55 protein-coding genes (1 of these 55 only partly in view) are annotated in these 57,671 nt (G+C 37.4%); 47 read left to right on the forward strand and 8 right to left on the reverse strand.

Annotated features, from left to right (window positions below; all coding sequences use genetic code 11):
* The first annotated feature begins 222 nt into the window (after positions 1-222).
* From MKX67_RS04515 to paaX, 13 genes are all read left to right on the forward strand, one after another.
* Entirely contained in the window at positions 223-1,548 is a 1,326-nt protein-coding gene (locus MKX67_RS04515) for a phenylacetate--CoA ligase (protein ID WP_095370462.1), read from the forward strand.
* 120 nt (positions 1,549-1,668) lie between these two features.
* Positions 1,669-2,619, forward strand: a complete 951-nt coding sequence (paaA, locus tag MKX67_RS04520) for a 1,2-phenylacetyl-CoA epoxidase subunit PaaA (protein ID WP_342488927.1) — start codon at positions 1,669-1,671, stop codon at positions 2,617-2,619.
* A gap of 13 nt (positions 2,620-2,632) precedes the next feature.
* Positions 2,633-2,971 carry a 1,2-phenylacetyl-CoA epoxidase subunit PaaB gene (gene paaB, locus MKX67_RS04525; protein ID WP_095370460.1) on the forward strand — a complete coding sequence of 113 codons (339 nt, stop codon included), beginning with the start codon at positions 2,633-2,635 and terminating at the stop codon, positions 2,969-2,971.
* A 1-nt stretch (position 2,972) separates the two neighbouring features.
* Entirely contained in the window at positions 2,973-3,782 is an 810-nt protein-coding gene (gene paaC / locus MKX67_RS04530) for a 1,2-phenylacetyl-CoA epoxidase subunit PaaC (protein ID WP_322910081.1), read from the forward strand.
* 31 nt (positions 3,783-3,813) lie between these two features.
* A complete protein-coding gene (gene paaD / locus MKX67_RS04535; protein ID WP_224934585.1) occupies positions 3,814-4,314 on the forward strand; it encodes a 1,2-phenylacetyl-CoA epoxidase subunit PaaD in 501 nt (166 codons plus the stop codon).
* A 15-nt stretch (positions 4,315-4,329) separates the two neighbouring features.
* Entirely contained in the window at positions 4,330-4,635 is a 306-nt protein-coding gene (locus MKX67_RS04540; protein WP_095370457.1) for an EthD family reductase, read from the forward strand.
* Positions 4,632-5,408 carry an enoyl-CoA hydratase-related protein gene (locus MKX67_RS04545; protein ID WP_095370456.1) on the forward strand — a complete coding sequence of 259 codons (777 nt, stop codon included), beginning with the start codon at positions 4,632-4,634 and terminating at the stop codon, positions 5,406-5,408. Before MKX67_RS04540 ends, MKX67_RS04545 begins: the two co-directional genes overlap by 4 nt.
* 14 nt (positions 5,409-5,422) lie before the next feature.
* Positions 5,423-6,196 carry an enoyl-CoA hydratase-related protein gene (locus tag MKX67_RS04550; protein WP_095370455.1) on the forward strand — a complete coding sequence of 258 codons (774 nt, stop codon included), beginning with the start codon at positions 5,423-5,425 and terminating at the stop codon, positions 6,194-6,196.
* A 17-nt stretch (positions 6,197-6,213) separates the two neighbouring features.
* Positions 6,214-7,731, forward strand: coding sequence for an aldehyde dehydrogenase family protein (locus MKX67_RS04555; protein ID WP_322910080.1), 1,518 nt, complete (start codon positions 6,214-6,216; stop codon positions 7,729-7,731).
* 81 nt (positions 7,732-7,812) lie between these two features.
* Complete coding sequence (locus tag MKX67_RS04560; RefSeq protein ID WP_095370453.1) at positions 7,813-8,682, forward strand: 3-hydroxyacyl-CoA dehydrogenase; 870 nt, start codon at positions 7,813-7,815, stop codon at positions 8,680-8,682.
* A gap of 1 nt (position 8,683) precedes the next feature.
* The gene (locus MKX67_RS04565; RefSeq protein ID WP_307314830.1) at positions 8,684-9,889 is read left to right on the forward strand and encodes an acetyl-CoA C-acyltransferase; all 1,206 of its coding nucleotides are present in this window, start codon (positions 8,684-8,686) and stop codon (positions 9,887-9,889) included.
* Between the two features lie 295 nt (positions 9,890-10,184).
* Positions 10,185-10,961, forward strand: coding sequence for an enoyl-CoA hydratase-related protein (locus MKX67_RS04570; RefSeq protein ID WP_095370451.1), 777 nt, complete (start codon positions 10,185-10,187; stop codon positions 10,959-10,961).
* A 71-nt stretch (positions 10,962-11,032) separates the two neighbouring features.
* Positions 11,033-11,917 carry a phenylacetic acid degradation operon negative regulatory protein PaaX gene (paaX, locus tag MKX67_RS04575; protein WP_095370450.1) on the forward strand — a complete coding sequence of 295 codons (885 nt, stop codon included), beginning with the start codon at positions 11,033-11,035 and terminating at the stop codon, positions 11,915-11,917.
* A gap of 8 nt (positions 11,918-11,925) precedes the next feature.
* On the opposite strand, the gene MKX67_RS04580 is transcribed toward paaX, so the two are convergent.
* On the reverse strand, positions 11,926-12,456 hold the full coding sequence (locus MKX67_RS04580) for a gamma carbonic anhydrase family protein (RefSeq protein ID WP_307314825.1): 531 nt from the start codon (positions 12,454-12,456) through the stop codon (positions 11,926-11,928).
* Between the two features lie 82 nt (positions 12,457-12,538).
* Here MKX67_RS04580 and MKX67_RS04585 point away from each other — a divergent pair, with 82 nt between their 5' ends.
* On the forward strand, positions 12,539-13,489 hold the full coding sequence (locus MKX67_RS04585) for a nitronate monooxygenase (RefSeq protein ID WP_095370448.1): 951 nt from the start codon (positions 12,539-12,541) through the stop codon (positions 13,487-13,489).
* A gap of 182 nt (positions 13,490-13,671) precedes the next feature.
* Here MKX67_RS04585 and MKX67_RS04590 read toward each other — a convergent pair.
* Both MKX67_RS04590 and sstT read right to left on the reverse strand, forming a co-directional pair.
* Positions 13,672-15,020 (reverse strand): IS3 family transposase gene (locus MKX67_RS04590; RefSeq protein WP_224935613.1). Its coding sequence is split into 2 segments (ribosomal slippage): positions 13,672-14,576 and positions 14,576-15,020, totalling 1,350 coding nucleotides; the frame shifts between segments, so codons are not numbered across the junction.
* A gap of 230 nt (positions 15,021-15,250) precedes the next feature.
* The gene (gene sstT / locus MKX67_RS04595; RefSeq protein ID WP_095370447.1) at positions 15,251-16,471 is read right to left on the reverse strand and encodes a serine/threonine transporter SstT; all 1,221 of its coding nucleotides are present in this window, start codon (positions 16,469-16,471) and stop codon (positions 15,251-15,253) included.
* A 722-nt stretch (positions 16,472-17,193) separates the two neighbouring features.
* Between sstT and codB the strand changes: the two genes are divergently transcribed.
* Positions 17,194-18,471 (forward strand): cytosine permease, encoded by a 1,278-nt coding sequence (gene codB / locus MKX67_RS04600; RefSeq protein ID WP_307319080.1) that lies wholly within the window; start codon positions 17,194-17,196, stop codon positions 18,469-18,471.
* Positions 18,440-19,711 (forward strand): cytosine deaminase, encoded by a 1,272-nt coding sequence (locus tag MKX67_RS04605; protein WP_322909918.1) that lies wholly within the window; start codon positions 18,440-18,442, stop codon positions 19,709-19,711. Before codB ends, MKX67_RS04605 begins: the two co-directional genes overlap by 32 nt.
* A 232-nt stretch (positions 19,712-19,943) precedes the next feature.
* Here the strand turns inward: MKX67_RS04605 and MKX67_RS04610 are convergent, their stop codons facing one another.
* Entirely contained in the window at positions 19,944-20,828 is an 885-nt protein-coding gene (locus MKX67_RS04610) for a LysR family transcriptional regulator (protein ID WP_095370444.1), read from the reverse strand.
* A 131-nt stretch (positions 20,829-20,959) separates the two neighbouring features.
* Here MKX67_RS04610 and MKX67_RS04615 point away from each other — a divergent pair, with 131 nt between their 5' ends.
* A complete protein-coding gene (locus MKX67_RS04615; RefSeq protein WP_322909919.1) occupies positions 20,960-21,625 on the forward strand; it encodes a DUF6198 family protein in 666 nt (221 codons plus the stop codon).
* Between the two features lie 142 nt (positions 21,626-21,767).
* Here MKX67_RS04615 and MKX67_RS04620 read toward each other — a convergent pair whose 3' ends face one another.
* Positions 21,768-22,115, reverse strand: coding sequence for a DUF3870 domain-containing protein (locus tag MKX67_RS04620; protein ID WP_095370442.1), 348 nt, complete (start codon positions 22,113-22,115; stop codon positions 21,768-21,770).
* A 326-nt stretch (positions 22,116-22,441) separates the two neighbouring features.
* Between MKX67_RS04620 and MKX67_RS04625 the strand changes: the two genes are divergently transcribed.
* The 10 genes from MKX67_RS04625 (at position 22,442) to MKX67_RS04670 (ending at position 32,769) form a co-directional block, all read left to right on the forward strand.
* Positions 22,442-23,380 (forward strand): 3-hydroxyacyl-CoA dehydrogenase NAD-binding domain-containing protein, encoded by a 939-nt coding sequence (locus tag MKX67_RS04625; RefSeq protein ID WP_322909920.1) that lies wholly within the window; start codon positions 22,442-22,444, stop codon positions 23,378-23,380.
* A complete protein-coding gene (locus tag MKX67_RS04630; protein WP_307319066.1) occupies positions 23,381-24,712 on the forward strand; it encodes a TIGR00366 family protein in 1,332 nt (443 codons plus the stop codon). It abuts the gene before it with no gap.
* A gap of 15 nt (positions 24,713-24,727) precedes the next feature.
* Positions 24,728-25,405 (forward strand): cyclase family protein, encoded by a 678-nt coding sequence (locus MKX67_RS04635; protein ID WP_322909921.1) that lies wholly within the window; start codon positions 24,728-24,730, stop codon positions 25,403-25,405.
* A gap of 21 nt (positions 25,406-25,426) precedes the next feature.
* Complete coding sequence (locus tag MKX67_RS04640) at positions 25,427-26,497, forward strand: alcohol dehydrogenase catalytic domain-containing protein (RefSeq protein WP_322909922.1); 1,071 nt, start codon at positions 25,427-25,429, stop codon at positions 26,495-26,497.
* Between the two features lie 254 nt (positions 26,498-26,751).
* On the forward strand, positions 26,752-28,362 hold the full coding sequence (locus MKX67_RS04645; protein ID WP_095370439.1) for a sensor histidine kinase: 1,611 nt from the start codon (positions 26,752-26,754) through the stop codon (positions 28,360-28,362).
* Entirely contained in the window at positions 28,355-29,032 is a 678-nt protein-coding gene (locus tag MKX67_RS04650; protein WP_095373527.1) for a response regulator, read from the forward strand. The genes MKX67_RS04645 and MKX67_RS04650 overlap by 8 nt, the downstream gene beginning before the upstream one ends.
* Before the next feature lie 230 nt (positions 29,033-29,262).
* Positions 29,263-30,240 carry a tripartite tricarboxylate transporter substrate binding protein gene (locus tag MKX67_RS04655; RefSeq protein ID WP_322909923.1) on the forward strand — a complete coding sequence of 326 codons (978 nt, stop codon included), beginning with the start codon at positions 29,263-29,265 and terminating at the stop codon, positions 30,238-30,240.
* A gap of 15 nt (positions 30,241-30,255) precedes the next feature.
* Positions 30,256-30,705 carry a tripartite tricarboxylate transporter TctB family protein gene (locus MKX67_RS04660; protein ID WP_095370437.1) on the forward strand — a complete coding sequence of 150 codons (450 nt, stop codon included), beginning with the start codon at positions 30,256-30,258 and terminating at the stop codon, positions 30,703-30,705.
* A 16-nt stretch (positions 30,706-30,721) separates the two neighbouring features.
* Positions 30,722-32,233, forward strand: a complete 1,512-nt coding sequence (locus MKX67_RS04665; protein ID WP_095370436.1) for a tripartite tricarboxylate transporter permease — start codon at positions 30,722-30,724, stop codon at positions 32,231-32,233.
* Positions 32,234-32,349: 116 nt separating this feature from the next.
* Complete coding sequence (locus tag MKX67_RS04670; RefSeq protein ID WP_322909924.1) at positions 32,350-32,769, forward strand: DUF1801 domain-containing protein; 420 nt, start codon at positions 32,350-32,352, stop codon at positions 32,767-32,769.
* Positions 32,770-32,888: 119 nt separating this feature from the next.
* On the opposite strand, the gene MKX67_RS04675 is transcribed toward MKX67_RS04670, so the two are convergent.
* Positions 32,889-33,809, reverse strand: coding sequence for an MBL fold metallo-hydrolase (locus MKX67_RS04675; protein ID WP_322909925.1), 921 nt, complete (start codon positions 33,807-33,809; stop codon positions 32,889-32,891).
* Positions 33,810-34,518: 709 nt separating this feature from the next.
* Between MKX67_RS04675 and MKX67_RS04680 the strand changes: the two genes are divergently transcribed.
* The 12 genes from MKX67_RS04680 to MKX67_RS04735 all read left to right on the forward strand — a co-directional run bounded on the left by MKX67_RS04680 (position 34,519) and on the right by MKX67_RS04735 (position 45,351).
* On the forward strand, positions 34,519-35,949 hold the full coding sequence (locus MKX67_RS04680) for a PLP-dependent aminotransferase family protein (RefSeq protein ID WP_095370432.1): 1,431 nt from the start codon (positions 34,519-34,521) through the stop codon (positions 35,947-35,949).
* A 104-nt stretch (positions 35,950-36,053) separates the two neighbouring features.
* Positions 36,054-36,245, forward strand: coding sequence for a hypothetical protein (locus MKX67_RS04685; RefSeq protein WP_095370431.1), 192 nt, complete (start codon positions 36,054-36,056; stop codon positions 36,243-36,245).
* Between the two features lie 21 nt (positions 36,246-36,266).
* Positions 36,267-36,731 (forward strand): YfmQ family protein, encoded by a 465-nt coding sequence (locus tag MKX67_RS04690; protein ID WP_322909926.1) that lies wholly within the window; start codon positions 36,267-36,269, stop codon positions 36,729-36,731.
* A gap of 113 nt (positions 36,732-36,844) precedes the next feature.
* A complete protein-coding gene (locus MKX67_RS04695) occupies positions 36,845-37,021 on the forward strand; it encodes a hypothetical protein (protein WP_157733782.1) in 177 nt (58 codons plus the stop codon).
* Between the two features lie 153 nt (positions 37,022-37,174).
* Entirely contained in the window at positions 37,175-37,531 is a 357-nt protein-coding gene (locus tag MKX67_RS04700) for a carboxymuconolactone decarboxylase family protein (protein WP_095370429.1), read from the forward strand.
* A gap of 12 nt (positions 37,532-37,543) precedes the next feature.
* Complete coding sequence (locus MKX67_RS04705) at positions 37,544-37,975, forward strand: pyridoxamine 5'-phosphate oxidase family protein (RefSeq protein ID WP_095370428.1); 432 nt, start codon at positions 37,544-37,546, stop codon at positions 37,973-37,975.
* An 89-nt stretch (positions 37,976-38,064) separates the two neighbouring features.
* Positions 38,065-39,081 carry a serine hydrolase domain-containing protein gene (locus MKX67_RS04710; protein WP_307319039.1) on the forward strand — a complete coding sequence of 339 codons (1,017 nt, stop codon included), beginning with the start codon at positions 38,065-38,067 and terminating at the stop codon, positions 39,079-39,081.
* Between the two features lie 404 nt (positions 39,082-39,485).
* Positions 39,486-40,145, forward strand: a complete 660-nt coding sequence (locus MKX67_RS04715) for a DUF975 family protein (protein WP_095370425.1) — start codon at positions 39,486-39,488, stop codon at positions 40,143-40,145.
* 276 nt (positions 40,146-40,421) lie between these two features.
* Positions 40,422-40,964: a glycerol-3-phosphate responsive antiterminator gene (locus tag MKX67_RS04720; RefSeq protein ID WP_307319033.1), complete on the forward strand. Its 543-nt coding sequence runs from the start codon at positions 40,422-40,424 to the stop codon at positions 40,962-40,964.
* Between the two features lie 452 nt (positions 40,965-41,416).
* Positions 41,417-42,127: an MIP/aquaporin family protein gene (locus tag MKX67_RS04725; protein WP_095370423.1), complete on the forward strand. Its 711-nt coding sequence runs from the start codon at positions 41,417-41,419 to the stop codon at positions 42,125-42,127.
* Positions 42,128-42,146: 19 nt separating this feature from the next.
* Positions 42,147-43,637, forward strand: coding sequence for a glycerol kinase GlpK (gene glpK / locus MKX67_RS04730; RefSeq protein WP_307319031.1), 1,491 nt, complete (start codon positions 42,147-42,149; stop codon positions 43,635-43,637).
* Between the two features lie 100 nt (positions 43,638-43,737).
* Positions 43,738-45,351: a glycerol-3-phosphate dehydrogenase/oxidase gene (locus tag MKX67_RS04735; protein WP_342488940.1), complete on the forward strand. Its 1,614-nt coding sequence runs from the start codon at positions 43,738-43,740 to the stop codon at positions 45,349-45,351.
* A gap of 298 nt (positions 45,352-45,649) precedes the next feature.
* On the opposite strand, the gene MKX67_RS04740 is transcribed toward MKX67_RS04735, so the two are convergent.
* Positions 45,650-46,600, reverse strand: coding sequence for a zinc-binding dehydrogenase (locus MKX67_RS04740; RefSeq protein WP_095370421.1), 951 nt, complete (start codon positions 46,598-46,600; stop codon positions 45,650-45,652).
* Between the two features lie 290 nt (positions 46,601-46,890).
* On the opposite strand from MKX67_RS04740, the gene garD reads away from it, so the two are divergent.
* Positions 46,891-48,426 (forward strand): galactarate dehydratase, encoded by a 1,536-nt coding sequence (gene garD / locus MKX67_RS04745; protein WP_307319024.1) that lies wholly within the window; start codon positions 46,891-46,893, stop codon positions 48,424-48,426.
* Between the two features lie 56 nt (positions 48,427-48,482).
* Here garD and MKX67_RS04750 read toward each other — a convergent pair whose 3' ends face one another.
* Complete coding sequence (locus MKX67_RS04750; RefSeq protein WP_095370419.1) at positions 48,483-49,169, reverse strand: FadR/GntR family transcriptional regulator; 687 nt, start codon at positions 49,167-49,169, stop codon at positions 48,483-48,485.
* Positions 49,170-49,344: 175 nt separating this feature from the next.
* On the opposite strand from MKX67_RS04750, the gene kdgD reads away from it, so the two are divergent.
* The 7 genes from kdgD to MKX67_RS04785 form a co-directional block, all read left to right on the forward strand.
* Positions 49,345-50,277, forward strand: a complete 933-nt coding sequence (gene kdgD, locus MKX67_RS04755) for a 5-dehydro-4-deoxyglucarate dehydratase (RefSeq protein ID WP_095370418.1) — start codon at positions 49,345-49,347, stop codon at positions 50,275-50,277.
* A gap of 4 nt (positions 50,278-50,281) precedes the next feature.
* Entirely contained in the window at positions 50,282-51,742 is a 1,461-nt protein-coding gene (gene gucD, locus MKX67_RS04760) for an alpha-ketoglutaric semialdehyde dehydrogenase GucD (RefSeq protein WP_095370417.1), read from the forward strand.
* Between the two features lie 95 nt (positions 51,743-51,837).
* A complete protein-coding gene (locus MKX67_RS04765) occupies positions 51,838-53,193 on the forward strand; it encodes an MFS transporter (RefSeq protein ID WP_095370416.1) in 1,356 nt (451 codons plus the stop codon).
* 18 nt (positions 53,194-53,211) lie between these two features.
* Positions 53,212-54,570, forward strand: a complete 1,359-nt coding sequence (gene gudD / locus MKX67_RS04770) for a glucarate dehydratase (protein WP_233435307.1) — start codon at positions 53,212-53,214, stop codon at positions 54,568-54,570.
* A 1,101-nt stretch (positions 54,571-55,671) separates the two neighbouring features.
* Complete coding sequence (locus tag MKX67_RS04775; RefSeq protein ID WP_322909928.1) at positions 55,672-56,214, forward strand: competence protein ComK; 543 nt, start codon at positions 55,672-55,674, stop codon at positions 56,212-56,214.
* 556 nt (positions 56,215-56,770) lie between these two features.
* Positions 56,771-57,094 (forward strand): nucleoside triphosphate pyrophosphohydrolase, encoded by a 324-nt coding sequence (locus MKX67_RS04780; RefSeq protein WP_095370414.1) that lies wholly within the window; start codon positions 56,771-56,773, stop codon positions 57,092-57,094.
* Between the two features lie 329 nt (positions 57,095-57,423).
* Positions 57,424-57,671, forward strand: the 5' end (the start) of a protein-coding gene (locus tag MKX67_RS04785; protein WP_307317299.1) for a hypothetical protein. 1,021 nt of this gene lie beyond the right edge of the window; 248 of the gene's 1,269 nt are visible here — the first part of the coding sequence; it begins with the start codon at positions 57,424-57,426; its stop codon lies beyond the right edge, outside the window.

Below are 57,671 nucleotides of genomic sequence, written 5' to 3' on the forward strand. Positions count from 1 at the left end.
CTTGTAAAAGGTTATATTTATATATGTTTTTTAAATGAAAGCGTTTTAAAAACGGGCTTTTTCTATAGAAGGCTGGTGCTCAAAAGCTTTTTTACAAAAATACTTACACAATCTCCACATAACAACACTGTTCATTGGGGTGTTTCAACGATTAAAATAATTTACTTATATGAGTAGCTATCAAAAAGAAAAAGCCACAATAACCAATAAGGAGATAAAAAGATGATTCTACACAAAGCTGAAACCTTTAGTAAGTCTGAAATGGAAGCGCTACAGTTAGAAGGATTAAAGAAAACTGTGAATCGAGTATTTGAACATGTCCCTTTCTATCAAAATAAGTTTCAAGAATTAAATATTACTCCGAATGATATCCAAACGCTTGATGATTTAAGTAAACTTCCTTTCACAAAAAAATCCGATTTAAGAGATAACTACCCTTATGGCTTGTTTGCGGTAGAGATGAAGGATGTCCTTCGCGTACATGCTTCATCTGGTACAAGTGGGAAACCAACGGTAGTTGGTTATACTCAAAATGACGTTGATAACTGGGCTGATTTAGCTGCTCGTGCGATTGCCTTAGCTGGTGGTGAACCGGATGGCATTTTCCAAAATGCCTATGGCTATGGGCTATTTACTGGGGGATTAGGGATTCATTTTGGTGCAGAAAGGTTAGGAATGGCGACAGTTCCGGTATCTGGTGGCAATACCGATCGCCAAATAATGATTATTGAGGATTTCAAACCGACAGTGATTGCAGGTACCCCTTCTTATATTTTGAAAATTGCAGAAGAAATGAAAGCGCAAGGCAAAGATCCAGCTAAGAGTTCCTTAAAATATGGCATTTTTGGTGCAGAACCTTGGACAGAAGGTATGCGTAAAAAACTTCAAGAGTTGTTCGGTATAAAGGCAAGTGATATTTACGGATTAAGTGAAGTGATGGGACCAGGTGTAGCGATGGAATGTCATGAAGAACAACAAGGTCTGCATATTGCTGACGATCATTTCTTGGTAGAAGTAATCGATCCTGATACGTTAGAACCAGTAGCTGAAGGAGAAATCGGCGAACTTGTTTTTACTAGTTTAACGAAGGAAGCGTTTCCAATTATTCGTTATCGTACAGGAGACTTAGCTTCAGTAAAATCTGGTACTTGTTCTTGTGGTAGAACAACGAAAAAAATGTCCCGAATTAAAGGGCGAATCGATGACATGATGATTATTCGCGGTGTAAATGTATTTCCTTCTGAAATCGAGCATTATTTATTACAAATAGAAGAATTGGCACCTATCTATCAAGTACATTTACTCAATGATGGTGTACTGGATAGTGTAGAACTTCATGTAGAAATGGATGAAGTTATGTATCAAAAATCGAACGGTGTCGATTTAGAGGGATATACTTTAGGTTTAATGAAAAAAGTACAGCATTCCATGAAAAATAACTGTCTAGTTTCGATGAAAGTTAAAGTACATCCACCAAGGAGTATCCCGAGATCAGAAGGGAAAGCTGTTAGAATCGTTGATAAGCGACAAGTCGAAGTCATCTTGTGAAAAGATTAAAATGAATAATCAGAAAAATAAATTTGCTTTATAACATAACTATAATATATAATATCGTTATATAAACGTTATATAAAATAAAAAATAACTCAAAGAAGAGAGGGAAGGTAGATGAGTAGTTCAGTTGTAGCGGAAACAAAAGAACAAAAGTATGAACAGTTTATGGAACGGATTAATCGCGGTGAACAAATCGAAGCTGATGATTGGATGCCTGAAGATTATCGCAATGCATTAATTAAATTGATTTCTATGCATGGAATCAGTGAGATTATGGGAGCGCTTCCAGAGAAAGAATGGGTACCTAAAGCCCCGTCTATACAAAGAAAACTCGGCATCATGGCAAAGGTACAAGATGAAATGGGGCATGGCCAATTACTATTGCGTGTCGCTGAAGACTTACTTAAGCCTACTGGCAAAACACGAGATGACATTATGCAGGATCTTTTTACAGGAAAATTGAAATTTCACAATGTATTTCATATGCCGGCACCGAGTTGGGGAGATGCAGGTTTAATTGGTTGGTTAGTAGATGGTGCGGCTATCATCACACAGACCAATATGCTTAACAGTTCGTATGCACCCTATTCGAGAGCATTGCATCGTATTTGTGCGGAAGAAGTCTTCCACGCTCAACACGGTGAATCGATTATCATGGCATTAGCAGAGGGAACAGAGGAACAAAGAGAAATGGTGCAAGATGCTGTGACAAGATGGTGGGAGTCACTTCTGTTATTCTTCGGACCCCCAAGTTCCCAAGTAGGCAAGTCAAAACAAGATATTACCATCAAATACAAAATCAGACCAAAAACAAATGAAGAATTGCGTCAAGCGTTCCTCACAAAATATGTACCTAGAATTCTATCTCTTGGCTTAGAGATTCCTGATCCAACCATCCGTTTTGATGAAGAGAAGCAAGAATGGACCTATCAACAACCTGATTGGTCGAAATTAAAAGAAATCATGAGAAATAATGGTCCTAAATCTCAGGAACGCTTAAATCTTCGCCGCGTATCTTACGAAAATAATGCTTGGGTGCGAGAAGCATTAGGTCAGATTAGCTAAAGGAGGAAGTCAGATGGGTAGTAATGAATTTTTTCAAGAATTCGAAGTATTTAGTAAAAAGACATCAAAAGCAGCCTTTCAACATCAATTTAGCTTGCTTGCCCCTAATGCTGAAATGGCTATGGTTATGGCACAGGAGAACTTTTTGCGCCGTGAACCTGTAGCAGATATTTGGGTGGTTAATCGTAAAGAAATTCGTGGTTTAAATTATGAAGAAAAGCAGATGTTGAACCGGTTAGATAATAAGGAATACAGAACAACAAAAGGGTATGGCTACTTAAAGAAAAAATGGCGCCATTACGAGCAACAAATGTTAGATGAAAAAGAGATTCTATCATGGGGGGAGAAGTAAGATGAGCACAAATGCAGTGGAAATGACACCAGCGCATAAAGAAGCACTTGCTGAGCTTTTATTTCAGCTTGCTGATGATGACTTTCTCCTATCTTACCGCGGTTCAGAATGGCTAGGGCTGGCGCCTCATATTGAAGAAGATGTTGCTTCATCTTCCATCAGTCAAGATACGATGGGTCATGCGAAAATGTATTTCGGTTTACTAGAAGAGCTGGGGTATGGAAAGATAGATGATCTAGCACATGGACGATCGGCGAAGGAAAGAAAGAATAGTATATTAGTAGAACGCGAAAATGGTGCAGGCTACTATATGGAAACACCAAGATATGATTGGGCATATGCAGTTGTTCGCAATTATTTCTATACGCTAGCAAAAAAAGTGAAAGTAGATTCATTGAAAAAAACCACCTATCAGCCACTAGCTGAAGTAGCCACAAAAGTTAGCATGGAATTGTTTTATCATCATATACACTGGAGGACATGGTTTACGCAATTATTGTCTTCATCTGACGAGGCTAAAGAGCGTATGAACAAAGCAATTGAAGGAGTAATGGCTGACTTTGGTGATGTTTTCTCTTATGGTAATGCATCTCAAAGCTTTAAAGAATTTGCTCTAATTGAAGATGCAACGGTATTAAAACAAAGATGGGAAGCAGCACTTGAAGAAGTAGTGAAAGCGCTTCATATCGAATCGCCTATCATACAGCAACCAGATCGAAATGGACGTTTAGGAGAACACACTGAGGAACTTGACCGTGCGTTAAGTACGTTATCAGAGGTTTATCGCCTCAATCCTGCTGTTCCTTGGTAAGACTTTTTAGAACATGTGAGGAGGAATAGAGATGTATCAACCGACTTTAGTAGCTGAAAAGGACATTATGGAAGCGCTTGAATTAGTTCAGGACCCTGAAATTAGCACAGTGAGTGTGGTAGACCTAGGGATGATCGAGGGTGTAGAAATACATGATTCGCATGTATCGATTACGATGCTTCCAACCTTTTTAGGGTGTCCAGCACTTGAAATCATCAAGAAGAATGTGGTCGAACAAATCCAAAGTGTAGCGGGGGTAGAAGCAGTAGAAGTATTATTTAAAACTGCACCTCCATGGACTTCAGATCGCATTACAGAAAAAGGACAAAAAGGACTAAAGGCGTTTGGTATTGCTCCACCTCCAAAGCATTTTACAGAAGACGGTTCTTGGCATGTGGATTGCCCCTATTGCGGATCAACCTATGTCACGCTTGATAATATATTTGGACCGACAGCTTGCAGAAGTATTTTATATTGTAAATCATGTAAAAATCCATTTGAAGCAATGAAACCAATATCAAACTTAATGTAAAGGGGAATATAAACAATGGTCAAATTAATCGCATTTTACAAGCAACCTGAAGATAAGGCAGCATTCGATGAGCATTATTACAATGTACACGTGCCAATTACTGAAAAAATTCCTGGATTACAAAAAATGAAAGTAACAAAAATGGTCGGTACACCAACCGGTGATGAGCCCAAATTTTATTTAATGTGTGAAATGTACTATGAAAATCATGAAGCATTGAAAAATGGTATGAAGTCACCTGAAGGTAAAGCATCAGCGAAAGATGTAATGGGGTTTGCAGGTAAACTGGTTAGCTTTGCTATCGGTGAAGAAGACGAATGAGTGAATACGCGTTTATAGAAACAAAAGTGGAGGATTATATTGGCATCATTGAGCTAAACCGTCCGAAGCAATTGAATGCTCTTAATCGTCAAATGATGAAAGAAATTGTTCAGGTAATGGAGCGTTATGATCAGGACGATACCGTGAGAGTCATCTTACTCAAAGGCAAAGGAAGAGCTTTTTCAGCAGGCGCAGATATTGACGAAATGTCGAATGATGATCCCATTCATCTAGAGCTGCTAAACCAATTTCAAGATTGGGATCGTCTTTCAGTGATAAAAAAACCGATTATCGGCGCTGTACAAGGCTTTGTTTTCGGAGGGGGATTTGAACTGGCCTTAAGTTGTGATGTATTGATTGCAGCTGAAGGTACGGAATTCTCCTTTCCTGAAGTTAATCTAGGTGTGATGCCAGGTGCTGGAGGTACACAGCGTTTAACCAAACTTGTAGGTCGCACGCTCGCATTAGAGTGGATATGGAGTGCGAAACGTATTCAAGTAGAAGAGGCGCAATCTCATGGCTTTGTAAATAGAATTGTATCTGGCGAACTATTAGAAGAAGAAACATTAAAGTTTGCGAAAATGATTGCAGAAAAGCCGCCACTAGCCATCCGCCTCATTAAAGATTCCGTTAATAAAGCGGTTGATTATTCTTTATATGAAGGCATGCAATATGAGCGAAAAAACTTCTATCTACTCTTCTCTTCAGAAGATCAAAAAGAAGGAATGAATGCTTTTATTGAGAAAAGAAAGCCCAAATTCCACGGAAAATAGAAAGAAGGTTGGCAATGTTCAATACAATTAATTATGAATGTCATGAAGGAATCAGTTGGATCAAGCTGAATCGTCCCGATAAATTGAACGCTTTTATTGCAGAAATGAATCGCGAAATTACACAAGCAGTAAAGCTAGCGGGTAAAGATGAAAAAGTACGCTGCATCGTTATTACTGGTGAAGGTAGAGCGTTTTGTTCCGGGCAAGATTTAGCTGAGGTAAATGATGATACGAATCACGGTGATTTACTAAGAAATCATTACACACCGATGGTAAAAGCAATAATGGCTTGCGAAAAACCTATTATTGCGGCGGTGAATGGCGTAGCTGCAGGAGCTGGATTTAGTTTAGCTTTAGCGTGTGATTTCCGTCTTGCTTCAGAAAAAGCTAGTTTTATCAATGCTTTTGTTAATATTGGTCTAATTCCGGACTCTGGTAATTTACATTTTCTTAGCCATTTAGTTGGCCGAGCAAAAGCGCTAGAGATTTCTGTTCTAGGGGAAAAAATCCCTGCACAGAAAGCCTTGGAGCTGGGTGTGATTAATCGCGTCATTCCACAAGATACTTGGCAAAAAGAAGTAGAGGAATTTGCAATTAAATTAGCGAAAATGCCTACAAAAGCCATTGGCTTAATTAAAAGATACTTAACACTGGCAGAGAATCTCCCGCTAGATGCTTATTTAGAAAAAGAAGCAGAAGGGCAACGAATTGCTGGTTTAACAAAGGATGCAAAAGAAGGCGTTCAAGCATTTATAGAGAAAAGACAACCTGAATATATCGGACAATAAAATTAGGAGTGGTAGACATGGCAACAGTTCAAGAAACAGCTAAAGAAGCAGTATCAATGAAGAGAGATTACTATCACCTGATAATTAATGGCGAAAAAGTAGAAAGCACAGGCGGAGCAACAATCAAAACTTATAACCCTGCTACTGGTGAATTATTGGCAGAGGTGGCAAAAGCGTCAAAAGAAGATGCAGAAAAAGCAGTTTTAGCAGCAAGAGAAGCATTTGACAACGGAAAGTGGAAGAAGTTTCCCGTTAATAAAAGATCGCGTATTATGAATAAAATCGCTGCTATTATGCGTAGTCGATTTAATGAACTTGTTGAATTAGAGATGCTTGATACGGGTAAAACATTAAGCACAGCACAAGGACAAGTGATGCAAGCGATTGAGGATTTTGAATTTTATGCAGGCGCGATTGTTGGCCACCGCGGAACAGTCAATCCAATGGCAGGACAATTTCACAACTATACTGAAAAGGAACCTGTAGGGGTTTGTGCACAAATCATCCCCTGGAACTATCCTCTAATGATGGCTGCTTGGAAGGTTGCTCCTGCGATTGCAGTTGGATGTTCAATCGTTGTGAAACCAGCTAGCTTAACACCACTTACAGCGATTATTTTAGGAGAAATCTGCATCGAAGCAGGTGTCCCAGCAGGAGTAGTAAATATCGTTCCTGGATCAGGTAAAGATGTAGGGAATTACTTAGTAGAGCACGATAAAGTGGATAAAGTGGCTTTCACAGGATCAACACCAATTGGTAAAGATATTATGGCGAAAGCTTCAGATACATTAAAACGTGTGACATTAGAGCTAGGTGGAAAATCACCAAATATCGTTTTCGATGATGCGGATATTGATGCAGCAGTTGTAGGATCGATCTACGGAATTTACTATAACACAGGTCAATCTTGTGAAGCTCGTTCTCGTCTCTATGTACATGAGGATATTTACGATGAATTTGTAGAGAAATTTGTTGAAAAAACAAAGTCATTAACATTAGGTAATCCATTTGATAAAGGGACACATGTTGGTGCCATTATTGATCAGAACCAATGGGATGTCATTGATGGTTATGTGCAATCTGCCAAAGAAGAAGGCGCTGAAATTCTTGCGGGTGGGAAAGGTGCGCAAGTAGAAGGATTTGAAAATGGCTTTTGGTATGAGCCTACAGTGATTGCTAATGTGAATCATGAGATGAAAGTGGTTAAAGAAGAAATCTTTGGGCCAGTTGTTGTCATCATGAAATTCAAAGATGAAAAAGAAGCAGTTAAACTGGCGAATGATACTGTGTATGGTTTAGGCTCAGCTGTTTGGACAAAAGACGGAGCAAAAGCAACTAGAGTAGCAAACAAAATTGAAGCAGGAATTGTTATGGTGAACTGCCCATTCTCTGCTTTCCCTGGTACACCTTTTGGTGGTTACAAACAGTCAGGTTTCGGTCGTGAACTATGTATTGAAACATTAGATCTTTATACAGAAACAAAAAGTATTATTTCTTATTTTGGGAACAAACCGCTGAACCCATTCGGCATTTAAGGAATACACATATGCGGATGCCAAGACTATTGACGCTTGGCATCCGCCTTCATTTATTAATGGGAAATAGAGGAGGAGAGCATGATGAGTAAAATTGTTGTTGTCGGATCAGGTGTGATGGGCAGAGGGATTGCTTATGTGAGTGCAGTCGGTGGATACGAAGTTGTCTTGAATGATATAAAGGAAGAAGCGTTGAACAGTGCAAAAAAAGAGATTGAAAGTATTTTTGCAAAAGGTGTTTCTCGTGGGAAAATTACGGGTGAACAATCGGCCGCGGCTCAAGCGAATCTAAGCTATGCAACAGACTTGAAACAAGTAGTGGCTGATGCGGATCTTGTTATTGAGGCTGTTCCAGAAATTGCGAGCATTAAAAGGGACATTTTTGAAACGATTGATCAATTTGCACCTGGACATTGTCGTTTTGCCTCCAATACATCAACAATGAGCCCGACGGAAATTGGCTCCTATACGAACCGTCCAGAAAAAACAATCGCCATGCACTTCTTCAACCCGGTACATAAAATGCCGCTAATTGAAATCATTCGCGGATTAGAAACGAATGATGACACAGTTGCTTTTATTGAAGGTGTTGCTGGCAAAATGGGTAAGGAAACAGTTGTTGTAAATGAGTTTCCAGGGTTTGTAACGAGTCGAATGAGTGCGCTCGTCGGAAATGAAGCATTTTACATGCTTCAAGAAGGATTAGGGACGCCAGAAGATATTGATAAAGCGATTAAGTTAGGTCTGAATTATCCGATGGGGCCATTCGAATTAGTCGATTTGGTAGGTTTGGATGCAAGATTAAACAACTTAAGGTATTTACATGAAAAATTAGGTGAAAAATACCGTCCTGCTCCATTACTAGAACAATACGTCAAAGCTGGCAGATTGGGAAGAAAATCTGGCAAAGGCGTCTATGATTACACGAAAAAACCCGAGGAGGCCCTGTAAAATGAGAGAAGTTGTTATCGTTGATGCAGTAAGAACACCAATTGGTCGCTATAAAGGCGCATTAAAGGATGTCCGTCCCGATGATTTAGGTGCAACAGTCATTAAAGCATTGGTCGATCGGAACCCTGGGTTACCTGCTGAGCAAATAGAAGAGGTTGTCCTAGGCAATGCCAATCAAGCGGGAGAAGACAATCGGAACGTTGGGCGTATGTCAGCCCTTTTAGCAGGTTTACCTATTGATGTTGCAGGTACAACATTGAACCGCCTCTGTGGGTCCGGATTAGATGCTGTTTTATATGCAGCACGTGCGATTGCCATTGGTGAAGGTGACGTTTATATTGCTGGTGGTACAGAGAGTATGACGCGTGCACCATTTGTGATGGCTAAACCGAGTAAAGACTACCCAAGAGGTAATATGGAAATGTTCGATACAACGATTGGTTGGCGTTTTACGAATAAAAAGCTTCATGAAATGTATGGTACAGACTCGATGCCACAAACAGCTGAAAATGTAGCCAAACGTTACAATATTTCTCGTGAAGATCAAGATAGATTTGCTTACGAAAGCCAACAACGTGCAAAAACCGCTATGGACGCTAATATTTTTAAAGAGGAAATGGTCCCTGTTGTCTATCACGATCGTAAAGGAAATGAAGTAGTAGTGGATACGGACGAGCACCCACGTCCCGATACCTCATTAGAAAAGTTAGCTAAACTACGTCCCATTTTTGAAGGCGGAACAATTACTGCAGGCAATGCTTCTGGTGTCAATGATGGTGCAAGTGCATTGTTAATTATGAGTGCGGATAAAGCAAAAGAGTTAGGACTAAAACCATTAGTATCCTATGTTGCTGGTGCAACAGCCGGACTAGAACCAGCAGTCATGGGACTCGGCCCAATCTATGCATCAAGAAAGGCGCTAGACCGTGCCAATTTATCTACAGCTGATATTGGCTTGGTTGAACTAAACGAAGCTTTTGCATCACAATCAATAGAATGCGTGAAACAACTTGAATTAGATACAGACAAAGTCAACGTCAACGGAGGGGCGATTGCCTTCGGTCACCCATTAGGGGCAAGTGGTGCGAGAATTCTTACGACATTGATATATGAAATGAAACGTAGAAAAGAAACATATGGACTAGCAACGATGTGTATTGGAGTGGGACAAGGAATTGCTGCTATTGTGAAAAATGTAGAGGAATAAAGAATGATATTGTTTGGCAATGTCCCCTTCATGTATAAGGGGACATTGCAGCATTTAATAGGGAGTAAATCTTGTGTTAATAAGTGAAAAGGCAAGAACCATTATCAGAGGAAAGTGATCCACGCTACGTCGAAAGTGTAAAATTTTCGTTCTTGGTAAATGAGAGCCTCACAAAAGAGGGCATTATAGCAATGGCAAAATCCTGATATTAACAATCCATAAATTATGGTATCACTAGGCTAAACATCCAGCGGTTAAATCTATCAAATAGTATCCTTTAAAGGAGGAAAACTCAATGACAAACGTATTATTCAAGCTAGAGAATCATATTGCAACGGTTACGATTAATCGTCCAGACGTCCTTAATTGTTTTGATTATGCTACACTGAAACAGCTTCAAGAAACGGTAGCGGATATGCAAATAAATCCAGATGTACGTGTGGTTATTTTCACAGGGGCAGGAGATAAAGCCTTTAGTGCTGGAGCAGATTTAAAAGAAAGAAAAACATTGAATGAACAACAAACAAGAAGAAATGTCCGCTTAATTCGTGATGTGTTCAATGATATTGCAAATCTACCGATGCCAACGATTGCTGCAATAAACGGATATGCCTTTGGTGGAGGGTTCGAACTGATTCTTGCTTGTGATTTTGCTCTCGCAGTAGAAGATGCTAAATTAGGTTTAACTGAAACGAGCTGGGCAATCATTCCAGGTGCTGGTGGTACACAGCGCTTACCGAGAGTGGTTGGAGAAATGAAAGCGAAGGAGTTAATCTTCACAGCCGCGAAAATATCTGCCAATGAAGCATATGGATTAGGAATTTTGACAAGAGTAGTAGAGAAAGAGGCTTTACAATCGACTTGCATCAACTTCGCACAACAAATGTTGAAAAGCGGGCCTGTTGCGCTCATCCAGGCAAAATATGCAATCTCACAAGGGATGAACACGGATATTCAAACTGGGATGGCGATTGAATCGAAGGCATATGAACTAACGTTACCGACAAATGATCGTGTCGAGGCACTGCAAGCATTTAGTGAAAAAAGACAACCGGTGTTTCAAGGGAAATAACTATTGCGTTTCTTTGTCTTTTTTAGATAAGATAAAAGATAAAGTACGAATGGAAAAAGAGTGTGATAGAAATGGGCAATAATACGCAATCTTTAATCTTTACGATATATGGAGATTACTTGCGTCATTATGGCAATAAGATTTGGATAGGTACGCTCATTCACCTACTGAAAGAATTTGGCCATAATGAGCAGTCAACAAGAGTAGCCATGTCCCGAATGTACAAGCAAGGCTGGGTTCAGTCTGAGAAGAAAGGGAATAAAAGCTATTACTATTTGACCCCGCGTGGAGAAGATCGGATGGAGGAAGCTGCGGGTAGGATATTTAAACTGAACCCGCATAGTTGGAAAGGTAAATGGTGTTTTCTTATGTATTCGATTCCAGAGGAAAAACGCCAGGTTCGTGATGAGTTCAGAAAAGAGCTTGTTTGGAGTGGATTCGGTAGTTTTCAAAATGGTTTTTGGATCTCACCAAATAACCTAGAAAAAGAAGTCAAGCAACTTGTTAAGAAGTATGAGATAGAGTCTTATGTTGACTTCTTTGTTTCGGAATATAAGGGGCCTCAAGATAGCCTGTCATTAGTGGAGAGAAGTTGGCCTGTAGATGAAATTCAAGCAAAGTATGAAGAGTTTATTTCTACATATAGTAAGCAATATATTATTCATCAAAGTATGATTCAAGATGGGAAAATGACGAAAGCAGAGTGTTTTGTCGAAAGGACATTACTTGTTCATGAATACCGTAAATTTCTGTTTATCGATCCAGGTCTACCGAAGGAGCTCCTTCCTGTAGAGTGGAATGGGAACCATGCAGCACTTTTATTTACGCAATATTATAAATTACTTGCAGAACCTGCAAATGAATTCTTCGAAGAGATTTTTCGGAAGGATAATGATATCAAACGAAAAGATGCCGATTATGATGTGTCGAAGCATCCTTTAATGAGTGAAGAATAAAACGATGGCTATTTCTGGCCATCGTTTTTTACTTGTTGCCCTTGAAATTCTGCGCCTTTTTGCACATAACTATCAATAGAAAGTTGTATTAACGCCAGATCCTTATCATCGATTGCACGTACAACTTTTCCGGGTGAGCCGATCACAAGGGAGCGTGGTGGAATTTTTTTATTGGCTGGTATAAGCGTATTGGCACCAATAATACATTCTTCTCCAATGTGTGCCCCATCTAAAATGGTTGATCCCATACCTACAATTGAGCGCTTACCAATATGGCAACCATGAAGAATAGCATTATGGCCTACTGTTACTTCATCTTCAATAATTGTTGGTGAACCTTCATATAGATGAATGGTTGCATTATCTTGAATACTACACCGTTCTCCAATGATTATTCTATCTTCATCTCCTCTAATGACAGCATTAAACCAAACAGAGGATTGTTTCCCAATGATTACATCGCCAATAATATAAGATCCTGGTGCTTGAAATACGGTTTGATCTACAGAAGGTTTCTTGTCTCGGTAAGGTATGATCATTATTTTTTCCTCACTTTTATATTTTTTAGAATTGTCATACATTAAAATTTATTATAACATAATTATTACAGGTGGTGAAAAAATGAAATACTTAACAACTCTTTTAAATATTCAATATCCCATTATTCAAGGAGGGATGGGCAATATCAGCTCTGCACAATTAACAGCGGCTATATCTGAAGCAGGGGGCTTAGGGACGATCGGTTGTGGGACATCATCCGTTGAAGAAGTAGCCGAAAAGATTAAAGCAGTGAAAGAAATGACAACAAAACCGTTTGCCGTCAATATTCCCCTGACTGTTACAGAAGACGTAATAGGGATGATGAAATTGGTTATAAAAGAGCAAGTGCCGATTGTTTCTCTTTCAGCAGGGAATCCAGCACCATACATAGCTAAGCTACATGAGGTGGGGATAAAAGTCATTGTCGTTGTCGCTTCAGTGAAGCATGCTATGAAGGCGGAACGAGCAGGAGCGGATATATTAGTAGCGGAAGGTTTTGAGGCAGCGGGAATTAACTCAAGCTTAGAACTTACGACTTTTACGTTAATTCCACAAATCGTCAAGGCTGTAAATGTTCCGGTTGTTGCAGCTGGTGGTATTGGTGATGGGAGTGGATTAGCAGCAGCTATGATGTTAGGAGCAAGTGGTTGCCAAATGGGAACGAGGTTTATTGCCACAGAAGAAGCACCTTTTCATGAAAACTATAAGAAAAAAATCATTCAGGGTGATGACCTTTCAACAATGATATTAGGCAGACCACATGGGAAAGTAAGAAGAGTCATCACTGTGCCGTACACTCAAACAGTACTAGCAGAACAGGAAAATGATTCAGTTGAACAATATTTAGCAAAAACATCGGAAACACAGCATGTATTAGGCGCTATTGAGGGTGATTTTGAAAACGGCTTCATAAATGGTGGGCAGGTTGTTGGGCTTATTGACAGAATCCCGACTGTGAAAGCCTTAATTGAACAAATGATGAAGGATTTAGAAGCGCAGGTAAGTAAAATTCATCAGCAGTTATTTAAATAAGTAAAAGAGTCACGACATTACTAGATGAACTAATTTCAAAAACGAACAATAACAAAATATAGTTTATAAAAAATCATTTGCAAAAAAGTCCGTTCCATTGCACTACAGACACTCGCTTTCCGCGGGGAGGGGCTGAGCCTCCTCGGCATTGTAGTGACCCCTAAAAGTTAGACACAGTTATTTCATGAGGCAACTTGTTCAAAATGAGTTCGGTATTGTACCGGACTCATTTTCAATTTTCCCTTTAACCGTTTCCTATTATAGTATTCTATATATTTTTCTAATTCTAGTTTAAAGTGGTTCACACTTTCAAATTCCTTAAAATAAAGCAATTCTGACTTCAGTATCCCAAAGAAGTTTTCCATTACAGAGTTATCGTAACAGTTACCTTTACGTGACATACTCTGTTTAACCCCTTTTGCTTGAAGCAAGTTGCGATATTGGTTCATTTGATAATGCCATCCTTGGTCGGAATGCATGAGTAATTGATGCCTTTCTGGTAAGGATTCTAATGCTTTTTCTAACATGTCCGAAACTAATGAATACGTTGGTCGAGAACCGATGGTATACGTAATAATTTCACCATTAAATAAATCTAATACAGGCGATAGATACAGCTTTTCACCAAATAGCTTGAATTCTGTAATATCTGTTACCCATTTTTCATTCGGTGCGTCCGCACTAAATTGACGGTCTAAATGATTTGGCGCTATTTTACCGACTGTGCCTTTATAAGATTTATACCTTTTCATCCGCACTAGGCATCTTAAACCCAGCTCTTTCATGATTCGTTGAACCTTCTTATGATTTACTTTTTTCCCACGATTCACTAGCTCATCCCGAATACGACGGTAACCGTAACGACCTTCATGTTCTTCATAAATGGCTTGGATTTCTCCTTTTATATCGGTGTCTGGATCAAGTCGATTCATTCGTTTTACTAAATTATAATAGGTGCTGCGTGGAATGCCAGCGAGTTTTACGAGTGACTTCACCGAATACTTATGCCTTAACTCATAGACTACTTGTGCTTTGTCTTGTTTGGTGATTTTTCCTTGTTTTGAACTAAGGCATTCAACTTTTTTAAATACTCATTTTCCATTTCCAGTTGTTTTATTCGATTTTCTAGTGCTTCAAAAGAACGGTCAGTAGAACTTTGTTTATTTGAATCTTTTTTCATGGATAGACGCCCCTGTTCCTGTGACTGAAGGGCATCTATCCCTTGTGTTTCAAACTTTCTTTTCCATACAGCTAGAGTGGAATGCGCTGGGATATTAAAAATAGCTGCCGTTTCACATAGAGAAGTACCATTTTCAGTCATATATTGTAGTACTTCTAGTTTAAACATTTGTGTATAACTTGTACAACGTTTCACCAATGCCTCTGCACCATTGTAGTTGTATTGTCTTACCCATTTAACAATCGATTTGTGATCTATTCCAATAGATTCTCCAATTTCTCTGTAACTTTCTTTTCCGCTTAAATAGCGAGTCACGGCTTGTAGCTTCATTTCCGCAGTAAATTTGGACAAAAAAACTGCACCTCCAATAGTTGTAGATAGTGTCTAACAATTGGGGTGCAGTTCACATTGCCTGCGGGGTCTCAGCTTTCCCTCTATTTCCTGCAGGAGTCGAGTGTCTTCCGCTTCTTTCACTATTCTTATTCATATAAGGGTTCAAATCACAGAAAAAAACCGAATGATTAGATGTTAATCATTCGGATAAATCATTAGCTATATACTTATGTCCCAACCTCTATGCTTTATGCCACGTGATTTTGTTTGCGTTTTTTTGCCTTTTCTGCAGTCGCAGTAAACAATACATCAGAAGATGAGTTCAATGCGGTTTCACAAGAGTCTTGTAGAACTCCAATAATGAATCCAACTGCAACGACCTGCATGGCTACATCATTAGAAATCCCGAACAAGCTAGCTGCTAGAGGAATTAATAATAGAGAGCCCCCAGCGACACCTGATGCACCGGCAGCAGATACAGCAGATAGGACACTTAAAATAATGGCTGTCCAAAGATCTACTTCAATACCTAGAGTATGGGCAGCGGCTAGTGTTAATACGGAGATAGTCACAGCAGCTCCTGCCATATTAATTGTAGCACCTAGTGGGATAGAGATAGAATAAGTATCTTCATCTAAATCCATCTTTTTACAAAGATTTAAGTTTACAGGGATATTAGCAGCAGAGCTTCTAGTGAAGAATGCAGTAATCGCACTTTCTCTTAATGTTTGTAAAACCATTGGATAAGGGTTTTCTCTTGTGAAAATGAAAACGATCAATGGGTTAACTACAAGTGCAATAAAGAACATACAGCCAAGCAACAAGATTAAAAGCTGTCCATATTCTGTTAATGCGGAAAGGCCATTAGAAGCAATCGCATCAAAAACAAGACCTAAAATACCGATTGGTGCTAACTCAATTACCCATTTAACAATAGTAGTAATCGCGTCTGAGATGTTTGCTAATGCCGTTTTGGTTGTATCTGCAGCAATTGATTTTAAAACAATACCTAATACAATTGCCCAAGCTAAAATACCAATATAATTCGCATTCATCAATGCGTTAACTGGATTATCTACTATATTAAATAATAATGTTTGTAATACTTCTACAATCCCGCCAGGTGGTGTTACATCATCTGCTCCCGTTTGGAGTGTAAGGCTTACAGGGAAAATGAAGCTAGCAATTACGGCGATGACACCAGCTGAAAATGTTCCTATTGCATATAGAAAGATAATCATTTTCATATTCGTTTGTTGGCCTGTTTTATGACTAGCAATGGCGTTTATAACTAGAAATAAGACTAAAATTGGTGCAACAGCTTTTAAAGCACCGACAAATAGAGAACCAAATATAGAAATCCAACTAGCTTGTGGAACAACTAAAGCTAATATAATACCAATAATCAGACCAGCTAGAATACGCTTTACTAAACTAATTTCGCTCCATTTACGTATGAAGTTTTTCATGATGCTCCTCCAAATTCAAATTTAATATATTAATATAATGTACAGTTGTCGCGTCCACGTGGACAATATCTTTCAATAAGTGTATCACGAATTGTTCATTAACGGAATAAGAAATTATTTCGAAATATTCATTTTTGATAGATGATTTTCCTTCAAAGAGTCTATGTGCTGCTCTTTCTTTAATAGATATAAAATAAAAATAGTAAATGATGGCATTCGCAAGATATGTTACTTCCCGTTCGCTAGTTTGAGATTTTTTGTGATCGTTTTACATAATGATTAATTGTCTTCCTTCCTTTTTATTACATATTTAATATATTTATAAAGCAGCGACGAAGGTATTTGAATTTACCTAGGTTTATAAAAACGTAAGTTCCTGCTTTATTATTTTTCATTTTGATTATATAGATATTTCACAGGTAAATACCATTGAATGGAATGTTATTGTAAAATATTTCATATATTAAATACTATTGACTGCAGCTTGATTATCTGCAATAATAAACTCAATTAAATACTGGTACCTTTAATTCAGTCCAGAGAGGCTGGCAAGGGCAGCGGATATCATTATTTCTGTAGTGATATAGTATTTTCTAGAGAGAAATACTATATATAATCATATACAGATAATGAAATTAGGGGCTAATTGTCAGATCTAACTGATGATTAGTCTCTTTTTTTTCTGCTTTTTGGTATCAGAAAACTGATGGAGGGATTTACAAATGAGTAAAATCGATCAAGAGTTTTCGTGGCAAGCGGTGCCAAAATCGCAGAGAAATAATTTCTGGAAGACATTATTTGTTATGTTAGGGTTCACGTTTTTCTCAGCAAGCATGTTAGCAGGAGGCGAGCTTGGTATAGGACTCAGCTTTAGTGAGTTTATTATCATCGTCCTCTTAGGGAATTTACTATTAGGCATATATACAGGTGCTCTTGCACATATTGCTGCCAAGACAGGATTGTCCACACATCTTTTAGCTAAATATGCTTTTGGAGAGAAAGGGTCGTATTTACCTTCCTTTTTACTAGGATTTACGCAAGTCGGTTGGTTTGGTGTTGGTGTGGCTATGTTTGCTGTTCCTGTAGCAACAGCGCTAGATTGGAATGTGTATGCACTTATCTTTGGTTTCGGTATTGCGATGACAATCACTTCTCTCTACGGGATGAAGTCATTGGTTATTTTAGGGTTTATTGCAGTACCAGCAATCACACTCTTGGGTGGTTATTCAGTTATAGAAGGAATTTCAGCTTTTGGTGGCTTAGAAGGCTTAATGGATTATACACCTGCGCAAACGATGACAGTTGCTGCAGCATTGTCCATCTGCATAGGGTCATTTATAAGCGGCGGAACATTGACACCTGACTTTGCAAGGTTTGCTAGGACTTCTAAGCAAGCCGTAACAGCGACGGTCATCGCCTTTTTCTTAGGAAATTCACTTATGTTTTTATTTGGTGCAGTCGGTGCGATGGCATATGGTTTAGCTGATATATCTGAAGTCATGTTTTTACAGGGATTGATGATTCCAGCTGTACTTGTATTAGGACTTAACATCTGGACAACGAATGATAACGCCTTATATGCATCGGGGCTTGGTTTTGCCAATATTACGAAGATTTCCAAGAAAGTATTTGTTGTCGTAAATGGTTTGGTTGGTACCATCTTTGCTATGTGGATGTACAATAACTTCGTTGGTTTCTTAAATATCCTAAGTGCTGCCGTACCATCTATCGGTGCGATTATCATAGCCGATTACTTCTTCATTAAACGTAGAAACTATGAAGGATTTGAGCAAGCGAAATTTAAAGTCATTAATTGGGTGGCCATGGGAGCATGGGCACTAGGGGTTACTTTTGCTCAAATTATGCCGGGCATCACACCTCTTAATGCATTGTTTGGCACAGCAATCATTTATATCGTTTTAACCTTCATTGTAGCAAAAATATCAAAATCTAAGGAGATGACAACTAATGATCATACAGAACGCGAAATTACGGGGTAAAGAAGGGCTATGGCAATTAATTATTAAAGATGGTGTTTTTCACGAGATTACACAAAAAACAATTGAAGTTCCAGATGGTGAACAAGTAATTGATGTTGATGGGGCGCTCACTTTACCTCCATTTATTGAACCTCATATTCATCTGGATACAACTTTAACAGCAGGTGAGCCAGAATGGAATAGAAGTGGTACTTTATTTGAGGGAATCCAAAGATGGTCAGAGCGGAAAGCATTTTTAACTCCAGAAGATGTTAAAACAAGGGCGAAGCAAGCGCTAAAATGGCAAATTGCCCAAGGGATTCAGCATGTTCGCACACATGTCGATACCACAGATACAACCTTAACAGCTGTTAAAGCTTTATTGGAAGTAAAGGAAGAAATGAAAGACTATGTTAATATCCAGCTTGTTGCTTTCCCGCAAGAAGGGATTTTATCGTATCCAAGTGGGGCAGAGCTGATGGAAGAAGCGTTGAAAATGGGTGTCGATGTCGTTGGTGGTATTCCACACTTTGAATTTACAAGAGAATATGGCGTAGAGTCGATGAAGATTGCTTTTGACCTTGCCGAAAAATACAATCGTTTAATTGATATTCATTGTGATGAAATAGATGATGAACAGTCACGTTTTGTTGAGGTTGTTGCTAAAGAGGCGTATGAGCGGGGTTTAGGAACACGAACAACAGCAAGTCATACGACAGCGATGGGTTCTTATAATGATGCTTACACATATAAGCTATTCCGCTTACTGAAGATGTCTAACATTAATTTTGTTTCAAACCCATTAGTCAACATTCATTTGCAAGGAAGATTTGATACGTATCCAAAAAGAAGGGGATTGACTAGGGTAAAAGAAATCCAAGAAGCTGGACTTAATATTTGCTTTGGTCATGATGATATTTTTGACCCTTGGTATCCTCTAGGAACAGGAAATATGTTACAAGTACTTCATATGGGTATTCACGCTTCACAGTTGCTAGGTTATGAACAAATTGTCAATTCAATCGATTTGATTACGAAAAATAGTGCAAAGACATTACAAATCGAGGATGAATATGGTATTGAGAAAGGTAAACCGGCGAATTTTATTATCCTTGAAGCAGAAAATGAATATGAGGCCGTTAGGAAACAAGCGACAATCCTTTATTCTATTCGCGGAGGTAAAGTGATAGCTGAAACGAAGCCACAAGTAACCAATATTACATTTGGAGATCATGTTGAGCAAGTTAATTTTAAAAAATGAATTTCAAGATAATGACCACAGAGAAAATCTGTGGTTTTTTCTATAAGAATTTTTGAATGAAGCACACAAAATTATTTATCGGCAAAAGGAAGAGGAGTGGTTTTAGTAAAAGGGTATGAATAATATCTAGTTTTTAGATGTTTAACCCTTCTATTATTAACTACTAAGACCATTCCACAACCTCAGCCAGTATTCTGTTGGATCCACCGCAGGTAGAGCGGCTGATAGTGCTTTAACTTTCCCCGTCAATCATTTCCCAAAAGTGCCAAGAGGCTTTGGACATTTGTTTCTCTTTGAGGCGCAAAATAACAGGTTCCATTTGATATTCATAAGATTGTATTGCTCGAACTTCAATATTTTCAAATAGTTGAGGAGAATTGTCCATTTGCGGAATCATTGATATCCCAAGACCTTTACTGACAAGTTGGATGGCCATCATCACATCTTTACATTCAATAATGATATTTGGAGTTATATTTCTTTCTTCAAAGGACTTAAGAATATTTTCAGTGAAAGTCAAACCCTCTAGTGCTCCTAACAAGATGAAAGGAAAGGAAACCATTTCTTCAAAAGTTGTTCTTTCAGGAGACAGTTGATCTGCCCATTCACTTGGAATAATTGCTACACAAGATCGTTTGTTCAAACTTTTTATTTTGTATTGCTCATTATTCATTGGTCTTAATAGAAAAGCCATATCGATTTCTCTTTGGTCGAGTCTTTTCAATAATTCCTCGGTATTACCGTTTAAAATACTGACCTTGACATTAGGAAATTCCTTCCGATACAAGCTGATATAATCAAGCAGCAGATTTGAGCAAGAAGAAGATACCCCGATTCGGACAGTTCCAGCATCTCCTCGTTCGATTTCTTGTATTTGTTCTTCTACAACTTGCATTTCCATTAACATTTGTGTTGCATATTTGTACAAAATGATTCCTGTCTCTGTTAACTCCCATTTTTCCCGGTAACGATGAATTAAGGTAGAACCTAAGTCGGTTTCTAGCTTCTTTAAAACTTGGCTCAAAGGGGGTTGCGCCATATGCAGAACTTTTGCTGCTTTAGAAATACTGCCTTGATCGACGATTGTTTTATAATATTGAAGCTGTCTGATATCCATAATTTCTCCCCTTTCATCATATGTAATTTAATATAACTAGTTTATCATATATATATTTTTTATATATTTGTTCTGATGATAAAATGAGTAAGTGAAACATTGAACAAATTTAGAATCGGGTGAAACAAATTATGGCTAAACGACTAGTTCTTTATGTACTAGGCTTATTTTTTTTATCACTAGGCGTTAGTTTTTCTATTCAAGCGGATTTAGGAGTTTCACCAGTATCATCATTACCTTATGCGTTAAGTTTAAGTACTGGTATGAAAATCGGTATGATGACTGTCGCTGCGAATATTCTATTCATTATTGTTGGAAGCATTTTGACTAAATCTTTTATCGTAAAAGAGGTTGTTGGTCAACTGGTTATTTCGTTCTTATTCGGTGGATTTATGGATTTAACTTTGCTTTTAGTTCAAATTTTTCCAGCACCACAAACAATTGGGATGAAAATTATCTTTTTGCTTATTAGTTTATTTGTAGTGGCAGTAGGCCTGTTAGGTTATTTTAATGCTAAGTTACCACTTATGCCTTATGATGCCTTAACCTATGCCATCAGTGCGCGTTTTAAGATGATTTTTAGTAAGGCGAAAATTACAAGTGATTTATTGAATGTCTGTGTCGCCGGTGCTGTTTGCCTCATCTTTGTCCATTCACTAGGAGCTATCGGGGTTGGCACAGTTATAGCCGCTTATTTTATTGGTAAGATCCTTGGTTGGATGACAAAATTATACGAAGTACCGTTAAAAGAATGGTTGTGGGCAAAGCCACAAGAGGAATTAAGTAAGATCAACTAAGGGGTAATATAAAATAATTCATTATAACCAGTGAGGGATGGGGATGCCTTGCTGGTTATTTTTTAGTTAAGAAAGATATTTTGTTGTTTACGCTAATCTAGTTGGAGGAGAATAAAAGCCAAACCGGCAATATAACCGGTTCTCAATTTGATTCTCCCTCTTCCAATTGCTTTAATTTCTCATGATATCTTTTATGGGCTCCTTTTAAGGCAACAATTACTGCTGTGGTGGATGGTGCGAAATAGTGCTTTTCTATCCGGTTGATAAGGCCTTGAAGGTCGGTACTCATGTCAAATCCAATCATTAATCTCTTAAAGAAATCTTGCGTCAGTCCAGTTATAAAGGTAAATTCTGCGTTGATAATCTTATGGTTAGTAGAATTGATTTCGAGAACAATACCTGCGTGTTTGTATACTTCATACATCGCTGTTCCTTGTGGAGCTTTGGCATAAGCAGTAACAAGTACGGAGCTAAGTTCATTTTGTGCCATGATAGTGGCTCCCTTCTATTTCGGTTTACTAAACAGTTCTATTTTATCATATAACTTCAAAGGTTTTTAGAATTGAAAATTTTCCATTGACTATCTAAATCTTTTAAAATATGATAATACTATCAAAATGATTTGAATATATTATTCTTTCTGAAGAAAAGCGTCTTCTTAACGATGAAATTCACCTTTCATAACACTTAAGGATACCTAGCTTTTTCAAGGAGATAAGAGTCGAGTAATTTTCTTATTTTCCTGGGATAGCTAGGTTTTTTGTTTTTGTTAAATTAAGGTAATTCGTATAAATGCTGGAGGGGGGAGTTATTAGAGTGACTAAAAGAATCGCTGTTATTGGTGGAGGAACAATGGGGATCGGGATTGCCCAATTGTTTTCTACAAATGGGTATCAAGTTACGTTAGTGGATGTGAATAAAGAAGCATTATATTTAGCAAAAGAGAGAATGGAATATCAACTTTCTACTCTTCTTTCCAATTCAGATGATGTTAAAAGTGTGTTGGCATCTGTCTCTATGACTGTTGAAATGAGTGAAGTGAAAACAGCTGAGTTCATTATTGAAGCAGTTCCGGAAAAACGAGACCTGAAACAACAGGTGCTACAGGAAATAGAGAGGTTTTGTGCGGAGGAGACGATCATTGCAACAAACACATCTGGGTTGTCTATTGATAGCTTAGCTGAAAGCCTAACCTATCCTCAAAGGATGATGGGTACACATTTTTTCATGCCAGCTCATGTCATTCCACTCGTTGAAGTGGTAAAAGCAAAAGCAACATCGGAAGCAGTTGCAGACAAAGTGATGTCACTATTAAAAGAGGTTGGCAAAAGGCCAGTACTGATTAAAAAAGACATCCCAGGATTTATTGCCAATCGCATTCAACATGCAATGGCAAGAGAGGCCATTTCACTATTAGCTTCAGGTGTCGCTTCAGCAGAAGACATTGACACAGTTATTCGTTATAGTTTAGCGCCTCGGTTATTATTTAGCGGACCGCTTGAACAACGAGATTTAAATGGACTAGATGTTCATTTTCATATTGCTTCATACTTATATCCAGATCTCGAAAATCGGACAGATCCTGATCCATTTTTTGTGAAAAAGGTAGAAGCAGGAGAACTAGGTATAAAAAGTGGGAAAGGTTTTTATGATTGGCAAGATAGAAATGTACAAGCAATTGTCGAAGAGAAGAATAACGCAATTTTGCAAATAATGAAAGCGCTTAAAGATAGAGACAACAAGGAGGGGAACTAGATGGAAAAAATGACAAACTTTTTCACAAATTTAATGAGGAAGTATTTACCTGATGCATTTGTATTTGCTATTGGATTAACGATTTTAACAATGATTCTAGCCATGTTGATTGAGGGACAAACACCAAAAGAACTTGTGCTAGCATGGGGAAATGGGTTTTGGGATTTATTAGCGTTTACGACACAAATGGCTGTTATTTTAGCTATGGGTTATGTTTTAGCAACTGCACCACTAACGGATAGGTTATTAAATAAAATTGCGGCTAAAGTAAAAACACCTAAGGGTGCAATTATAGTGGCCACTTTAGTTGGGTCGATTGGTAGCTATCTTAACTGGGGATTTGGGTTAGTTATTGGAGGAATTATCGCCCGTAAATTAGCAATGAATGTAAAGGGTGTGCATTATCCCTTAATTATTGCAGCTGCATATAGCGGTTTTACCTTTTATGGTTTAGGTTTATCAGCTAGTATTCCTGTGCTCATTTCTACACCAGGTCATCCAATGGAAGCGGCAATGGGCATAATCGGTTTAAGTGAAACCATTTTCTCTTTACCAATGGTAATAACAACGGTTGTCTTATTAATTACTTTGCCACTTGTGAATGCTGCTCTTCACCCAAAGAATAAAGAGAATGTAAGAGAGATAAATCCTGCATTATATGAAGAGAAAAAAGAAGCATCAGTGAATATATTAGGCGATGATACTTTTGCCTCAAAGATTAATAATAGCCGATTACTTAGTTATGCTATTGGTATCATTGGTTTAGTTTATATCCTTTTCTATTTCATCGATGGTAACACAATGAATCTTAATATTATTAACTTTATTATCCTTTTCTTAGGAATTATTCTTCTAGGGACACCTGCGAAATATACGCAAAGCTTAAATAGCGGAATTGGTACAATATCAGGAATCATTCTACAATTTCCGTTTTATGCAGGAATCATGGCGATTATGGCATCATCGGGTCTAGTTGATACAATTGCTGCTATATTTGTTAATTTTTCAACTGCTGAAAGTTTACCATTCTGGGGAATTATTAGTTCTTTCTTTATTAATTTCTTTGCTCCATCTGGCGGCGGTCACTGGGTTGTTCAAGGACCATTTATGATTGATGCGGCGAAGGAGTTAGGTGCAAGTCTTAGCCAAACATCTATGTCTGTTATGCTTGGTAATGCATGGAATGATGTGATTCAACCTTTCTGGATTTTACCAGCGCTCGCTTTATCGAAACTAAAGCTTAAAGATATAATGGGTTATTTAGTAATGATTATGTTTTATGTAGGAATTATTTATATTGCAGCTTGTTTAATATGGGGTTACTTACTATAAAAGGAGGAGCTAATAATGAAAGTAGTCGATTTATCTGTTGTTTTATACGACGGTTTGGTATCTTTCCCGTCTCACCCAAAGGTGGTATTTATGGATCATGTTACACATGATTTTTCAAAACCGCGATATCAAGCGCCGTGTGAAGGGTATGCGAGTAAAACGATAATCATGTCAGATCATAGTGGCACACATATGGATGCTCCCTATCATTTCTTTAAAGATGGTTGGACAATTGAGCAAATCCCTGTGGAGGCAACAATGGGGAATGCAGTGTTGGTAGATGTTTCTCAAAAGAGTGCAAATGAGCCTGTAACAAGAGATTTGGTTGAAGAGGTTGTTCGTCGTGACAATCTTAAAGTGAAGAAGGATGATATCGTTTTATTTCGCTGCTGGCCAGGAGTATGGAATGCTGCAGGTTTTCATGACTGCTTATCATTAGATCCTTCTGTTGCTAGTTGGGTAGTGGAACAAAAAGTAAAAGCGATTGGTCTTGATCTTCCTAATGCTGATATTAATACAAATATGCAACGTAATGTTCATATGGAGTTACTTGGCCGAAATATCATGATTTTTGAGAATGTAGTAAATCTAGAGAAGTTAACAAAGAAACATTTTTATTTTATGGGAACGCCACTAAACCTAAAAGGAATGACGGGCTCACCAATAAGAGCTTTAGCGATAGAAGAATGGTAAAAGAAAGGAGGAGAGCTTTTTATGAAAGCAGTAGTAAAAACTAATAGATCACGAGGTATTGAAATAAAAGATGTAGAATTGCCTACTTTAAAAGAGAATGATGTACTAGTACAAGTGCTAGCTGCCAGTATTTGTGGAAGTGACCTTCATATGCACGAAGGGATGAATGCGTATGAATGGGTATCTACCCCTGTCACACTAGGACATGAATTTGCTGGAGTGGTAGTGGAAGTGGGTCATAAGAATCACGCTCATTTGATTGGAAAAGATGTAGTCATTAATCCGTATATTCCTTGTGGTCATTGTGAGAATTGTTTGAAAGGGCAAACGAATCTATGTGACCATGGCAAAGGTTCCATGAGTAAAGTGCCGGCAGAATCATTACGATACGGTTTTAGAGAAAATGGTGGAATGGCAGAGTATGCTTCTATCGATTATCGGAATGTACTCCCGCTTCCCGAGGAAGTTACTATTGAAGTGGCAGGTATGCTAGAAGCAATTGGAATTGGTGTGCGCGCAATTGAAAGGGCGAACATTCTGCCGGGTGAAACAGCAGTTGTTATTGGACCTGGACCCATTGGATTATCAATGGTTGCCTCCCTATCAAACTATGGATTTAAACAATTGATTGTCACTGGATTAACAAAGGACAAAGACCGTTTGGCATTAGCATTAGAGCTAGGTGCTACTGATATAGTGTATGTTGATGATGAAAACTTATTAGAGGCAATTGCTCATAAGACGAACGGAAATGGCGTAGATCATGTTTTTGAAACGAGTGGGTTTAATGGTTCGCTGACAGATGCTGTGAGAATATGCAAAAAAGGTGGGGAAGTCCTACTTATTGGGATTAGCCCGCAAGAAAGTACCATAGCTACTAGTGAAATTGTACGTGGTGAGATTGATATAAAAGGAATATATGGAGTGACAGAACAAACGATGAAGCGTGCGATTGCCATGGCAGCATCAGGAAAGTATCCATATGAAAAACTTATTACACATACGTATGCTTTGGAAGAGGCAGAAGCAGGATTTAATGCAGGCATAAGAAAAGAAGCGGTAAAGGTAATATTAAAGCCATCAGGAGAATGAGCTTATATAAGATGGCAAATGCAAACGAACAATCTCTAAACTTGGGTTGTTCGTTTTTTTTTTGAGTTAGTGATTATTTCATTAGGAATTTTCGGTAAAATCTTACGCTATCAATAAAATATAGGTTTTATCATTTTATCGTCTTATTTCGTATGGTTATGCCCACCCTATAGAGAATTGATTGTATGAGTTGATAGATTATTCAGAAAGAATCCTGCTATAATGTAAAGAATCTATAAATACTGGAGAACTGTATGAAAAAGTTATTAAAAGTTCCTATAAAAATTAAGATTCTCGTCCTTATAGTCATTTTAATTATTTCTATTATTGTTTTGTTATCTGCGATGTATATCGTGATGAAATTAAATGATGATATGGCTAAGGCTGAAGAGTTAACAATGCAGACAGCAAAGACCGTTTCTTATATGCCGGCATTACATGACTTTTACAACCCTTATAAACTAGTAAATACTTTAGGAAATGTAGTAAATCAAGTAAAAAAGATAGACAATATGGAAGTGTTTTTTCAAAAACGCAATGGCATGATTATCGCCTCGACTGATGATGAATCTACTTTTGGAGAATTAACAATAGAAGAGCATGAAAAAGCACTTATTTATGGAAGCTCTTATGTGATGCAAACAGTAGAAGAAGATAAAAAAGTGATTAAGGCCGTTGCCCCTATAATGGTCAATTATGGTGAATATAAAAAAGTAGAGGGAGCAGTCATTGTCCTTTTTGAAGTGAACCAATTATATGAAGCCATTTGGGAGGATATTAGAGAAATACTTAAAGTATCTGTGATAATCTTGTTTCTTGGCATCTTTGCCGGCTATTCATTGACTAATAGTATTAGGAAAGACACATTAAATTTAGAACCTTATGAAATTGCTGCCATGTTCAGAGAGAGAAACGCTATACTCCATTCAGTGAAGGAAGGGATCCTTTCTATTGATGAAAAAGGGATGATTACGATGGTCAATACTTCCGCTGCTCAGCTATTGACATTAGAGAGTGGAGTAGAAGGGAGATTAGTAGAGGAAGTCATTTCTTCAGAGGTAATGATTGAAGGACTGAAGAGTTGTAAGAAACAAGTAAATGTTGAAATACAAATTGATGAGAAAGCCATTATCATGAATACACAACCAATTATAGAAGCTGGGAAGAGAATAGGTACAGTAGCTAGCCTCCGAGATCGTACTGAAATTAAACGAATGATAGATGCCATATCTGAAGTGAAACAGTACTCTGATGATTTACGAGCACAATCACATGAATTTACGAATAAGTTATATGCCATCTTAGGCTTACTTCAATTAGATAAAAAGGAGAAAGCGATTGAATTCATAAACAGCGAAGCAACATTATTAAAAAAAGAAGAAAAAATCATTTTTACAAAAATAAAGGATGAACGCGTGCAAGCGATATTATTAGGAAAATTAGCACAAGCTTCCGAAAAGAAAATAGACTTTGTAATAGATAAAGAGAGTTCTTTAGAAGGGTTACCAGATAACCTCAACTTATCGTCACTTATCATTATTCTAGGAAACTTAATTAGTAATGCTTTCGATGCAGTAAAAGAGAATGCGCCCAAGGAAGTGAAATTTTTTGTTACCGATATTGGAGACGAGGTTATTTTTGAAATCCAAGATAATGGAACAGGAATTGCTGAAGAAATGACACAACAACTATTCGAGAAGGGACAATCATCTAAAGGGAAAAATCGTGGTTACGGGCTCTTTAATGTTCAAGTAGAGATAGAATCTCTAAATGGTGTGATTGAATATAGCAGTGATGAGCATAAGGGTACAATCTTTACTGTATATTTACCAAAGAAAGAGGGGAGTAAAAATGGGAATCATTAATGTAGCAATAGCCGAAGATGATTATCGGATTGCGCAACTTCATGAAGAGTATATAACTAGAATAGATGGGATGAAGGTAATTGGAACAGGTTTAAATGCTCATGCAATGATGGAACTGTTACAACAGCATCCAGTTGATTTATTACTTATGGATATATATATGCCGGATCGTTTAGGAATTGATCTATTAGAGGAAATAAGGGAGAAGTATCCTCTTGTAGATATTATTTTAATTACAGCAGCGAATGAGAAAGATTATTTATTGAAAGCACTAAAATATGGAGTAATCTCTTACTTAATTAAACCGGTTTCATTGGATGTATTTATTGCAACCTTAGAAAGGTACAAAGAAGAAAAGGGGAAATTCGCTTCTGTCACTGAAGTCAATCAACAGGTTGCTGATTATTTCTTTGGTCGCACGCAAACAGACATATTACATAAACAAACCGGTTTACCAGCTGGAATTGATCACGTTACGCTTGAGAAAGTGCGCTCCATTCTACAAAAGGGAGGAACAGGTTTAACAGCTGACAAGGTCGGAGAGAAAATGGGAGCATCTCGTACAACAGCCCGCCGCTACTTAGAATATTTAGTTAGTATAAACAAAGCTTATGTGGAACAAGTATATGGAGTGGTGGGGAGACCCGAGAGGAACTATTTTTATCGTTGAAAAACTGGTCGTAAAGGGACCGGTTTTTTTATGTATAAGAGGGAAAACATACGTCGGTGAATGGTATGTCGTATTGCCACTTATAGTTATTGTGAAATAAAGCACAAATGAACACAATGAATTTAATTAATTTTAAGTTTTTAATAGACAATTTTTAGAAAACGTTTACATTTATTTATTCAGAATTTAATATTAACTCAGAATTTAACAAAATAAGGGGAGTGGATATAGTGAAAAAGCTGGTAGTTTTCGTTCTAGCTGTTCTTATATTGACAGCGTGTTCTTCCAATTCAACTTCAGGAAATGGGGAATATCCAACAAAAAATATAGAAGTAGTTGCTCCTGCCTCACCTGGTGGCGGATGGGATTTAACAGCTCGATCTGTGCAAAAAATTCTTAAGGATAATAACCTGGTGGATAATAACATTAATGTCATTAATAAGCCAGGTGGCGGTGGTGAAGTTGGATGGAGCTATTTACATACGAAGGATAGTCATTATCTTGCGGTAAACTCTAGTCTGCTATTAACCAATCATTTCTTAGGACAAAGTAAGTTAACTTATGAGGATTTTACACCTCTTGCGACCTTAGCAACCGAATGGCAGGCCATTGCTGTATCAGTAGATGCTCCATATGAAAATATAAATGACTTGTTTGAAGATATTAAGAATGATCCAGCATCTATAAAAATTGGCGTAGGACCAGGACTAGGCAATGATGATCATCTATCATTTGTGCAAGCGGCAGGAATGAGGGATGTCGCAGCAAAAGATTTGAATTTCCTCGTCTATGATGGCGGTGGTGGGGACGTAGTGACAGCCCTTTTAGGAAATCATGTAAACGCGGTCACGACTTCATTATCAGAAGTTAAGGAACAACATATAGCTGGCAAGCTAAAGATTTTAGCGGTGTCTTCGGAAGATAGATTAGAAGAATTAGAAGATGTACCTACATTAAAAGAAGAAGGTATTGACATGGTTTTCCCCCATTGGCGAGGTATTATGGGGCCACCAGATATGACAGAAGAAGAAATCAAATATTGGGATGAAAAATTGGGAGAGATGGTTAAGAGTGAAGAATGGGCTGAACTTTTAACAAATAATGATTGGGATAATTTTTACCAGAATAGTAGTGATACGAAAGCGTTTTTCGATGAACAAGCAGAATTATATAAGGATTTAATTGGCGAATCAGGGCTGGTTCAGTAAGGGAGGATTTGTTAAGTGAGAATCATCAAAATAGGTTTACCCATATTAATGATAGCCGTTAGTTTAGTTTTTCTAATTAGCTCATTTCAGATTCCAAAAGCTACATTAGGTAGTGCCAATGGGCCTCTATATTTTCCTATTGGCATCAGTGCACTGATGCTTATCCTAAGTGTTATTTATCTGGTGAATGAGCTGAGAAATATCCATGAAAAAGAAGAGAAACTGACAGATGTCTTTAGTAAGAGGGCCATACAGTTAATTGTTGTCACGATCATCCTCGGTATCATTTATGCCTTGACATTTGAAACACTAGGATTTTTAATTTCAACGATTTTATTCTTAGGTGTCTTATTATTTTATCTGAATGGTTGGAGAAAATGGCTCGTTAACGTCATCGTTACTGTGAGTTTTTCCTTCATTACTTGGTACGGATTTAGTCAACTATTAGGTGTAAGTTTGCCATAGAAAAGGAGGGAATCATATGGAGGGTTTTGTAGAAGGATTGATGACAGCCATACAACCAATTAATATTATTTGGATTGTAATAGGAGGATTCTTGGGGACAGTTGTTGGTATGTTACCAGGGTTAGGTCCAGCCACGGCTGTTGCGGTTTTAATCCCAGTTACTTTTGGAATGGACCCAACAAGTGCCATTATATTAATGGCTGCCATTTATTATGGTGCGATGTACGGCGGATCTAGAAGCTCTATATTATTAAATACACCTGGCGATGGTTCGGCAATTGCTGCCACCTTTGATGGTTATCCGATGGCAAAGAAAGGGCAAGCTGGTCAAGCAATGGCCATATCAGCAGTAGCTTCTTTTATCGGGGGGATATTAGCCACCTTTGGATTTATTGCCTTAGCTAAGCCGTTAGCAAGCTTTGCCTTGCAGTTCGGTCCATCGGAATATTTTTTACTTATGCTATTAACCCTCTCAGCTATTGTTTCGCTATCAACAGGAAAAATGATCAAAGGTTTTATAGCAATGTGCTTAGGGTTATTATTAAGTACAATTGGCATTGATCCGCAAACCGGTGTTCATCGTTTTACCCTTGGGATGCCACATTTAGCAGAAGGTATTGATTTTCTAATTGTCATCATTGGAATCTATGCGGTAGGTGAGGTATTTTATAATTTCTTAACGATTTATAAAGAAAAGAAAAAGCAAAAAGAAAATCAAGACATGGGTAAAACATGGTTCACCAAAGAGCAATGGAAACGTTCTAAATGGCCCATTCTCAGGAGTGCACCTCTTGGATTTATTGTTGGTGTACTTCCGGGAGCGGGGGGAACCATTGCATCAATGATTAGCTATTCTACTGAGAAGCAGTTATCTAAAAAACCAGAGGAATTTGGTAAAGGAGCTGTAGAAGGTTTAGCAGCACCAGAATCGGCAAATAACTCTGCCTCAGTTGGGGCGATGATTCCGTTATTAACAATGGGGATTCCAGGTTCAGGAACCACTGCTGTTATGCTCGGCGCATTAATCATGCTCGGCGTTAGACCTGGTCCGATGCTTTTTGAAAATGATCCGGTTATGGTTTGGGGACTTATTAACAGTATGTTTATCGGTAATATTGCTTTAGTGATTATTAATGTACTATTAGTTGGGTTACTCGTAAAGGTCCTTCACACGCCAGCTAAAGTACTGTATCCGCTTATCATTATGTTGGCTTTTATCGGTACTTACACGTTGAGTTATTCTACAGTTGACTTTTACTTATTATTGTTATTCGGTCTCATTGGTTTAGTTATGAAAGTGTTAGATTTTCCTATTGCTCCATTAGTTCTAGCGCTAATTGTGGGAACAGATATGGAACAAAATTTCCGTATGGCTCTGACATCATCTAATGGAAGTCTAAGTATTTTCTTTTCTTCTGGGATTTCTATTATTTTGATGATTCTTACAGTATTATCTTTATGCTATCCACTTATTTTGAAGTTGATTAAAAATAGAAAAAGAAAAGAAGACCAAACAATATCAGGTTAAATAACAGCTCGTCATTGATGGCGAGCTTTTTATTTGCCTATAATGTTGTATAGATACTTCCTGTAAAAAGAAAATAAAAAGCCTAGAGAATCACTGGATAAAAGGAGGAAGAAAACATGTATCAATTAAAGACAAAAGAGACGGATGAAGACGTCATAATGTTTATCGAAAAAGTGGATTCAGTAAAGAAGCGGGAGGATGCTTATCAGTTATTAGATATCTTTATTGAAGCGACCGGTTATCAAGCGAAAATGTGGGGAACGAGTATTATCGGATTTGGAAAATATCATTACAAATACGAATCTGGGCATGCTGGAGAGGCTCCGTTAGTTGGTTTTTCACCGCGTAAAGCTAAAATAAGTCTTTACTTAGCTGCATGTGATCCTAATCGCCTAAACATATTGAATGATTTTGGTAAGTATACTACCGGAAAGTCATGTGTGTATATTAATAAAGTTGCTGACATTGATATAGAAATTTTAGCGCAACTAATTAATAGTTCAATCAGTTATTTACAGAAGAAATATCCTCTCTAAACTCGTTGCAATGGCTGGGAAGTCACTTCGATAAAAGGGGAAACTAGGGAAGTATTGATGCATAATTTCTTTCCTAGTCAACTTTATCAATATGCTGTTTGATAGTCGATCCAAATCAGTTACAACCAAAATGTTTCGCCGATTAATAATTTTTTTAGTTGATTGGCATCTAATTGTTGCTTTTCCCATTCAGCATCTAGTCTAGCAATAGCTTCTGGTCCGGTATCGTCTGCTAAATGATAAGTACCATAATGCATAGGGATAAAGGTAGCGCCATTTAATTCTATATATGCTTTCACTGCATCTTCTGGGTTAATGTGACTGACTTTCATAAACCATTCTGGTTCGTAGGCGCCAATGGGCATTAATACAGTTTTGAGGTTGAACTTTTCGGCGATCTCTTTAAACCCACGAAAGTAACCTGTATCACCGACAAAATAAATAGAGTGTGGCTCATTTTCTATTATCCAACCACCCCAATGAGATGTATTCGTATCCGTTAGTGATCTTTTCGTCCAATGTTGAGCGGGTACAAAAGAAAGGGACAACGAATTGAGTCTAAAAGAATCATACCAGTTCGCTTCAAATATATGCTGATATCCCCGTTTGCTAAAACTTTTCCCTAAACCAATTGGTACATAGAAAGTGGGGTCTCCTTTTAGTTTTTTAATTGATGGAAAATCTAAATGATCATAATGACCGTGAGAGATTAAGACAATATCGATATCTGGTAAATCAGATATAGAAATACCGGGAGCTGTTAATCGTTTACCGAGACCCATACGTTTTGCCCACACGGGATCAGTAACGATATTTAATCCATCTATTTGAATGAAAAAAGTAGAATGGCCAATCCATGTAATAGAAGCTTCTTTTCTATTTTTGTTTAATCGTATAATTTCTTTTGTTGGGGATTGCTCAATTTGGATAGTAAGATCTTTTTTATTTTGTCTTCGTTCTTTTTGCCAACGACGAAAATCATTGAATGATTTAGTGTTTTCTACATTATCTAGATTAATAAAACGTTTTTTGCCTGTCATTCTATTCCTCCAAACTTATCTTCCTTTAAAAACATCTGTTAGCAACCATTATATCTGTCTATTTTTTAATATCAAAGTTTTTGTATTCATTTAAACGTAGAAAATGCCCCGTCATTTTTAACTCATGAAAGTACATCTAAATTTAAGTTTTGTGGAGGGAAAAAAGATTTGATGAAAAAAAGATGCCAGTGGATTCTTTATGAGGTTCCTGCGTATTTAAATAAGATTAATTCTTATGAATGCAACTCTTGGTATGTAAATTCATTGTATTTCTTATAGTAGGCATAGGACAAAATCTCTTTACGTAACTTTTAGTATGTCTAGGTGAAAGGTGCGTGAGCCGCGCTGAAAAGAGTACAAGAAAACCAAGTCGTATTTTATTCGATAAAAGCATCAACGATTAAACGTTTCATTATTTTAGACTGTGTGACTGGCACAGCGTTTTATTATGCTATTAAAGCCATTTCGACTAGTATGATACTTGCACTTATTGGTTGTGTTGTTGGGACGGAAGGAATTAAAAAAGTGAAAAGAGAAACGGATAGGAAGCATTAGCGAATACTAATTGTCTTTTAACTTCTCCCTTTTTTCAATGCTAAATAGAGTAGTGAATTTCTATGTTATTCATTTCACTCAGAAAACAAAGTACTATTCCATTATTAAATAAGTTGGTTACACTATATGTATTAACTAAAAAGGGATGTATATCATGGATGAAAAAATCAACCGTAAATTAAAGAAGCCGATTTATAAACAAATTGCCGATGAAATAGAGAACGGAATCTCTGACGGTACTTTTCCAGCTGATAAAAATCTACCATCGGAAAGACAGTTAGCTAAAACTTTTCAAGTTAATAGAAGTACGATTGTTGCTGCTTATGATGAACTTGAATCAAAAGGATTAATTGAACGGAGAATCGGAAGTGGTACAGTCATAAGTAAAGATATTTGGGGCATGACAAAAAAGCGTATGCCAAGTTGGAACAGATATATTGAAGCAGGTTCGTTCTTACCTAATTTGCCGATTACGCAAAAAATTCGTAAGGAAATGGAAAAAAGAAAACTTATCAATATGGCGAGTGGTGAGTTGTCAGAAGATTTATATCCAACCGATATTTTAAGAGAAATTACGCAAATGCAAGCGTTTATTGGGAGACTAGGTTACGACCATCCTCAAGGTAGTGAAGCATTAAGATATACCATTATGAAACATGTGGAGAAATACAGAAATATTCAAACAACACCAGCTTCTATCCTTGTTACTTCTGGAGCACAACAAGCCCTGCATCTTGTTGTGCAATGCTTATTAAAACCTGGTGATGCTGTTGTAATTGAAGATCCTTCTTATCATTACAACTTACCCATTTTCAAATCAGCAGGCATTCAAGTCTTTACCCTATCAGCACTAAGCAATAGGGCTCTTTCTGCCGAGCTTCTTTCATTACATAAAAAACACCGGATTAGTATGATTTTTTTAAATCCAGCATTTCAAAATCCAACAGGGAGGCTGTTTAGGAAAGCGCAATTGCAAGAGATTTTGGATATATCTTCTGAATACGGGATCCCAGTGATTGAGGATGATCCATACAGCTTAATTGCTTTTAATAACAATCCTGTCTCTACATTGAAATCGATGGATCAAAACGGAAATGTATTGTATATCAGTTCGTTATCAAAATTAGTTGCTTCTGGTTTAAGGATTGGCTGGATTATCGGGCCGAACTCGGTAATAGAAAGATTATCGGATGCAAAGCAGCAGATTGATTTTGGTCATGCTAGCTATACACAATGGATTGCTAATGATTTTTTGGAGTCAAAGCATTTTCCTGTACATTTAGATAGGATCAAAACAGAACTAGTGCAAAGAAGAAATGAAGTAGTTGCTAGTTTAAAGAAATATTTAGGGGATCAGGTGGTGTTTACCATTCCTCAAGGTGGTATTCATATTTGGTGTGAAATAAACAGAGACGTTGATGAAATGAAGTTGTTAGAGAATGCTATTAAACAAGGGGTTATTTATTTTCCTGGAATGATGATGGGATCAAAGAAGTTATTTGTGCGGTTTACCTTTGGACGAGCAAATGAAGAACAAATAAGAACGGGTATCCAACGCTTTAGTGCTGCATTGGCACTTACTTAAATGAAGTGGATGGTAAAAAAATAGATGAATTGGCTGGTCATAAATATGCTCGTTTCAATTAAGATAAAGGAGAAAGCGAAATACATAAAAGAGGAGCATAAAAGATGATCATATTATACGGCGTAATTATATGCATCCTAATGATTGCGATTATTGCTACCCTATTGATTACGAATAGGAGTGATGATAATTATCAATCATCTTCAAGAAAAAATAATCTAAACTTAACAATGATTTATATAGTGGTGATTGCTTTGTCCATCATTGCTTTAGCTATATATATTGCTTATGACTAAAAGTTTTAGGAGGATCAAGGCATGACATGGACAATGGGTTTTGTATTAATACTAGGTATTTTAATCAAGATGATTACTAGCCCACCAAGTGCGGCTGTCGCATGGGTATTAAAAAAATTTGCCATCCATCAAGAAATAAATGAAAAAGAGATTACATTAGTATATGATAGCCAACTGATAGAGGGACAGGTTAAGGAGAAAGTAGTTACTATGTATAATGAAGCTAGTTTTTTGAAAAGAATTCATATTTATCCTGGTAATGAAGACTTATTTATGCCGCATAATCAAAAAACAGTTCCCTATCATATTTGTTATAGTAAAGGAAAGAAAAAGATACAATTATACCTTTATATTGAAGAAAAATATCTAACTGTTGTAAAACAAACGAAGAGGAAACTAATTGCCTATCAAATGTCTGCTAAGGAACAATATATTGAGTGTGAAGAAAATAGCATATACTCAAATAGTAAAATAGATAACATGTGATCCCCTAAAAAAATTATTCTAAAAATGAGGGCTACCTATTTATTGAAGCTATCCTTGTTTTATTTTTCCTATAAAGGGTAAATACAAAAGTAATAAGGAAGGTGGCTATAAAGATGAGTAGAGAATCTGTTAAAAAAGAGCAAAAGAAAAAAATAGAACAAGATCCTCATGTTGATCCATTACCACTTAAAGATATTGAACTAGAAGTAAAAGAGGAAAAAGTAGGCAAAAAACAAAAAAATAAATCGAGTTCATCATCGAAGAACGAACATGATTATAGTAGTAAATAAAATAGATATGAACACAAGGTTTCTCAAATTTTTTGAGGAGCCTTTTTTGAATGCTGAGGTTCTTCTTGATTTCATTAGATCGAGTTAGTGCTTAAGAAATGTGAAACAGCACATACTACATCTGTAAATATTGAAAATATGGAGGGAAAAGAGATGGAACAACAATCAAATATGGCAGAATCCATTCTTCAATTTAAAGAGGGTTTGGCTCATTTATCGCACACTTTACCAACATATGCAGAGAAATTTAACGAGTTTACAGAGGAATGTTTCAAAGAAGGTGCAGTTAGTGCCAAGCAAAAGCAGTTAATTGCACTAGGAATTAGTGTGCAAGCACAAGATGAATATTGCATCATCTTTCATACAAAAGGCTGTATCGATCAAGGGTGCACAGAACAAGAAATTATGGAAACCATTGCTGTTTCGTCAGCCTTTGGTGGCGGAGCGTCAATTAGTCAAGGGGTAACTTTAGTGCAAAGTTGTATCAATGAATTCAAACCGTTAAACTAGGAGTTGAAGTTGATGTCAAATGAAAAAGTAATGAAAAAAGCAAAAGAAATCATCAAGAATCATCCTATCGGTGTATTGGCAACGGTAGAATCAAATGCGCCACATATTCGTTATATGGCTTTTTATTGTGAAGATAGCGAGGGATTCACTCTTTATAGTGCGACAAAGAAAAATACAGAAAAGGTTGAAGAGATTGAGGAGAATGGACATACTTCTATTCTTTTAGGTTATACTGGTAAAGGTCTGAATGATGAATACATTGAAGTCAAGGGACAATGTCGAATTAGTGAAGATGAAGAGATAAAAAAGAAAATTTGGCAGGATTCTTTCTCTCGTTGGTTTGAAGGGCCTGAGGATCCAAACTATGTCATATTAGCCATTACCCCTCAAACCATTCGCTTTTTAAATAATGACCATCAGCAAACAGAAGAAGTAACTCTATAGAAAAGAGATCCCGTTTTATTTAGCGGGATTTTTTTTTCATTGAATAGAACGTATGTTTGTGTTACCTTTTAAAAAAGGAGTGATATATAGTGACTGCATTAAATATAGCAGAAAGAATGAAGGCGTTACACATACAAGGATTAACAATAACAATGATTAAAAATAAGAAAATCTTTCAAAGTGAATATGGAGTGCGTAATAAACACGACCAATTTCCTGTTATGGGAAATACGATGTTTAATGTGTGCTCTATAAGTAAATTGCTTACTACGGTCTTAGCTTGCAAACTAATAGATGAACAGCTCCTCCAACTAGATACACCAATAAATGAAGTGGTCACAACATGGACAATACCCTCTAATACACCCTCAACCACACTCACCCTTAGACAATTATTAAGTCACCAATCAGGTATCATTGATCCGCCAAATAGTTTTTTACCCTATCAAAAACGTTGGGGTTACCCTACAGTAGAACAACTTTTTCTTGGGAAAACTGAATATTGTCGAGAGCCTATTATCAGACAAGAGAATCAGGTGGGGAGATTTCATTATGCAGATGCTAATTTTTGCTTGATAGAGAAGTTAATAGAGGGAGTGACAGGTAAATCTTTCACACTATTAATGGAAGAGAAGATATTCCAGCCACTAGGTATGACGTGTAGTACCTATGAGATTACTTATGCGAAAAATATTTCTCAAGGACATGATAGGAACGGAGCAACAGTGAAAGAGAAATACCCACATTATCCTTATCCAGCTGCTTCAGGGTTATGGTCAACATCTCAAGACATTAGTATGCTGATGATTGAACTCATGAATGCAATCGTTGGTGATAGTAAGCTCGGCCTCTCACCCCTAACTATAAATGAAATGTTTACATCACAGGGTGAGTGTGAATGGTCAGGGCTTGGCTGCTTTTTAGGAAATACATCCAATGGATTTGAATTGAGTTCCCTTGGTTGGGGAGTAGGCTTTCAAAGTTTGCTTGCTCTATACCCGCAAAAGAAGGAAGGGATAATAATTTTGACGAATACTGAGCTTGGTATTCATCAAATGGATGGGCTCATCGGTGAAATTTATCGGGCATTTATAGGGAAAGAGTAAGAGAATAAATAAAAAACGTAATTTACCTCCAATAAATTTTCTAAGCATTAATCATAAGTAATTAATTTCGGAAAAGAACAAAAGAGCTCAGGGATAGAGTAACCTTCTTGGAATTTTTAGTGGTGATCATCTCGTGATGCTACTTTCTTTAATTAAAAAATAGCCCAAGTTGACAAGAATAATCACAACTTATTAGAGGGGGGAGTATGCGCATTATCGGATGCTAGAACTTTTAGTAGTAATTATTATATATTGGTAAATTTTTTGATATTATCAAAGATGTTTGTGCGTTTTTTAAAGCTAATAGCTTAAGGTAAAAAAAAATATAAAAAAAGAAAAATATACAATTGATGGCATTTTTTTCTTGTGTTACAATGTGTTGGTTGTGAAAGGAGAGAAACGAGATGAAAAGTAAACAAATTAAACAACTTGCTCTCGCATCATTGCGAGACAATTGGGGAAAGGGTGTATTGCTCTCATTCTTATATTTTCTAATTACGTTCATCCCCGAATTTATTATTGAAATACTATTAATTCCTTATCCTGAATGGGAGTATGCTGCAGGGTATAATTTAATTAGTATTGCAATTAGTATAATCTTAATTCCATTTGGTGTAAGTCTTTCATTGTCGTACATTACATTAATTAGAGAGTCTAAGCTTCCAGTGGAGGAATTATTTACAGGCTTTAAGTATTTGAGTTTCTTAAGAGCTTTGGGATTAACGATTTTACAAAGCATTTATATTTTCTTATGGTTCTTATTATTGATTATCCCAGGCATCATTAAGTCGCTTTCGTATTCTCAAGCGATGTATATTTTACGCGACCGCCCAGAATTATCTGTGAACAAAGCGATAACTGAAAGTCGAAAAATGATGAAGGGTCATAAGTGGAGATATTTTTGTTTGAACTTAAGCTTCATCGGTTGGGCTTTTCTATGTATCTTAACGCTTGGAATTGGGTTTCTTTGGCTTGGCCCATACTTTTTAACAGCGCATGCACACTTTTATGAAGATTTAAGAGACCGAGAAGGTGCTGTTGCTGTGAAGGAAGCGATTATATAATTGTTTAGAAGACCTTCATCTGATAAAGATGTTGGTCTTTTTATCTTTATATAATGTCTTGTATATACCTAAGGTTTTCTTTTTAAATCAATAGGGAACACTTTTAATCTGGATTCAGTGAGTATCTAGCTTTCTTTTTTTTGTGTAGAAGATGCTTTATAATGAATGAAGCCAAAGATAAACAATTAAGACAGGTATTTAGTGTAATTGCTTTTTTCTTTACCTGTTTCTATTATTAATGGATAGATATGAGCAATGAAGAAGGAGTTGATCTTAGTGATCAAACAATCAATCCTACCAGCTATTCGTAATATGAAGGATTTCGAGAAAGTCATCTCTTCGCAATATGAGTATATGATTTTACTGGATTCTCACATTACACAAATAAAAAGTGTTGTAGCAACAGCTAAGAAGCATAATAAAAAAATCCTCATTCATATGGATATGATTGATGGTTTAAAGAATGATGAAAGTGGCACTTTATTCGTTTGCCAAGAAATTAAACCTGCTGGGATTATTTCGACCAAGAGACAAGCGATTATTACAGCCAAGAAAAAAGGGGTACTAGCCATTCAAAGGCTTTTCTCCATTGATACCCTGGCGTTAGAGAATGGACTAGAGTTGTTGAAGAATACAAAGCCAGATTATATTGAAGTGTTACCTGGCATTATTCCAGAAATCATTCGCGAAGTTCATGAGAAAACGGATATAAAAATAATTGCTGGTGGCTTGGTGAGGGAGAAATCAGAGATTGAATCAGCCCTCGAATCCGGTGCTATCTCTGTTTCAACATCTAACAGGGATCTATGGGAGCTATAATTAACTGCGATCTTTTTCTACTTACAGCAGGTTGGTAGAAAAGGATGGCTTTTTTTATTACTGCAAAAAGATTGCATTTTCTATTCGCTGAAGAAATATAATGACTTGGAAGGGCGCTCATCTTCAGTCAGATTTGTTTACTTATCGACTCGGATTGCTGTGAACATGGGGATAAGTATCTTACTTGTTGTTAAAAACCGATCGGTCTGGTGATTTTTCTTTACATGTCTCTTATCTTATTCTTCTAAAAAATTTAATTATTTATTTGCAATCGTTTTCATTTTATTATAATATGGTTCGTACAAGTTAATTTATTTTGTCGGAGATTTAGAGAGGCATGCGAAATAACGTTTGATCGTTATTTTCTTTCGCATGCCTCTTTTTGTTTTCTCTTGAAAGGGTAATGTAAAAAGTAGTTTTATAGTCTATTAAATGATTAGGAGGATTACTGAATGTCTGATATTTTTATAGGAGAGCTAATTGGCACTTTCATATTAGTCGTATTCGGTGTTGGTGCTGGGGCCAATTTGAATTTAAACAAGACATTTGCTAATGGTGGTGGCTGGATTGTCACTTCGTTTGCATGGGGGTTTGCTGTCGCGTTTGGTGTCTACGTTTCAGATTTCTTTGGTGCGGGTGGCCATCTCAATCCAGCGGTAACATTGGCGGCAGCTTTAGCTGGTAGTATTGAGTGGGGAGCTGTTGCATATTATGTATCAGGACAAATGATTGGTGCATTTATTGGTGCAGCGTTTGTTATCTTATACTTCTATCCACACTGGAAAGCTACTAGTGATCAAGGCACGAAACTGGGCGTTTTCTCAACAAGCCCAGCAATTAAAAATACGCCATTTAACTTCATAAGTGAAGTACTCGGAACATTTATTTTAGTCTTTGGTTTGAATGCGATTGGGCTAAATTCATTTGCTGAGGGATTAAATCCTCTTATCGTTGGGTTCTTTATTGCCGCAATTGGTATGAGTCTTGGGGGAACAACAGGTTATGCGATAAATCCAGCTCGTGATTTAGGACCGCGTCTTGCCCATGCATTACTACCCATCCCAGGCAAAGGGTCTTCGGACTGGGGCTATGCTTGGATTCCAGTTGTAGGTCCATTAGTTGGGGCTGTTCTTGCAACATTTGTATTTCAATCTTTATTCTAATAAATAGGGGGATGCCGACATGACAAAAAAATATATCTTATCACTAGATCAAGGAACAACAAGTTCAAGAGCGATACTTTTTAATAAAGAAGGTCATATTGTAGGTGAATATCAACGGGAGTTTAAACAGCATTTTCCAAAGCCAGGCTGGGTTGAGCATGATGCGATGGAAATTTACGCTTCTATTCTTTCTGTTATGGCGGGTGTCATAAGTGAAAATAATATACAAGGCAGTGAAATTGCTTCTATTGGGATCACTAATCAAAGGGAAACAACGGTTGTATGGGATAAAAATACCGGTTTACCAATCTATCACGCTATCGTATGGCAATCCAGACAAACGAGTGAAATCTGCAATGAATTAAAAGCAAAAGGCTTAAATGATACTTTTCGTTCGAAAACGGGCTTATTAATTGATGCATACTTTTCAGGTACAAAAGTAAAGTGGATATTAGACAATGTTGAAGGAGCACGTGAAAAGGCAGAAAATGGCGACTTGCTTTTCGGAACGATTGATACATGGATTATTTGGAAGTTATCTAACGGTCAAGCACATGTAACAGATTACACGAATGCATCAAGAACATTAATGTATAATATTTACGATTTGAGCTGGGATGACGAATTATTAGATATTCTTACAGTTCCTAAGTCTATGCTGCCTGAGGTGAAATCCAGTTCTGAAGTGTATGTGGAAACAGCGAAAGAGATTTTTGGCGATATCACGATTCCCATTTCCGGTATTGCTGGTGACCAACAAGCTGCTTTATTCGGTCAGGCTTGTTTTGAGAAAGGCATGGCAAAAAACACGTACGGCACAGGGTGCTTTATGCTTATGAATACAGGGGAAAATCCAGTGCAATCAGAAAATGGTTTACTCACAACTATTGCATGGGGACTGGATGGTAAGGTAGAATATGCATTAGAGGGTAGTATTTTTGTTGCTGGCTCGGCTATTCAATGGTTGAGAGATGGCATGAGAATGATTAAGACTGCCCCAGAAAGTGAAGACTACGCAACGCGTGTAGAATCAACTGATGGTGTTTATCTTGTACCTGCATTTGTTGGACTTGGGACACCCTATTGGGAAAGTGATATTCGAGGAGCTGCTTTTGGAATGACGCGTGGAACGACGAAGGAACATTTTATTCGTGCCACATTAGAGAGCCTCGCATATCAAACAAAAGATGTGTTAACAGCAATGGAAAGTGATTCAGGTATTGAGCTGAAGAAGTTACGTGTCGATGGTGGCGCTGTGAAAAACAATTTCTTAATGCAATTCCAAAGTGATATACTAGACACTATTGTTGAACGCTCAGAAATTAATGAAACAACGGCTTTAGGAGCTGCGTATTTAGCCGGCTTAGCTGTTGACTTCTGGACAAAAGAAGAAATCATTAATAACTGGAAAATTGGAGATTCATTTGAAAATCAAATGGAATCAAGCAAGCGTGACGAATTATATAACGGCTGGAAGAAAGCAATTAAAGCAACAATCGCATTTCAATAAAACAAGTTAATATAAAATGTTGGAGAATGAGAGACCGCAAATCAACCCTGTACATAAGGGCTATTTGCGGTCTTTTCTTTTATCCAAGGAAGGATGGATTATGATGAATAGAAAGGCAAACTTAAACGAATTGAAAAACAAAAAATTTGATTTACTTGTACTCGGAGGTGGGATTACCGGAGCTGGAATTGCTCTTGATGCCCAGTCACGTGGCTTAGATACAGGGCTAATTGATATGCAGGATTTTGCTGCTGGCACAAGTAGCCGCTCAACTAAGCTTGTTCATGGCGGGCTACGTTATTTAAAACAAATGCAAATAGGCGTGGTGGCAGAGGTCGGGAAAGAAAGAGCCATCGTTTATGAGAATGCACCCCATGTTACCAATCCTGAATGGATGCTGCTTCCGTTAATTAAAGGAGGTACATTTGGACCGTTTACTACTGGTATTGGATTAAGGGTTTACGACTTTCTTGCAGGTGTTAAGAAGAGTGAAAGACGGAAGATGCTATCTAAAGAAGAGGCAATTAAAAAAGAGCCATTACTTGTAAAAGACACCCTGAAAGGTGCAGGTTACTATGTAGAATATAAAACAGATGATGCCCGTCTCACACTTGAAGTCGCTAAAAAAGCAGATGAACTCGGTGCAACCTTAGCAAACTATGTCAAAGCAGACGACTTTATATATGAAAATGGCAAAGTCATTGGTGTAAATGCAGTTGATGTATTTTCAGGCGAAGCTTTCCCTATTTATGCGAAGGAAGTTGTTAATGCTACAGGCATCTGGGTAGATGGACTAAGAAAAAAAGATGGCTCTCTAAGCGGTAAGGAATTATTTCATACAAAGGGTGTCCACTTAGTATTTGACCAAAAAGACTTTCCGTTACAAAACGCTGTTTACTTTGACACACCAGATAAAAGAATGGTATTCGCCATTCCACGTAACGGAAAAACATATCTAGGCACAACAGATACTAAATATGAGGGAGACCTCGTAAATCCAGAAATGACAGAAGAGGACCGTGATTATCTACTAAAAACAGTAGAACTGGTTTTTCCAACATTATCATTGTCTAAAGACCAGATTGAATCACATTGGGCGGGTGTTCGTCCACTCATCTACGAAGAAGGAAAAAAAGAATCCGAAATCTCACGTAAAGATGAAATATTCTATTCTGATACTGGGCTCATCACCATAGCAGGTGGCAAACTAACAGGCTACCGCAAAATGGCCGAAAAAACAGTCGATGTTGTCGCAGAGAGATTAGGAAACACCCAATCATGTCAAACAGATCACATCATTTTATCAGGCGGTGATGTAGGTGGTTCTAATGGCTACCAGTCTTTTGTGGAAGAGCAAATAAAGAATGGTACAGCAATCGGATTTACAGAACAAGAAGCAAAGCGCATAGTCGAACGCTATGGCTCTAATATCAAAAACGTATTTGAAATTGCTAAAAAAGCTAAGGGTGAGCATGATAAAGTCAATCTATCCCTTGAAGCCTATGCTACATTAATCTATAGCTTAGAAGAAGAAATGACCGAAACCCCAACCGATTATTTTATGCGACGCACAAGTGCCATATTGTTTAATAAACAATGGGCAATGAACTATAGTGAAGCAGTTGTGACATTTATGAGTGATTATTTTGCTTGGAATGCACAAAGGACAGAGAAAATGAGAGAAGAGTTGAAAGAGGAAATAAATAAGGCATAATCATAGAAAATCGTACGGCCTGAGCCGTGCGTTTTTTTTTTTGAATTGGAATAAAGTTAGAAGTTTAAGGTTGCAATTATCAAGTTTGCTCACTTTTTAGTGGTTGTGTATTGATTACGACATGTCAAAGTAAACATGATCAGGATTTAAACGTGTGATTGAACATACTTAGGACACAAAGGATTATTTGCATGTCCACCTCTTACACCCTACTAAATTCGTTGGCGAATGATGTACTATAAAAGATAAAATGGGCTTGGAAGATAATCCAAACCCATTTTGTATCTTAAATGTCTTATTAATCCATAATCGCTACTAAACGTCCTGTCACTTCATGACGTTCTAAACGAGCTAAACCTTCCCCAATTTCATCAAAGGTGATTTCAGTAATGGCTGGATCGATATCGCCTGAAGCCATTAATTTATATACTTCTGCAATATCGTATTTATCTCCACCAACACTTCCGAGTAGGCTTGCAGCTTTTAAGATAAGTGGATCAGTATTAATTGTAGATTCTAGTTTCCCCATACCTACTAATACAACTTTACCACCTGGTGCAACTATATCAATTGCGCCAGCTGTTGTGGTACCGAAGCCAGCATAATCGACTACTAAATCTGGTGCAATATCGGCTAATTCTTTAATATCTTCAAATACATCTTTTACACCAATTTCTTTGGCTAATTCACGTGCTTTAGGGCTTACATCTACTGCATACGTTTCAATGCCAGCCACAACAGCTGCACGAGCAGCAATTTGACCTAATCCTCCGATACCAATTACTGCTACTTTCATTCCTGGTTTAGCTTCACCACGTTTGAACATTGCGTGATAAGAGGTCATTCCTGCATCGGTGCCAGCTGCCGCTTGTGCATAAGTTACACCATCAGGAATGGGTACAAGGTCAATCGCGGGAGCAGATACTTTATTTGAATAGCCTCCATCATAACCATATCCAGGTCCCATACCAACTAAGCTAACAGGACAAACACCAACGCGGTCACCTACTTTGAAATCGGTTACACCTTCGCCAACTTCAGTAATCATACCTGCTACTTCATGTCCCATAATGATTGGTTTTTTCTCGATAATATCCATCCATTTTGGATCATGTAAAGCTCCTACATCAGAATGACAAAGTCCAGCTGCCTTCACATCGATAATTACACGACCCTCAGTTGCTACTGGATCTGGTTTTTCAACTACTTTCAATGGTACATTGGTTGCTGTAAATTCCCAGCCTTTCATATTAACCCCTTCTTTCTAAAAGTTTTACCATGGTTCCTACCTAGGATTTGCCGATTAAATTGATATTACAATTGTACATTGTCGACAATATAAATTATAACGCTATTTGTGTATTCTGTATACTGAATCAAAAATAGCAATATATTACTGGCTTTCCTCTATACTTACTTTTCTATAAGAAAAGTTTGTCACCAATGCAAATGAGAGAATATTATTTAAAATATTCTCACTATTTATTGACCATTTAGTTTATTTGTCTTACAATAATACAAAATGAGGAGGGATGAATTATGCGATTGAACACAGAACGAAAAGAAGAGCCCCTTTTTATAAAAGTCCATGAAAAAGACAATGTAGCAATTGTTGTTAATGCTGGTGGGTTAAAGGAAGGTACAACCTTTTCTAACGGGCTGGTTCTTACTAGTAGAGTACCAGAAGGACATAAAGTAGCACTTAAAGAAATAGCTGAAAAGGATGAGATTATCCGTTACGGAGAGGTGATAGGGAAAGCGTTGAAACCTATTAAGAAAGGAAGTTGGGTAGAAGAGTCAATGGTTGAGCTTCCTATTCCACCAGATTTACATAAGTTAAGTATAGCAACTCGTGTGCCTGATGCCCTCCCACCATTAGAGGGGTATACATTCCGAGGATTTCGCAATCCTGATGGAAGTGTAGGAATAAAGAATGTTTTGGGAATATCAACAAGTGTGCAATGTGTTGTAGGTGTACTTGATTTTGCTGTGAAGAGAATAAAAAATGAATTACTGCCAAACTATCCAAATGTAGATGATGTCGTAGCTATTAATCATCAGTACGGATGTGGAGTAGCCATTCAAGCGCCAGAAGCAATCATCCCGATAAGGACTTTGCAGAATTTAGCTAAGCACCCGAACTTTGGAGGGGAAGCTTTAATCATCGGTCTTGGGTGTGAAAAGTTATCACCATTAATGCTCGCACCTGATGGTAAAGATCGCGACATATTGTCTTTACAAGAACAAGCAGGTTTTTCAGATATGGTAACAAATATTATGAATATGGCCGAAGAAAAGTTAGAGAAACTAAACCTTCGCAAAAGAGAAATCTGCTCAGTAAGCGATTTAGTGGTTGGCTTACAATGTGGGGGAAGTGATGCTTTTTCAGGTGTTACAGCTAATCCTGCTGTTGGTTATGCTGCTGACCTTTTAGTAAGAGCTGGTGCTACAGTCATGTTTTCTGAAGTAACTGAAGTAAGGGATGCAGTCCATCTTTTGACACCTCGGTGCGAAACGAAAGAGATTGGAAACGCTTTAATTAAAGAAATGCAATGGTATGATGAGTATCTTCAAAAAGGTAAAGCAGATCGAAGTGCGAACCCATCTCCTGGCAATAAAAAAGGAGGCCTATCTAATATAGTAGAGAAATCATTAGGTTCAATTGTTAAATCTGGTAGTAGTGCTATTTCTGGTGTGCTTGCACCAGGAGAAAAAGCAACACAGAAAGGTCTCCTTTATGCGGCTACTCCAGCAAGCGATTTCGTATGCGGTACATTACAGTTAGCTTCTGGCATGCATCTACAGGTATTTACAACTGGTAGGGGCACACCGTATGGATTAGCAATGGCACCTGTCATAAAAGTATCCACAAGAAATGCTTTAGCAGAACAGTGGAATGATTTAATTGATGTAAATGCGGGAACGATTGCCACAGGTGAATCAACAATTGAAGATGTGGGATGGGAAATATTCCATCACATTATTGAAGTAGCAAGTGGAGAAAGAAAGACTTGGGCAGATCAATGGGGGCTTCATAATGATTTAGCTCTATTTAATCCTGCACCGATTACTTAATTAGATAAAAAAAACGAACCCAGTACCGTTCTTTACATACGGTTTGGGTTCGTTTTTTATTCTAATACTTTTCCTTCAACAAACTTCAAATGATTGTACATTGCTTGAAATGCAGCCTGAGGATCTTTTTTCTTGAGTGCTTCATAAATGGCTTTATGATGTCTGATTGTTTTTTCTTTTTCTCGATATTTGATTTGTGCGTTGATTTTTACATGTGAGAGTAAAAGCGAATCAATCATTCCTTGTAAGACAGGATTATTTACACTAAGGGCTATAATTCGATGAAACATAAGATCATGTTCACCATACTCGTTGTCGACTGAATTTTCCATTTTGATAATTGTGTCATTCAAAGCTTCAAGAGTTTCATCTGTCATTTTTTCTGCTGCATATGTAACAAGACCTAGTTCTAAAGAGGTGCGTGCTTCAACGATTGCTTCAATATTGTCACTAACAAGGGAAAGCATGGTTGAAAATGGTTTATTACTTATACTCTCAGTAAAGTAAGTACCATCTCTCGTTTTTCTTTTTACAATACCAAGAGATTCCAGTGAAGTCATCGCCTCTCTCATGACGGGACGACTGACACCTAGAAGTTCCATTAATTCCATTTCCGGAGGTAGTTTGTCACCGGGTTTAAGTTTATTTGAAATTAATAAATCAATTATTTGTTCCTCTACTTGCTGAGCCAATGTTTTTCGTACGACTTGGCTACTAATTAAATCAAGCGCATCTTTCTTCACAATTGTCCACCATCCAAATTACAATAGTTTAATTAATCTAATTGTAATACAAATAGAATTAAAAGAATAGCAAGCCCTTTAGAAAAATAAATAAAAATTTTCAAAAAACATATTGTCAGTTAATTTAATTTGTCTTACAATTATACATAACAAATTGAAAGGGGAGGAATGAAATATGCATTCACCTAGAAAAGCACCTACAGGTATTCTCGGATTTCCTGTAGCTCCATTTGATGAAAATGGAAAGTTAGACGAAAAAGCGTTAGAAGTTAATATTCGATATTTGATTGAAGAAGGATTAGAGGCAATCTTTATCGCATGTGGGTCAGGAGAGTTCCAATCATTGAGTAAAGAGGAATATGAAATCATGCTTGATGTTGCCATCCAAGAAGCAGGTGGTAAGGTACCTGTTTATACAGGTGTAGGTGGAAATATTCAGGATGCCCTTTCATATGCGCGCTTATCAGAGGATAAAAAAGCAGATGGCTTTCTTGTATTACCTCCCTATTTAGCAGAAGGTGAACAAGAGGGATTATATGATTATCTGTATCAAGTAATCTCAGAAACATCACTTAATGCTATTGTTTATCAAAGGAATAACGCGATTCTACAACCTAGCACATTAGAGAAATTACTAGATTTAGAGCAACTGGTTGGCCTAAAAGATGGTGTAGGGAATATGGAACTGAATATTTGTTTAACCAATCGTATCGGTAAACGTTTAAGCTGGTTGAATGGCATGCCTATGGCTGAGGTAACAATGCCAGCTTATATTCCATTAGGGTTTGATTCGTATTCCTCTGCAATTTCAAATTATATCCCTCATATTTCTAGACAGTTTTATGATGCTTTGTTACAAGGGAAAAATGAAATTGTCCACGAGATATATAAAGATATTATTTTACCAATAAATGAGATCCGTAAGCAGCGAAAAGGCTATGCAGTCTCCTTAATTAAAGCAGGTATGGAACTGTCAGGGTTACCAGTTCAGAACAAGGTTCGTGCACCTTTCACACCTGTAGAACTTGAACATTACAAACAATTAGAAAGTATTTTGCAACGAGCAAAAGAGAAGTATCCAAAAAAGCAAAAGATTGTCAGGGGGTAAGGGAATGAGTACAGTGACAACGGCAAACTACTTAAATTATATTAATGGGGAATGGATAGAGTCGAATTCAAATGAAACAATTGAAAGTATCAATCCGGCGGCACCGAGTGAAATAGTTGGTGTGATTCAATCGTCAACAACAGATGATCTAGATAAAGCTGTTGAAGCAGCGAAGCATGCTCAGAAACCTTGGAGAAATTTAAGTGGTGCCCAGCGTGGTGAAATACTTTATAAAGTAGCTGGATTAATGGAGGAGCGGTTAGAAGAAATTGCTGAATGTGCTACGAAGGAAATGGGTAAAACACTTGCGGAGACGAAGGGTGAAACGAAACGTGGCATAGCGATTTTAAAATATTATGCAGGAGAAGGAATGAGAAAAGTAGGTGATGTCATTCCATCTACCGATAATGAAGCATTGATGTTTACGACAAGAGTACCACTTGGAGTTGTGGGCGTTATCACTCCTTGGAATTTCCCTGTTGCTATTCCAATATGGAAAGTGGCACCAGCACTGATATATGGAAATACAGTAGTCATTAAGCCTGCTAGTGAAAGCGCAGTTACTTTTGCGAAAATTGCTCAATGCTTTGCTGATGCAGGATTACCAAAGGGTGTACTAAATATGGTCACTGGCTCTGGCGCTGTAGTCGGTGGAGGGATTGCTAAACATCCAGATATAAAAGGAATTACTTTTACTGGGTCAAATGCAGTTGGTAAATCAATCGCACATGAGGCAATGAAACGAGGCGTGAAGTATCAACTTGAAATGGGTGGTAAAAACCCAGTAATCGTTGCCAAGGATGCTGATTTAGAGTTAGCAGTCGACGCTGTTATTAAAGGTGCTTTTCTCTCTACTGGACAAAAGTGTACAGCAACGAGCCGAGTGATTGTAGAAGAAGCGGTATATGATAGATTTGTAGAAAAATTGGTGATTGAAACGAAAAAGATTACGATTGGATCAGGTCTTCATGCAAGTAGTTGGATGGGACCATGTGCAAGTGAGTCGCAATATAAAAATGTATTACAAGCTATTCAAACAGGGGTAAGTGATGGTGCAAAGCTGCTTCTAGGTGGTAAGCCATATGAAGACAAGGAGAGTGGTGGCTATTTTGTCGAACCAACGATCTTTGAAGTAGCAGATCAAGAAATCGCTATTGCTAGAGAAGAGATTTTCGGACCGGTTATCGCTCTCATAAAAGTTTCGTCATTAGAGAGCGCAGTTGAAGTAGCTAATGATTCTGCTTATGGCTTAAGTGCTTCGATTTTTACGCAAAATATTACAAGAATGCTGAAATTTGTTCAAGAGATGGAAGCGGGATTGATCCGGATTAACGCTGAAAGTGCTGGTGTTGAATTACAAGCACCATTCGGTGGTATGAAGGAATCGAGTTCACATTCACGTGAACAAGGAGAGGCAGCAAAAGAATTCTTTACATCTATTAAAACTGTGTTTGTAAAAGGCTAGCATCAGGATGAGTGGGCAGCGCGACCTACTCATCATTTAAAAAAACAGTAGATTGTTTACGCTTACATTCAATAAAATAAAAGAGGGTGATTACCATGGCAGTCCTTAAATCGGAAAGACAAATAACACCAGCAACAGGAAAGAAAACAAAAACGAGATGGTTAATTGTTCTAATGATCTTTATTGTCACAGTTATCAATTATGCTGATCGTGCTACTTTATCAATTGCCGGTCCAGCGCTATCAAGTGATCTAGGTATAAATTCAGTGATGATGGGGTATTTATTTTCAGCATTTGCGTGGTCCTATGTATTAGGGCAGATTCCTGGTGGATGGTTGCTTGATAAATTTGGCTCTAAGCGTGTTTATTTTTGGAGTATTTTCCTTTGGTCTTTGTTTACTTTAGTACAAGGGTTAATAGGTTCATTTCAATCAGTCACAACAGTTGTTATCATTTTATTTGCCTTAAGATTTTTTGTAGGGTTGGCAGAATCACCATCTTTCCCTGCAAATAGCCGAATTGTAGCTGCATGGTTTCCGAGTGCGGAAAGAGGGACTGCCGCAGCAATCTTCAATTCAGGCCAATACTTTGCTACTGTACTATTCGCACCTATCATGGGGTATATCACCTTCACATTTGGTTGGGAATATGTCTTCTTTTTCATGGGGGCCATCGGAATCATTGTAGCCTTTGTATGGTTAAAAACGATATACAACCCAAAAGATCACCCTAAAATTAATCAAGCAGAGTTGGATTATATAAAAGAAGGCGGCGCATTAGTTGATATGGATACTGCGGCCAATCAAGTAGAGAAAAAGCAAGGGCCGAACTGGCAATATATAAAGCAATTATTAAGCAATAAAATGCTTCTCGGCGTCTACCTAGGACAATATTGCATAACGACATTGACCTATTTCTTCTTAACATGGTTCCCGGTCTATTTAGTGGATCAAAGAGGTATGAATATATTAGAGGCAGGTTTAGTTGCTTCATTACCTGCTATCTGTGGATTTATTGGTGGTATATTGGGAGGAACGTTCTCTGATTTCTTATTGAAGAAGGGTGTCTCGATAACGGCAGCAAGGAAAATACCAATTATTACTGGTTTACTTCTCTCTATGAGCCTTGTCATTGCTAACTATGTGACCACAGAATGGGTAGTTGTTTTTGTAATGTCCCTAGCTTTTTTTGGCAAAGGATTTGGGTCTCTGGGATGGGCCGTTGTTGCGGATACTTCTCCGAAAGAGATGTCAGGGGTGAGTGGAGGATTGTTTAATACTTTTGGTAATGTAGCAGGTATTACTACTCCAATCATTATTGGCTATATTGTAGGCACGACTGGATCTTTTAATATGGCGTTGTTGTTTGTTGGTGCGAGCGCTTTAGTCGCAATATTAAGTTATTTATTCCTTGTAGGTGAAATTAAGCGAGTAGAATTGAAGAAAGTTTGATAGGGGAGGAAGAAAGGTATGGAAGCAAATATAGTAGATAAAATGATAGCCAAAGAAGCACCTGTTATCACAAAAGTGGAGGTCATCCCTGTTGCAGGCAGAGACAGCATGCTCTTGAACTTAAGTGGCGCTCATGCCCCTTTTTTCACTCGGAACATCTTAATTTTGCATGATCATTCTGGCCGAATGGGAGTAGGTGAGGTTCCTGGAGGAGAATCTATTCGTCAAACGCTAGAAGCTGCAACAGAGATAATTATTGGGAGTTCAATTGGTGCTTATCAACAAGTGCTTAAACAGGTCAATGAAGCATTTGCTAACAAGGATGTAGCAGGAAGAGGACAACAAACTTTTGATTTGCGTACAACCATTCATGTAGTTACAGCTATCGAATCGGCGTTCCTTGACTTACTTGGTAAATATCTGAATGTACCTGTATCGGACTTGCTAGGAGAAGGTAGGCAGCGTGATCAAGTTGAAGTATTAGGCTATTTATTCTATATTGGTGACCGTCATAAAACAGATCTCCCGTATGAATCACCAACAAGCGATAATAATCGTTGGTTTCAGTTACGCCATGAAGAGGCCGTAACACCAGAGCAGGTGGTAGCCCTTGCTGAAGCCGCATACGAAAGATATGGATTTAAAGACTTTAAACTAAAAGGCGGCGTGTTTAATGGAGAAGAAGAAATGGAATCCATTATAGCCATTAAAGAACGCTTCCCTCATGCTAGAGTGACACTTGATCCTAATGGGGCTTGGTCCTTAAATGAAGCCATCGCATTATGTAAAGGGAAAAATCATATACTCGCCTATGCAGAAGACCCATGTGGGGCTGAAAATGGCTTCTCATCTAGAGAAATTATGGCTGAGTTTCGTTTAGAAACAGGCTTACCAACCGCAACTAATATGATTGCCACAGATTGGAGACAAATGGCACATAGTATTCGCCTACAAGCTGTTGATATACCTCTTGCCGACCCCCATTTTTGGACGATGCAAGGTTCTGTGAGAGTTGCCCAAACATGCAAGGACTTTGGCTTAACATGGGGTTCCCATTCTAACAATCACTTTGATATATCGCTGGCGATGTTCACCCATGTTGCAGCTAGTGCACCAGGGAAGGTAACAGCTATTGATACACACTGGATTTGGCAGGAAGGTCAGCATCTAACAAAAGACCCCTTCATAATAAAAGAAGGAAAAATCGAAGTACCAAAAAAACCAGGCTTAGGCATTGAGATAGATAGAGAGAAACTAGCAGATGCTCATCAACTCTATAAAACATACGGACTTGGCAGCAGAGATGATGCCAAAAGTATGCAATACTTAATTCCAAATTGGCAGTTTAATCCGAAGAAACCTTGTATGGTTAGATAAGGATAAATAAACGGTTCAGATAACACCAGGATTGTGTCCTGGTGTTTATTTAGCTTTTCTAAAACTTACTATTATGTAAGATCTAAGACCAATTGTGTACGATCAAATAAGTCTTGTCAGTATGAAGGCGATAAAGGTGAATAACTAGAAGGATTTAAGTGCTAGAGTTAAAGTAAATAAAAAAAATGAAAAAATATGACGAAATACATTTTAAATATTTAGAAAAATATGTATAATTACTAAGATAAAGGTCTTGGTAGTTAATCATATTTATAGTATTGATGTACTAGTCACAGTGAAAGGCTTGTGCTTGGGTTTGAGTCAATAGGTGGAGATACGACAAAATGTCTTTTAGAAACGATGAATATCTTTATTTCTTTTGATGAGAGTGTGAAGAGAAAGATAGAGATAAGTGAGCGGTGGGAGATGAGGGACTTTATTCGAGTATTAAAGAATAACGAACCATTTTATTTCTCACTTTTTATTTTAACATGAAGACAATGTCAGGTTGAGAATTTGTTCCATATGTTATAAGGGCTAAGATTAAAGGTCTTCATAGAACGCGTCATTTTTAAAAAGTAATAACACAGTTACGTATAGAGAAAGAGTTAGCGGAGAAATATCGAGATGAGAAGATGGTTCAACCATTAGTTGCCGACATGAATCAATGGGGGATAAAGGACTCTTCATTTCATTTTGGCCCCTGTTGGCAAAGAAGCAATGGCCATTAAACAAAGTCTAATCTATGAATATTGTTTATAAATCTCCTCTTTCAAATACGAAGCTCATAAAAAAAGAAATGGAGGGATTTAAGGGGTAGTTCGAGTATACAATATCCAGTTTGTAAGTCATTTAAAAGAGTATTGAAAGCAAGTAATCAGATGTTCTTCTTGATAATAACATGCATTGTTTTTGTAATCTCATTCTTTGGTTCGATAGACAAGGAGGTGAAGCTTAGGGGAGAGCTAATTAAAATAAAAGCACTCAAGTCAGTCCTGGCAGACATCGGACTTGAGCGCTGTGCAGTTGGTATACCAACATGATGTTAGTATACCCTTAATTTACTTAATTGAAAATAAGTAAATAAGAAAGGGGATAAAAATGTTAAACCATACTGATTATTTACTGAAGAGCAAAACGGAAGCTTTAAAAGCGATAAATGTACATAATAACTATATTCATACACAAGTAATCGAAGGAAAGAATACAACTTTTATTGTGGAAAAACCACCAATAGCCATTGTAAAAGACAGTTTGAGAGAGTATGGAATGACCTATAAAGGGGCTCTCCAAGCTGCTAAGTACAAGCTAAATAAAAAAAGTACACCGCCTATTCGTATTTGGGGGGCTCAGGATATGTATTGGTTCTATTTTTCATCTCAATACGATATTGATAATACATTTGTTTCTCTAGCACATATTCATGAAATGCAACCATTTAATAAAAATATGACAAAAATAATTTTAACAAGCGGTTATTATTTCAATCTTTCTATTAGCTGTAATAAAGCTAAGAAAAGGTGGGACCAAGCACGCCTTCTTCGTGGACAAATTCAAGATTCAATAAATAAGCAATCATTCGTTCCTTTAATGGAGCTCCCTGGAATGATTAGTGAAGAAAAGGAAGAGTATAAATCAGAATGATAATATACGTACGAAGGGTCAGTTCGAGAATCAAGGAGTTATTGCCATATAAGCAGGACAAGCAGTGAAATCGCAACTAATAAAAGAATAATTAGTGATATAAGTAGGGTAACCAGTAAAATCGCTACTAATAAAAGAAGAATTAGAGAGATAAGTAGGGTAACCAGTAAAATCGCTACTAATAAAAGAAGAATTAGAGAGATAAGTAGGGTAACCAGTGAAATCGCTACTAATAAAAGAAGAATTAGAGAGATAAGTAGGGTAACTAGTGAAATCGCAACTAATAAAAGAAGAATTAGTTATTAAGTAGGGTAACCAGTGGAATCACTACTAATAAAAGAATAATTAGTGATATAAGTAGGGTAACCAGTGGAATTGCTACTAATAAAAGAAGAATTAGAGAGATAAGTAGGGTAACCAGTAAAATCGCTACTAATAAAAGACTACCCTGCCATTGAATTCGCAGAAATGAGTAGCGCTAAAGCTAGTTCCGTGAATTTTGATTAGTATTAGCGTGAATCAATCTCGATTATGATAGATAGAAAGGAGACTTCTCTTGCCAACTTATAACAAACTAGTACGTGACAGAATTCCCGACATCATCCAAAAGTCAGGGAAATTATACAATACAAGAATACTATCTCACTCTGAATATACAATGGCACTTAAACGTAAACTTCAAGAAGAAGTGAATGAATATCTACAGGCAGGGCACTTGAAGGATCAAGGTGAAGAGCTAGCTGATATTCTCGAAGTCGTTTATGCATTATCAGAAGCTCAACAAATGTCAGTTGATGAATTAGATGCGATTAGAAGGACAAAAGCTCAACAAAGAGGAAGGTTCGAGAGTAGGGTGCTTTTGATAGATGTGCAAGAATAAGCTTATTATCATCTTTAAGGCAAAATCAATGGCATTACAAAAGGATACATAAGAAAGCACATGATGCATGCATCATGTGCTTTCTTAATATATGTGAAAAAATCTAACAAGTTATCCTATATAACAACCAACAAGTGCTTTTATATCCATAAAAAGTACCTGATAGCGCTCTCATAAAAGCATTGTAATAGGAAGATAATCTGAATTTTCTTGTTTTGTAGTGTTTTTATGTCACATTTCCTTACAAGTTTGTTGACGTTGCCTTTTATAACAAAGATAATTAACGACATATTAAAGACAAGGAAGTTGGGAGGTGTGTTTTTATTGAATTGAAGATGGCGGTTGTTGGTCCTGTTCCACTTGGTCAAGAGATTTGTCACATTGCCTCAGAGTTTGAGGGGATAGATGTGATTCCACTATTTTATGAATCTGCAGAACAATCACCAAGGTTGATTGAAAACTATAAATTCCCAGTAGATATGTATATTTTTGCTGGTCCTTCACCATTTCAACTAGCATTAAAATTTATTCCAAATTCAAGTATGGCTTATTATATTCCTTTTGAAGGAGCGGATAT

Origin of the sequence: Cytobacillus sp. FSL W7-1323, assembly GCF_038595015.1 — a bacterium.
In the GTDB taxonomy this organism is placed as follows: domain Bacteria; phylum Bacillota; class Bacilli; order Bacillales; family Cytobacillaceae; genus Cytobacillus; species Cytobacillus kochii.

What these genes read in the sequence shown, in the direction of transcription:
- MKX67_RS04680 (WP_095370432.1), top strand. Translation starts at nt 34,519, where the DNA reads ATGGATGAAAAAATCAACCGTAAATTAAAGAAGCCGATTTATAAACAA.
- MKX67_RS04560 (WP_095370453.1), top strand. Translation starts at nt 7,813, where the DNA reads ATGATGAGTAAAATTGTTGTTGTCGGATCAGGTGTGATGGGCAGAGGG.
- MKX67_RS04705 (WP_095370428.1), top strand. Translation starts at nt 37,544, where the DNA reads ATGTCAAATGAAAAAGTAATGAAAAAAGCAAAAGAAATCATCAAGAAT.
- MKX67_RS04775 (WP_322909928.1), top strand. Translation starts at nt 55,672, where the DNA reads ATGTTAAACCATACTGATTATTTACTGAAGAGCAAAACGGAAGCTTTA.
- MKX67_RS04550 (WP_095370455.1), top strand. Translation starts at nt 5,423, where the DNA reads ATGTTCAATACAATTAATTATGAATGTCATGAAGGAATCAGTTGGATC.
- sstT (WP_095370447.1), bottom strand. Translation starts at nt 16,471, where the DNA reads ATGAAAAACTTCATACGTAAATGGAGCGAAATTAGTTTAGTAAAGCGT.
- paaC (WP_322910081.1), top strand. Translation starts at nt 2,973, where the DNA reads ATGAGCACAAATGCAGTGGAAATGACACCAGCGCATAAAGAAGCACTT.
- MKX67_RS04540 (WP_095370457.1), top strand. Translation starts at nt 4,330, where the DNA reads ATGGTCAAATTAATCGCATTTTACAAGCAACCTGAAGATAAGGCAGCA.
- MKX67_RS04670 (WP_322909924.1), top strand. Translation starts at nt 32,350, where the DNA reads ATGTATCAATTAAAGACAAAAGAGACGGATGAAGACGTCATAATGTTT.
- kdgD (WP_095370418.1), top strand. Translation starts at nt 49,345, where the DNA reads ATGCATTCACCTAGAAAAGCACCTACAGGTATTCTCGGATTTCCTGTA.
- MKX67_RS04715 (WP_095370425.1), top strand. Translation starts at nt 39,486, where the DNA reads ATGAAAAGTAAACAAATTAAACAACTTGCTCTCGCATCATTGCGAGAC.
- MKX67_RS04565 (WP_307314830.1), top strand. Translation starts at nt 8,684, where the DNA reads ATGAGAGAAGTTGTTATCGTTGATGCAGTAAGAACACCAATTGGTCGC.
- MKX67_RS04765 (WP_095370416.1), top strand. Translation starts at nt 51,838, where the DNA reads ATGGCAGTCCTTAAATCGGAAAGACAAATAACACCAGCAACAGGAAAG.
- paaX (WP_095370450.1), top strand. Translation starts at nt 11,033, where the DNA reads ATGGGCAATAATACGCAATCTTTAATCTTTACGATATATGGAGATTAC.
- MKX67_RS04675 (WP_322909925.1), bottom strand. Translation starts at nt 33,809, where the DNA reads ATGACAGGCAAAAAACGTTTTATTAATCTAGATAATGTAGAAAACACT.
- paaD (WP_224934585.1), top strand. Translation starts at nt 3,814, where the DNA reads ATGTATCAACCGACTTTAGTAGCTGAAAAGGACATTATGGAAGCGCTT.
- MKX67_RS04605 (WP_322909918.1), top strand. Translation starts at nt 18,440, where the DNA reads ATGATCATACAGAACGCGAAATTACGGGGTAAAGAAGGGCTATGGCAA.
- gucD (WP_095370417.1), top strand. Translation starts at nt 50,282, where the DNA reads ATGAGTACAGTGACAACGGCAAACTACTTAAATTATATTAATGGGGAA.
- MKX67_RS04740 (WP_095370421.1), bottom strand. Translation starts at nt 46,600, where the DNA reads ATGAAAGGCTGGGAATTTACAGCAACCAATGTACCATTGAAAGTAGTT.
- MKX67_RS04620 (WP_095370442.1), bottom strand. Translation starts at nt 22,115, where the DNA reads ATGGCACAAAATGAACTTAGCTCCGTACTTGTTACTGCTTATGCCAAA.
- MKX67_RS04665 (WP_095370436.1), top strand. Translation starts at nt 30,722, where the DNA reads ATGGAGGGTTTTGTAGAAGGATTGATGACAGCCATACAACCAATTAAT.
- MKX67_RS04615 (WP_322909919.1), top strand. Translation starts at nt 20,960, where the DNA reads ATGGCTAAACGACTAGTTCTTTATGTACTAGGCTTATTTTTTTTATCA.
- MKX67_RS04735 (WP_342488940.1), top strand. Translation starts at nt 43,738, where the DNA reads ATGATGAATAGAAAGGCAAACTTAAACGAATTGAAAAACAAAAAATTT.
- paaB (WP_095370460.1), top strand. Translation starts at nt 2,633, where the DNA reads ATGGGTAGTAATGAATTTTTTCAAGAATTCGAAGTATTTAGTAAAAAG.
- MKX67_RS04630 (WP_307319066.1), top strand. Translation starts at nt 23,381, where the DNA reads ATGGAAAAAATGACAAACTTTTTCACAAATTTAATGAGGAAGTATTTA.
- codB (WP_307319080.1), top strand. Translation starts at nt 17,194, where the DNA reads ATGAGTAAAATCGATCAAGAGTTTTCGTGGCAAGCGGTGCCAAAATCG.
- MKX67_RS04555 (WP_322910080.1), top strand. Translation starts at nt 6,214, where the DNA reads ATGGCAACAGTTCAAGAAACAGCTAAAGAAGCAGTATCAATGAAGAGA.
- MKX67_RS04695 (WP_157733782.1), top strand. Translation starts at nt 36,845, where the DNA reads ATGAGTAGAGAATCTGTTAAAAAAGAGCAAAAGAAAAAAATAGAACAA.
- MKX67_RS04700 (WP_095370429.1), top strand. Translation starts at nt 37,175, where the DNA reads ATGGAACAACAATCAAATATGGCAGAATCCATTCTTCAATTTAAAGAG.
- MKX67_RS04515 (WP_095370462.1), top strand. Translation starts at nt 223, where the DNA reads ATGATTCTACACAAAGCTGAAACCTTTAGTAAGTCTGAAATGGAAGCG.
- MKX67_RS04640 (WP_322909922.1), top strand. Translation starts at nt 25,427, where the DNA reads ATGAAAGCAGTAGTAAAAACTAATAGATCACGAGGTATTGAAATAAAA.
- MKX67_RS04645 (WP_095370439.1), top strand. Translation starts at nt 26,752, where the DNA reads ATGAAAAAGTTATTAAAAGTTCCTATAAAAATTAAGATTCTCGTCCTT.
- MKX67_RS04635 (WP_322909921.1), top strand. Translation starts at nt 24,728, where the DNA reads ATGAAAGTAGTCGATTTATCTGTTGTTTTATACGACGGTTTGGTATCT.
- MKX67_RS04570 (WP_095370451.1), top strand. Translation starts at nt 10,185, where the DNA reads ATGACAAACGTATTATTCAAGCTAGAGAATCATATTGCAACGGTTACG.
- MKX67_RS04725 (WP_095370423.1), top strand. Translation starts at nt 41,417, where the DNA reads ATGTCTGATATTTTTATAGGAGAGCTAATTGGCACTTTCATATTAGTC.
- paaA (WP_342488927.1), top strand. Translation starts at nt 1,669, where the DNA reads ATGAGTAGTTCAGTTGTAGCGGAAACAAAAGAACAAAAGTATGAACAG.
- MKX67_RS04545 (WP_095370456.1), top strand. Translation starts at nt 4,632, where the DNA reads ATGAGTGAATACGCGTTTATAGAAACAAAAGTGGAGGATTATATTGGC.
- MKX67_RS04685 (WP_095370431.1), top strand. Translation starts at nt 36,054, where the DNA reads ATGATCATATTATACGGCGTAATTATATGCATCCTAATGATTGCGATT.
- MKX67_RS04585 (WP_095370448.1), top strand. Translation starts at nt 12,539, where the DNA reads ATGAAATACTTAACAACTCTTTTAAATATTCAATATCCCATTATTCAA.
- MKX67_RS04580 (WP_307314825.1), bottom strand. Translation starts at nt 12,456, where the DNA reads ATGATCATACCTTACCGAGACAAGAAACCTTCTGTAGATCAAACCGTA.
- garD (WP_307319024.1), top strand. Translation starts at nt 46,891, where the DNA reads ATGCGATTGAACACAGAACGAAAAGAAGAGCCCCTTTTTATAAAAGTC.
- MKX67_RS04690 (WP_322909926.1), top strand. Translation starts at nt 36,267, where the DNA reads ATGACATGGACAATGGGTTTTGTATTAATACTAGGTATTTTAATCAAG.
- gudD (WP_233435307.1), top strand. Translation starts at nt 53,212, where the DNA reads ATGGAAGCAAATATAGTAGATAAAATGATAGCCAAAGAAGCACCTGTT.
- glpK (WP_307319031.1), top strand. Translation starts at nt 42,147, where the DNA reads ATGACAAAAAAATATATCTTATCACTAGATCAAGGAACAACAAGTTCA.
- MKX67_RS04610 (WP_095370444.1), bottom strand. Translation starts at nt 20,828, where the DNA reads ATGGATATCAGACAGCTTCAATATTATAAAACAATCGTCGATCAAGGC.